61 protein-coding genes and 1 tRNA gene are annotated in these 52,498 nt (G+C 57.4%); 33 read left to right on the top strand and 29 right to left on the bottom strand.

From position 1 onward, the window contains the following. The first annotated feature begins 217 nt into the window (after window positions 1-217). The 3 genes from QZN75_RS07625 (at window position 218) to fdhD (ending at window position 2,226) form a co-directional block, all read left to right on the top strand. Window positions 218-556 carry a transcriptional regulator gene (locus QZN75_RS07625; RefSeq protein WP_292426911.1) on the top strand — a complete coding sequence of 113 codons (339 nt, stop codon included), beginning with the start codon at window positions 218-220 and terminating at the stop codon, window positions 554-556. 103 nt (window positions 557-659) lie between these two features. Beyond that, window positions 660-1,421: an ATP-dependent sacrificial sulfur transferase LarE gene (larE, locus tag QZN75_RS07620; protein WP_394339495.1), complete on the top strand. Its 762-nt coding sequence runs from the start codon at window positions 660-662 to the stop codon at window positions 1,419-1,421. After that, the gene (gene fdhD / locus QZN75_RS07615; protein ID WP_366652810.1) at window positions 1,387-2,226 is read left to right on the top strand and encodes a formate dehydrogenase accessory sulfurtransferase FdhD; all 840 of its coding nucleotides are present in this window, start codon (window positions 1,387-1,389) and stop codon (window positions 2,224-2,226) included. Before larE ends, fdhD begins: the two co-directional genes overlap by 35 nt. On the opposite strand, the gene QZN75_RS07610 is transcribed toward fdhD, so the two are convergent. Then, a complete protein-coding gene (locus tag QZN75_RS07610) occupies window positions 2,212-3,147 on the bottom strand; it encodes a TIGR00269 family protein (RefSeq protein WP_292426895.1) in 936 nt (311 codons plus the stop codon). The two genes, fdhD and QZN75_RS07610, sit on opposite strands and share 15 nt — an antisense overlap. 4 nt (window positions 3,148-3,151) lie before the next feature. Next, window positions 3,152-3,346 carry a MoaD/ThiS family protein gene (locus QZN75_RS07605; protein ID WP_292426892.1) on the bottom strand — a complete coding sequence of 65 codons (195 nt, stop codon included), beginning with the start codon at window positions 3,344-3,346 and terminating at the stop codon, window positions 3,152-3,154. A gap of 94 nt (window positions 3,347-3,440) precedes the next feature. Here QZN75_RS07605 and nadA point away from each other — a divergent pair, with 94 nt between their 5' ends. The 3 genes from nadA (at window position 3,441) to QZN75_RS07590 (ending at window position 5,901) form a co-directional block, all read left to right on the top strand. Next, window positions 3,441-4,391, top strand: coding sequence for a quinolinate synthase NadA (gene nadA / locus QZN75_RS07600; protein ID WP_292426890.1), 951 nt, complete (start codon window positions 3,441-3,443; stop codon window positions 4,389-4,391). A 159-nt stretch (window positions 4,392-4,550) separates the two neighbouring features. After that, window positions 4,551-5,414 (top strand): methanogenesis marker 8 protein, encoded by an 864-nt coding sequence (locus tag QZN75_RS07595; protein ID WP_292426888.1) that lies wholly within the window; start codon window positions 4,551-4,553, stop codon window positions 5,412-5,414. A gap of 349 nt (window positions 5,415-5,763) precedes the next feature. Further along, complete coding sequence (locus QZN75_RS07590; protein ID WP_292426885.1) at window positions 5,764-5,901, top strand: hypothetical protein; 138 nt, start codon at window positions 5,764-5,766, stop codon at window positions 5,899-5,901. 76 nt (window positions 5,902-5,977) lie between these two features. On the opposite strand, the gene fen is transcribed toward QZN75_RS07590, so the two are convergent. Both fen and QZN75_RS07580 read right to left on the bottom strand, forming a co-directional pair. Beyond that, window positions 5,978-6,979, bottom strand: coding sequence for a flap endonuclease-1 (gene fen, locus QZN75_RS07585; protein ID WP_292426883.1), 1,002 nt, complete (start codon window positions 6,977-6,979; stop codon window positions 5,978-5,980). 40 nt (window positions 6,980-7,019) lie between these two features. Beyond that, window positions 7,020-7,334, bottom strand: coding sequence for a hypothetical protein (locus QZN75_RS07580; protein ID WP_292426882.1), 315 nt, complete (start codon window positions 7,332-7,334; stop codon window positions 7,020-7,022). Between the two features lie 57 nt (window positions 7,335-7,391). Here QZN75_RS07580 and QZN75_RS07575 point away from each other — a divergent pair, with 57 nt between their 5' ends. Continuing rightward, window positions 7,392-8,372 carry a presenilin family intramembrane aspartyl protease PSH gene (locus QZN75_RS07575; RefSeq protein ID WP_292426879.1) on the top strand — a complete coding sequence of 327 codons (981 nt, stop codon included), beginning with the start codon at window positions 7,392-7,394 and terminating at the stop codon, window positions 8,370-8,372. Here QZN75_RS07575 and QZN75_RS07570 read toward each other — a convergent pair. Then, window positions 8,313-9,290 (bottom strand): GTPase, encoded by a 978-nt coding sequence (locus QZN75_RS07570; RefSeq protein ID WP_292426876.1) that lies wholly within the window; start codon window positions 9,288-9,290, stop codon window positions 8,313-8,315. The genes QZN75_RS07575 and QZN75_RS07570 overlap by 60 nt on opposite strands. Window positions 9,291-9,351: 61 nt before the next feature. On the opposite strand from QZN75_RS07570, the gene QZN75_RS07565 reads away from it, so the two are divergent. Further along, window positions 9,352-10,230 (top strand): CBS domain-containing protein, encoded by an 879-nt coding sequence (locus QZN75_RS07565; RefSeq protein WP_292426873.1) that lies wholly within the window; start codon window positions 9,352-9,354, stop codon window positions 10,228-10,230. Window positions 10,231-10,398: 168 nt separating this feature from the next. After that, window positions 10,399-10,653: a PRC-barrel domain-containing protein gene (locus QZN75_RS07560; protein WP_292426870.1), complete on the top strand. Its 255-nt coding sequence runs from the start codon at window positions 10,399-10,401 to the stop codon at window positions 10,651-10,653. On the opposite strand, the gene QZN75_RS07555 is transcribed toward QZN75_RS07560, so the two are convergent. From QZN75_RS07555 to QZN75_RS07535, 5 genes are all read right to left on the bottom strand, one after another. Next, window positions 10,635-11,333, bottom strand: coding sequence for a phosphoglycolate phosphatase (locus QZN75_RS07555; protein WP_292426867.1), 699 nt, complete (start codon window positions 11,331-11,333; stop codon window positions 10,635-10,637). The genes QZN75_RS07560 and QZN75_RS07555 overlap by 19 nt on opposite strands. Continuing rightward, a complete protein-coding gene (gene radA / locus QZN75_RS07550) occupies window positions 11,327-12,304 on the bottom strand; it encodes a DNA repair and recombination protein RadA (protein WP_292426864.1) in 978 nt (325 codons plus the stop codon). The genes QZN75_RS07555 and radA overlap by 7 nt, the downstream gene beginning before the upstream one ends. Window positions 12,305-12,383: 79 nt before the next feature. Next, entirely contained in the window at window positions 12,384-13,694 is a 1,311-nt protein-coding gene (locus QZN75_RS07545; RefSeq protein WP_292426862.1) for a nucleic acid-binding protein, read from the bottom strand. Window positions 13,695-13,710: 16 nt separating this feature from the next. Then, on the bottom strand, window positions 13,711-15,003 hold the full coding sequence (gene lysA / locus QZN75_RS07540; RefSeq protein ID WP_292426859.1) for a diaminopimelate decarboxylase: 1,293 nt from the start codon (window positions 15,001-15,003) through the stop codon (window positions 13,711-13,713). Further along, on the bottom strand, window positions 15,000-16,148 hold the full coding sequence (locus QZN75_RS07535; RefSeq protein ID WP_292426856.1) for an LL-diaminopimelate aminotransferase: 1,149 nt from the start codon (window positions 16,146-16,148) through the stop codon (window positions 15,000-15,002). Before QZN75_RS07535 ends, lysA begins: the two co-directional genes overlap by 4 nt. Window positions 16,149-16,302: 154 nt before the next feature. Here QZN75_RS07535 and cutA point away from each other — a divergent pair, with 154 nt between their 5' ends. From cutA to QZN75_RS07445, 18 genes are all read left to right on the top strand, one after another. Continuing rightward, window positions 16,303-16,626 (top strand): divalent-cation tolerance protein CutA, encoded by a 324-nt coding sequence (gene cutA, locus QZN75_RS07530; protein ID WP_292426853.1) that lies wholly within the window; start codon window positions 16,303-16,305, stop codon window positions 16,624-16,626. 97 nt (window positions 16,627-16,723) lie between these two features. Then, on the top strand, window positions 16,724-17,200 hold the full coding sequence (locus QZN75_RS07525) for a DUF1890 domain-containing protein (protein WP_292426850.1): 477 nt from the start codon (window positions 16,724-16,726) through the stop codon (window positions 17,198-17,200). Continuing rightward, window positions 17,188-17,472, top strand: coding sequence for a DUF1894 domain-containing protein (locus QZN75_RS07520; protein ID WP_292426845.1), 285 nt, complete (start codon window positions 17,188-17,190; stop codon window positions 17,470-17,472). Before QZN75_RS07525 ends, QZN75_RS07520 begins: the two co-directional genes overlap by 13 nt. Window positions 17,473-17,602: 130 nt before the next feature. Then, window positions 17,603-17,992, top strand: a complete 390-nt coding sequence (locus tag QZN75_RS07515; RefSeq protein WP_292426842.1) for a response regulator — start codon at window positions 17,603-17,605, stop codon at window positions 17,990-17,992. A 95-nt stretch (window positions 17,993-18,087) separates the two neighbouring features. Beyond that, window positions 18,088-19,746: a 2-oxoacid:acceptor oxidoreductase subunit alpha gene (locus tag QZN75_RS07510; protein ID WP_292426839.1), complete on the top strand. Its 1,659-nt coding sequence runs from the start codon at window positions 18,088-18,090 to the stop codon at window positions 19,744-19,746. Beyond that, a complete protein-coding gene (locus QZN75_RS07505; protein WP_292426836.1) occupies window positions 19,743-20,591 on the top strand; it encodes a thiamine pyrophosphate-dependent enzyme in 849 nt (282 codons plus the stop codon). Before QZN75_RS07510 ends, QZN75_RS07505 begins: the two co-directional genes overlap by 4 nt. A 79-nt stretch (window positions 20,592-20,670) precedes the next feature. Then, the gene (locus QZN75_RS07500; protein ID WP_292426833.1) at window positions 20,671-21,534 is read left to right on the top strand and encodes a hypothetical protein; all 864 of its coding nucleotides are present in this window, start codon (window positions 20,671-20,673) and stop codon (window positions 21,532-21,534) included. Between the two features lie 191 nt (window positions 21,535-21,725). Further along, window positions 21,726-22,538, top strand: coding sequence for a sulfite exporter TauE/SafE family protein (locus tag QZN75_RS07495; RefSeq protein ID WP_292426830.1), 813 nt, complete (start codon window positions 21,726-21,728; stop codon window positions 22,536-22,538). 194 nt (window positions 22,539-22,732) lie between these two features. Next, the gene (locus QZN75_RS07490) at window positions 22,733-23,140 is read left to right on the top strand and encodes a tryptophan-rich sensory protein (RefSeq protein ID WP_292426905.1); all 408 of its coding nucleotides are present in this window, start codon (window positions 22,733-22,735) and stop codon (window positions 23,138-23,140) included. Then, window positions 23,141-23,395 (top strand): rubredoxin, encoded by a 255-nt coding sequence (locus tag QZN75_RS07485; RefSeq protein WP_366652809.1) that lies wholly within the window; start codon window positions 23,141-23,143, stop codon window positions 23,393-23,395. It begins immediately after the preceding gene. 12 nt (window positions 23,396-23,407) lie between these two features. After that, a complete protein-coding gene (locus tag QZN75_RS07480) occupies window positions 23,408-24,592 on the top strand; it encodes an FprA family A-type flavoprotein (protein ID WP_292426824.1) in 1,185 nt (394 codons plus the stop codon). 15 nt (window positions 24,593-24,607) lie between these two features. After that, window positions 24,608-24,988 carry a desulfoferrodoxin gene (locus QZN75_RS07475; protein ID WP_292426821.1) on the top strand — a complete coding sequence of 127 codons (381 nt, stop codon included), beginning with the start codon at window positions 24,608-24,610 and terminating at the stop codon, window positions 24,986-24,988. Between the two features lie 75 nt (window positions 24,989-25,063). Continuing rightward, window positions 25,064-26,521, top strand: a complete 1,458-nt coding sequence (locus tag QZN75_RS07470; RefSeq protein ID WP_292426818.1) for a TrkH family potassium uptake protein — start codon at window positions 25,064-25,066, stop codon at window positions 26,519-26,521. A gap of 75 nt (window positions 26,522-26,596) precedes the next feature. After that, window positions 26,597-27,409, top strand: a complete 813-nt coding sequence (gene cfbC / locus QZN75_RS07465; RefSeq protein ID WP_292426815.1) for a Ni-sirohydrochlorin a,c-diamide reductive cyclase ATP-dependent reductase subunit — start codon at window positions 26,597-26,599, stop codon at window positions 27,407-27,409. Beyond that, window positions 27,390-28,415, top strand: coding sequence for a nitrogenase component 1 (locus QZN75_RS07460; protein WP_292426814.1), 1,026 nt, complete (start codon window positions 27,390-27,392; stop codon window positions 28,413-28,415). The genes cfbC and QZN75_RS07460 overlap by 20 nt, the downstream gene beginning before the upstream one ends. Then, window positions 28,408-29,538, top strand: coding sequence for a nitrogenase component 1 (locus tag QZN75_RS07455; protein ID WP_292426811.1), 1,131 nt, complete (start codon window positions 28,408-28,410; stop codon window positions 29,536-29,538). The genes QZN75_RS07460 and QZN75_RS07455 overlap by 8 nt, the downstream gene beginning before the upstream one ends. A gap of 146 nt (window positions 29,539-29,684) precedes the next feature. Then, window positions 29,685-30,104: a hypothetical protein gene (locus QZN75_RS07450; protein WP_292426808.1), complete on the top strand. Its 420-nt coding sequence runs from the start codon at window positions 29,685-29,687 to the stop codon at window positions 30,102-30,104. Window positions 30,105-30,279: 175 nt separating this feature from the next. Beyond that, window positions 30,280-31,209: a PAS domain-containing protein gene (locus tag QZN75_RS07445; RefSeq protein ID WP_292426805.1), complete on the top strand. Its 930-nt coding sequence runs from the start codon at window positions 30,280-30,282 to the stop codon at window positions 31,207-31,209. A 208-nt stretch (window positions 31,210-31,417) separates the two neighbouring features. On the opposite strand, the gene QZN75_RS07440 is transcribed toward QZN75_RS07445, so the two are convergent. From QZN75_RS07440 to QZN75_RS07430, 3 genes are all read right to left on the bottom strand, one after another. Then, a complete protein-coding gene (locus QZN75_RS07440) occupies window positions 31,418-32,536 on the bottom strand; it encodes an isocitrate/isopropylmalate dehydrogenase family protein (protein WP_292426802.1) in 1,119 nt (372 codons plus the stop codon). After that, complete coding sequence (locus QZN75_RS07435; protein WP_292426901.1) at window positions 32,515-33,012, bottom strand: 3-isopropylmalate dehydratase small subunit; 498 nt, start codon at window positions 33,010-33,012, stop codon at window positions 32,515-32,517. The genes QZN75_RS07440 and QZN75_RS07435 overlap by 22 nt, the downstream gene beginning before the upstream one ends. A 68-nt stretch (window positions 33,013-33,080) precedes the next feature. Then, the gene (locus QZN75_RS07430; protein WP_292426799.1) at window positions 33,081-34,331 is read right to left on the bottom strand and encodes a 3-isopropylmalate dehydratase large subunit; all 1,251 of its coding nucleotides are present in this window, start codon (window positions 34,329-34,331) and stop codon (window positions 33,081-33,083) included. Between the two features lie 163 nt (window positions 34,332-34,494). Between QZN75_RS07430 and QZN75_RS07425 the strand changes: the two genes are divergently transcribed. From QZN75_RS07425 to hisE, 3 genes are all read left to right on the top strand, one after another. Next, window positions 34,495-35,217, top strand: coding sequence for an SIMPL domain-containing protein (locus QZN75_RS07425; RefSeq protein WP_292426798.1), 723 nt, complete (start codon window positions 34,495-34,497; stop codon window positions 35,215-35,217). Window positions 35,218-35,378: 161 nt separating this feature from the next. Next, the gene (locus QZN75_RS07420) at window positions 35,379-35,822 is read left to right on the top strand and encodes a NusA-like transcription termination signal-binding factor (protein ID WP_292426796.1); all 444 of its coding nucleotides are present in this window, start codon (window positions 35,379-35,381) and stop codon (window positions 35,820-35,822) included. After that, window positions 35,819-36,133: a phosphoribosyl-ATP diphosphatase gene (hisE, locus tag QZN75_RS07415; RefSeq protein WP_292426795.1), complete on the top strand. Its 315-nt coding sequence runs from the start codon at window positions 35,819-35,821 to the stop codon at window positions 36,131-36,133. Before QZN75_RS07420 ends, hisE begins: the two co-directional genes overlap by 4 nt. Window positions 36,134-36,167: 34 nt before the next feature. On the opposite strand, the gene QZN75_RS07410 is transcribed toward hisE, so the two are convergent. From QZN75_RS07410 to QZN75_RS07390, 5 genes are all read right to left on the bottom strand, one after another. Then, on the bottom strand, window positions 36,168-36,581 hold the full coding sequence (locus tag QZN75_RS07410; RefSeq protein ID WP_292426793.1) for a bifunctional nuclease family protein: 414 nt from the start codon (window positions 36,579-36,581) through the stop codon (window positions 36,168-36,170). A gap of 103 nt (window positions 36,582-36,684) precedes the next feature. Continuing rightward, the gene (locus tag QZN75_RS07405; RefSeq protein WP_292426791.1) at window positions 36,685-37,704 is read right to left on the bottom strand and encodes a flippase-like domain-containing protein; all 1,020 of its coding nucleotides are present in this window, start codon (window positions 37,702-37,704) and stop codon (window positions 36,685-36,687) included. Window positions 37,705-37,811: 107 nt separating this feature from the next. After that, window positions 37,812-38,393: a DUF357 domain-containing protein gene (locus tag QZN75_RS07400; protein ID WP_292426788.1), complete on the bottom strand. Its 582-nt coding sequence runs from the start codon at window positions 38,391-38,393 to the stop codon at window positions 37,812-37,814. Beyond that, window positions 38,387-39,139, bottom strand: a complete 753-nt coding sequence (dph5, locus tag QZN75_RS07395) for a diphthine synthase (protein ID WP_292426786.1) — start codon at window positions 39,137-39,139, stop codon at window positions 38,387-38,389. The genes QZN75_RS07400 and dph5 overlap by 7 nt, the downstream gene beginning before the upstream one ends. A gap of 62 nt (window positions 39,140-39,201) precedes the next feature. Then, window positions 39,202-39,465: a hypothetical protein gene (locus QZN75_RS07390; RefSeq protein WP_292426783.1), complete on the bottom strand. Its 264-nt coding sequence runs from the start codon at window positions 39,463-39,465 to the stop codon at window positions 39,202-39,204. A gap of 133 nt (window positions 39,466-39,598) precedes the next feature. On the opposite strand from QZN75_RS07390, the gene QZN75_RS07385 reads away from it, so the two are divergent. Further along, window positions 39,599-40,240: an undecaprenyl diphosphate synthase family protein gene (locus tag QZN75_RS07385; RefSeq protein ID WP_292426782.1), complete on the top strand. Its 642-nt coding sequence runs from the start codon at window positions 39,599-39,601 to the stop codon at window positions 40,238-40,240. Window positions 40,241-40,251: 11 nt separating this feature from the next. On the opposite strand, the gene QZN75_RS07380 is transcribed toward QZN75_RS07385, so the two are convergent. The 4 genes from QZN75_RS07380 to QZN75_RS07365 all read right to left on the bottom strand — a co-directional run bounded on the left by QZN75_RS07380 (window position 40,252) and on the right by QZN75_RS07365 (window position 43,695). Next, the gene (locus QZN75_RS07380) at window positions 40,252-40,923 is read right to left on the bottom strand and encodes a primase-like DNA-binding domain-containing protein (protein ID WP_292426779.1); all 672 of its coding nucleotides are present in this window, start codon (window positions 40,921-40,923) and stop codon (window positions 40,252-40,254) included. Window positions 40,924-41,003: 80 nt separating this feature from the next. After that, window positions 41,004-41,771 (bottom strand): polyprenyl diphosphate synthase, encoded by a 768-nt coding sequence (uppS, locus tag QZN75_RS07375; RefSeq protein WP_292426776.1) that lies wholly within the window; start codon window positions 41,769-41,771, stop codon window positions 41,004-41,006. Further along, window positions 41,768-42,799 carry a radical SAM protein gene (locus tag QZN75_RS07370; protein WP_292426774.1) on the bottom strand — a complete coding sequence of 344 codons (1,032 nt, stop codon included), beginning with the start codon at window positions 42,797-42,799 and terminating at the stop codon, window positions 41,768-41,770. Before QZN75_RS07370 ends, uppS begins: the two co-directional genes overlap by 4 nt. Window positions 42,800-42,984: 185 nt before the next feature. Continuing rightward, window positions 42,985-43,695 carry a recombinase RecB gene (locus QZN75_RS07365; protein WP_292426772.1) on the bottom strand — a complete coding sequence of 237 codons (711 nt, stop codon included), beginning with the start codon at window positions 43,693-43,695 and terminating at the stop codon, window positions 42,985-42,987. 83 nt (window positions 43,696-43,778) lie between these two features. Here QZN75_RS07365 and QZN75_RS07360 point away from each other — a divergent pair, with 83 nt between their 5' ends. Further along, window positions 43,779-44,075 carry a DUF3467 domain-containing protein gene (locus QZN75_RS07360; protein ID WP_292426769.1) on the top strand — a complete coding sequence of 99 codons (297 nt, stop codon included), beginning with the start codon at window positions 43,779-43,781 and terminating at the stop codon, window positions 44,073-44,075. Window positions 44,076-44,133: 58 nt separating this feature from the next. Continuing rightward, a tRNA-Thr gene (locus QZN75_RS07355) sits at window positions 44,134-44,205 on the top strand. A 100-nt stretch (window positions 44,206-44,305) separates the two neighbouring features. On the opposite strand, the gene QZN75_RS07350 is transcribed toward QZN75_RS07355, so the two are convergent. The 7 genes from QZN75_RS07350 to QZN75_RS07320 form a co-directional block, all read right to left on the bottom strand. After that, entirely contained in the window at window positions 44,306-44,788 is a 483-nt protein-coding gene (locus tag QZN75_RS07350) for a hypothetical protein (protein ID WP_292426766.1), read from the bottom strand. 100 nt (window positions 44,789-44,888) lie between these two features. After that, on the bottom strand, window positions 44,889-45,275 hold the full coding sequence (locus QZN75_RS07345; protein ID WP_292426762.1) for a DNA polymerase ligase N-terminal domain-containing protein: 387 nt from the start codon (window positions 45,273-45,275) through the stop codon (window positions 44,889-44,891). Beyond that, the gene (gene thiE, locus QZN75_RS07340) at window positions 45,272-45,910 is read right to left on the bottom strand and encodes a thiamine phosphate synthase (RefSeq protein WP_292426759.1); all 639 of its coding nucleotides are present in this window, start codon (window positions 45,908-45,910) and stop codon (window positions 45,272-45,274) included. The genes QZN75_RS07345 and thiE overlap by 4 nt, the downstream gene beginning before the upstream one ends. 9 nt (window positions 45,911-45,919) lie before the next feature. Continuing rightward, window positions 45,920-46,720 (bottom strand): hydroxyethylthiazole kinase, encoded by an 801-nt coding sequence (gene thiM, locus QZN75_RS07335; protein ID WP_292426756.1) that lies wholly within the window; start codon window positions 46,718-46,720, stop codon window positions 45,920-45,922. 386 nt (window positions 46,721-47,106) lie between these two features. Next, window positions 47,107-49,743: an aminotransferase class V-fold PLP-dependent enzyme gene (locus QZN75_RS07330; protein ID WP_292426755.1), complete on the bottom strand. Its 2,637-nt coding sequence runs from the start codon at window positions 49,741-49,743 to the stop codon at window positions 47,107-47,109. Between the two features lie 40 nt (window positions 49,744-49,783). Continuing rightward, entirely contained in the window at window positions 49,784-51,796 is a 2,013-nt protein-coding gene (locus tag QZN75_RS07325) for a M3 family metallopeptidase (protein WP_292426752.1), read from the bottom strand. Between the two features lie 138 nt (window positions 51,797-51,934). After that, on the bottom strand, window positions 51,935-52,177 hold the full coding sequence (locus tag QZN75_RS07320) for a hypothetical protein (protein ID WP_292426748.1): 243 nt from the start codon (window positions 52,175-52,177) through the stop codon (window positions 51,935-51,937). Window positions 52,178-52,498: the final 321 nt, after the last annotated feature.

Below are 52,498 nucleotides of genomic sequence, written 5' to 3'. Positions count from 1 at the left end.
CTCGTCGTCTGATTATTCTTTTGTTGTCACAATGGGGTCACCCTGTATATCCCGGTTGGCCCGGTTATTTCACATGAACCGGTCCTCGCAAAGATGACGCGCCGTTTTCCCATTCTGAAGCAAATGAGACATTGCTTTTTATTGTCGCACAACTGATTCACAATTGTGAATACAACATATTATGTAACAATTGTGATAATTTAAAAGTTGTGATATGATGGAAGCCCCCTGCCAGAAGATCGTATGGGATGTCCTGCCGGCGATCCGTGCAGCTATCGCAGTGGAGCTCGTGAAATGCGGCGTGTCGCAGGTTGAAGCGGCGCGGTTACTGGAGATCGCACCGTCGGCGGTCTCCCAGTACCTCTCCGGGAAACGCGGGTACCGCATCGAGTTCGAGAACGATATAAAACAGTCAATAGAACAACTTGCCCGTGATTTAAAAGAGGGCAAAGACGTGAACCTCGTGCGGCGCATCTGCGATATCTGCCACCAGCTCCGGGAGGGCGAGGAATACCAGTGCGGGAGCAGTACTGATAGTCACCGGTGCGGCAGCTGATTTCATTTAATTTTAATCTCCGATTTTAAGACCAGATGGAGGTATTATGGACACTACTGCCTGTCGCAAACATCTCCTCGGAAAAATTACAGAGAGGGGGTCCATGCTTGTCGCTTTCTCCGGCGGCGTGGACAGCAGCCTGCTTGCGGTACTTGCACGGGAGGCATTCGGGGACAAAAGCCGGTGCGTCCTTCTTGACAGTCCGGTTGTCCCCCGTGAAGCAATCGACGAGGCGCAGCGTATCGCACGTGATTATAACCTCAATCTTGAGATTCTCCAGCTAACGTTGATGGACGACGAACGGTTCACGAAAAACCCCGCCGAGCGCTGCTACTGGTGCAAGAAGACCTCGGCGGGGGTATTGAAACGGCGGGCACAGGAACTGGGACTTGCCTGTGTCGCCGACGGCATCAACGTTTCGGACACCGGGGAGCACCGGCCGGGCCTTGCTGCGAGCACCGAAGAGGGGATCGTCCACCCGTTTCTTGACGCCGGCATGACCAAAAACAATATCCGGGAATGCGCCCGTGCCGGAGGCTTTGACTTCTGGGACAAACCCTCGGCAGCCTGCCTCTCATCCAGGATTCCCTACGGGGAAGTGATAACAGGAGAAAAACTCCACATGGTCGAAGAGGCCGAAGCGTTCCTGCATAAAAAAGGGTTCCGGCAGGTACGGGTGAGGGTGCACGGGACAATTGCCCGCATCGAAGTGCCTAAAGAGGAGATGCACGCATTACTGGATATGCATGCTGCGGTGGCAGGCACTCTCTCCGCGCTCGGGTTCTCCTACGTGACACTCGACCTCGAGGGATACCGCAGCGGGAGCATGGATGAAGTGCTCGCGCCTGCCGGCGGGAAAACCTGATCGACAACCACTCGTGGTGACACAGATGACCATACCGATGTTCAAGAACCTGCCCTGCATAAAAATCGATGGCGAATCGGCAAAAGCCGGAACCCACGAGGTGATCGATGAGGTCCCCGAGGCCCTGTTCGTGAACGGCAGGCACGCGATGACCGCGATGATGAGCCCAACGGATCTGGAGGATTTTGTCACCGGTTACCTGTTTACCGAACAGATCATCAAGGGCGCCGATGAGATCGAATCCATCAGGATTGAAAAGAACCGGATCAGCGTCATCACAAAGAACCTCTTCAAGGTGCTTGGCCCCAAAAAGACTATCCTCTCCGGGTGCGGGGGCGCCACATCCTATATCGATACCGAAAAACTGCCAAAGATTACTTCGGACCTTTCCCTTTCCCCCGAACTGATCCGGACAATGGTAAGAGATGTGCTCGAATCAGATTTGCATAAAATGACCGGCGGCATCCACGTCGTCGGTCTCGCGTCGGCGAAGGGTATCATCACCCGTTCCGAGGATATCGGGAGGCACAACGCGCTCGACCGGGTGATCGGTTACGGGCTCCGGAACAGGATCGATTTTTCGCAGACGTTTGCTATCTGTTCGGGCCGGATCTCATCGGAGATGGTGCGCAAGTCCCTGATTGCAAACATCCCGGTGGTCGTCTCACGCGGCGCGACCACGACGCTTGCCGTCACCATCGCGGAACAGAACGGGGTGTGTGTCATCGGCTTTGTCCGAAGCACAAAAATGAATGTCTATTCCCATCCCGAAAGGCTGCAGGGCGCCCCCTCACTTCCCCAATGAGTGCCGGAGCCGGCAGACCTGGCAGAGATCCCCGGAGCAGGGGTCGCCGCACTCCCGGCAGCGGTGCAGGGGTTCCATGACCGGCGTCCCTGCACAATATTGTTCGATCGTTTTTTTGCTTTCGATAAGGTGCTGCATAGTCCCGGGATGGTGGCACTCATAGTCTGAAAGCAGGGCGCGGACTTCGGCCCGCAGGGCATACTTCGTGTACGGGCACTCTGGCAACACCGAAAAGAGGTCCTGCACGAAGAGATAGGACGCGATCTCCTTTTCCGGGATTGCCATAAGTGGCTTGATCCTCGGGAGAAATGTTTCCGATGTACCAGTACCCGTCGTGCGGACAAGCCGGGGCAGATCGCCCCTGAACGCATTCATCAGCACCGACTGTGCCTCGTCATCGAGGTTGTGGCCGGTGGCGATCGAAGTTGCACCAGCTGCCCGCGCTGCATCCGCGAGGGCTTTTTTGCGCAGGATGCCGCAGATGGTACAGGCATGCGTCTCGCGCCCGATGAGCAGGGTATCGAGGTCGTCTCCGATAAGTGCGCGAAACGTGACAATACGGTGGTCAACCCCAAGCCGTTGTGTCAGGCTCTTCGCTGCCCGCATGGTGTCGGCCCGGTAACCGGCAATGCCCTCGTCCACGGTGATCGCAACGAAACTGGCACCCGGCAATGTTGGCAGGAGCCGCGAGAGAATTACGAGGAGTGCAGTGCTGTCTTTTCCCCCGCTCAGGCCCACTGCGACCCGGTCGCCCGCATGGATCTGCCCAGTCTCCAGTATGGTCGTACGGACGCGCTCTTCCACATCCCGGACAAGGTGCGTGCCGCAGAGATAGCGCCGGATGACCGGCTGGTACACTACTGCCGGTTCTGCACAGCAGGCGCAGACCGGGGACTCACCGGGTACGGCATGTGGTTCCACCGGCTTATCCCCCGTGCGCGATACGGATGATCCGGATCTCGTCGTCCCTGCCGATTGTAGCCTCCTCGGGAACGAGTTTCCCGTTCCGGGACACAATCACCTCGAGGGGATTCGCCCCGATCTCGTGCAGGAGCGCCCCGACTGTCCCGGGACAGTGCTCCATCACCCGGATGCCCTGATCCGGCAGAATAACTTTCATTGTCGTGATGAGATAATAGGAAAGCCGGGGGCATAAACATCCCGGTACAGGCCATCTTCCGCATGACTATCTGCCAACGGGTATTTGATGCACCATGACATACTACTACGATACAACCGGGAGAGCGTGTTACCTGATGCAGGACATCACCATGCTGCAGGCAGAGATCCTGCGGCAGAAGGAGAAAAAGAACGCAATCATCCTCGCGCACAACTACCAGCGCCCCGAGGTGCAGGACATCGCGGATATCATTGGCGATTCGCTGGAGCTCGCCCGTGCTGCTGTGGGGATGAAAGGTGACGTTATCGTCTTCTGCGGAGTCGATTTTATGGCCGAGACCGCCGCGATCCTCTCACCGGAAAAAACCGTTCTGCTGCCGGCACCGGATTCCTGCTGTCCCATGGCCGGGATGGTGAGTGCAGACGAGCTCAGGTTCGCACGCACCCGCCATCCGGAGGCCGCGGTCGTCTGCTACGTCAACACGACAGCAGACGTCAAGGCGGAGAGCGACATCTGCTGCACCTCGGCAAATGCGGTAAAAGTGGTAAATTCGGTGAAAGAGGATACGGTTATCTTTGTACCGGACAAAAATCTCGGGCAGTACGCGGCACGCTTTACAAAAAAGACAGTCCTGTCGTGGGAAGGGTTCTGTCTTGTCCACGACCGCTATACCCCGGCCGATGTGGCCCTCGCAAAACAGGCACACCCGGATGCGGTCGTACTTGTCCATCCCGAGTGCCGGCCGGATGTCATCGATCTCGCGGATCACGTGGCGAGTACCTCGGGGATCATCAGCCACGTGAAATCTGACCCCCAAAACGAGTTTATCATCGGCACCGAGATCGGCATCCTGCACCGGCTCGCAAAAGAATGCCCGGGCAAGCGCTGTTATCCCCTCTCGGATAAAGCCGTCTGCGTGAACATGAAAAAAACTGATCTTGTAAAAGTCCGCGACGCGCTGGTCACGCTCAAACCAAGGATCACGGTGCCGGAAGATATCGCTTCCCGTGCCCGCGGCGCCATCGAACGCATGCTCGCGCTGTAACGGTGATTGCGGGGATGCACGGGATTATTATTCCATGAATCTCAAAAGACTCCTTTTGGTTAACAACCGTTACGTCCCGAAAATGACGGCATCCGTCCCGAAGGTATAGCCGGGATGATACCCCAACGGGAAGCGGGAAAAAAAGAGGGACTGCTGCATATGTCTGAAAACGAAGACGATATTCACGTGATCGAAGCGGTGGGACGATCGAAGATTGTAATAAAAGACGGAAAAGTGGCCGAAGTCTCGGTCTCAAAGCTCCGCCACTGCCCGCTTGCGAAAAAATTTGCTTTGCCCGTTGACGAAATTACCCCGGATGCGGTAAAGGCAAACATCGAGCACCGGATGAATTCGTGGGGCATGTGCCAGCCGCACCGGAAGATCAGCGGGAGCGTGGACTTCGTCGGTTTCGGGGCGTCCGAACTGATCAGCTGCGGCATTCTCTCCGGGAGTCTTGATGCGGCGGTCCTTGCCTGCGACGGGGCGGGAACAGTGATCGTGACAACACCGGAGATGGTGCAGGGCATCGGCGGCAGGATGTCGGGACTCGTGAGTACCTCTCCGCTAAAAGAAGAGATGGACCGCATCGAGCAGGACGGGGGAATTGTCCTTGACCGGGCACATGCAACGATCGACCCGTTGCTTGGGGTGTCCCGTGCTTATGAAAGGGGGTTTTCCCATGTTGCGGTCACCGTCGCTTCTGCCGATGTGGCGGCCGCGATCCATGCAAAGCACCCGGATACATTCATCTTCGGGGTACATATGAGCGGCATCACCGAGGCGGATGCCAAACGGCTTGTCGAGGTCGCGGATATAATCACAGCCTGCGCCTCGAAATGGATCTGGCAGATTGCGGGAGCAAAGGCACTCCTGCAGGCCGGCACCGCAGTCCCGGTCTTTGCGCTGACGAAAAGGGGCAAGCAGCTGATCCTCGATAAGATCGCCAGGTCAGACCGGCCGGTGCTCGTGTCAGGGTCAAAACTTCCGGTCTATGGCCCGGAACTTCCCGATCCCCTGCTGTAAGGATATCCCTTAAAAAAGTTCGGACAGGCCCTTCTTTTTTCCCGCGTTATTTTACCAAGGGTTCAGAATCCGGTATCCGATCCCGCAAGCGCGGCCATGAACCGGTGTCGGATTTATTCCGATGAACAGAGGATGTGGGAATAACCCTTCCTTACGCTCCACGCACCCGTCTCCATCTCCCCGCGGTTAACGAGGGTGAGTGCTTCGGGCAGTCGCTGGTTAGGGCGGTTCGTTAGGGACCGCACCATTACTCCACAAGTATCGATCACGTCCTACGAGGACTACTCCATCCGGACCGTTATCGAGACTTGGGCGGACGGAGTACCGGCCCTTGCATGAGGCAACGATCATGGACAACGAGCTCATCATCACCGGGGCATTCCTCGGCGCAGGACTGCTCGCCTACGCGATCATCCCGGGCCTGCTCGTGATGTGGGACCGTGTGCTCGACCATATGGAAAGCAGCGAAGGAACAGAAAAGAAGTAACCGGGCAGGGGAGACTTCCCCCTGCCTCTCATTTTCTGCCGTCCGCCCGGCTCATCCGGACCCGGACACACTTTTCTTAAAACCAGTTCTCCAGCGTCTTCTGCCCGGCTTTTACCGTGTATCGTTCGAGCGCCGCATCGATCCGTTCTTCGGCAAAATCGTACCCGTCGCAGAGCAGGCGTTTGATCCCTTCTGTGTCCGGGTGGCCCCACACAAGGGTGTAATCGCTCGTCACCGGCGGGTGCAGGAAAAACTCCATCACCGGCGCCGGATCAAAGCCCGGGCACTTCTCGGCAAGTTTTGCGGCAAACTCTCCATTCTGCACGATCTTTAACGCCGTCTTTGCCCCCACGCCGTCGGCTCCCGGGTTAAAGTCGGTCCCGACAAGGATACCGATCTCGATGAGCTGCTCCCGGGTCAGTTTCAGACCGGCGAGCACATCCGCGAGCACCACCCGCTCCGGGTTCACGGTCACGACCCGGCCCCGGATCTTCCGCTTCCCGCTCACCGTGAGGTTGCGCACAAGGAGGGGGGTGCCAAAGAGGAGCGTGTCGTAGTCCTGCGAGACCGCGTACCGGGCGTCGCCTCGCTGCACCATGAATGCCGCCTGTGCCTCACCCTCGGTCGGGGCCTGCACGTACGGGATGCCCATGAGGCCGAGCAGCTCCTTTGAGGTTTTAAGGATAGTCTCGTCCACCCGGGTCGACGACCGGGCCTGCTTGTACGCCTCCTCGTCATCGCCCCGCTCCACTGCCTCCTTCCACTTTATCCCGGCCTCGTCCCGGCTTTTGCGGCGCTCCGCGTTTGTGGCATCCTTGAGCTCGGGCGGTTTCCCGTCAAAGACAAAGACCGGCTTTACCCCTTTTTCAAGGAAGTTGACCATCCTGAAAAGGATCCCCGAGAGGTGGGAGGTTACCCTCCCGTGATGGTCCATCAGCGGCGTCCCGTCCGGCTGCCGGATGATCGTTAAGAACTGGTAGAGCGCGTTGTTCGCATCGACCGCCGCCACACCGGAAAGCCCCTCCCAGGTGACCGGCACCTTGTAGTCGGCGATGATATCCCGGAGTGCGACACCCATGATTTATCTCTCCTGCCGTACTATTAAGCCGGCCGGGCTCTTATTTGTACACCCGCTTTGAGAACTCACCGACCAGATCGTCTAGGTGGAGAGTTGTCTGGTCGTACTTCTGGGTCATACGGGTTGAGATCTCCTCAAGGTTTGTGCGCAGCATCCGCTCCCGGGTGACCACGTTCTTTTCGAGGTTCCGCACCTTGATCTGGAGGGACAAGAAGAGCCCGCCAAGCGAGAGCATCATGAGGGCGGCGGCAATGGCAATCGTAAGGTCCTGCCAGAACCGCAGGATGAGAAAGAGGGTGGAGATGACCATCACTGCCGTAAGCAGGATGTCGGGGAGATACTCGGGAATGTCCATGCTTTTAGATGATAGAGCGCACAACATTAAGCTAACTATTCCTCCGGAGACACCTTCATGGACACCCTGACTGCCAGGCTCAAGAATTTCATGCCCATCCTTGCAATGCCGGCCCTCCTCATCGCCGTGGAAATCGGTGCACTGCTCCTCACGCTTCCCGTCCAGGTCTCGGGGATCGTTGCCTTCCAGGACCCGACTTCGATGGAGAACCCGCTTATCTTCATCGGGATCCTCCTTGTCTTCACCGCGTTCCTGCTCGTCCTGATCAAGTACAACCTAAAAAAGGTGATCGGGGCCGTCATCACGATCGCGCTCTTCCTGACGTTCGTGTATATCTTCGCGGCAATAGTCTTTGCAGCGATGGGCGAAACCTCTGTGGCAACGACGGAATGGTGGGAGGCGGTGCTGCCTGCGGTTGTGGTCTATTCAACGACCGCCCAGACCCTCATAACAACGGGCATCGTGCTTATCCTTTCCGTGCTCGCGACGGTCCTGTTGTACAAATACCCGGAATGGTATGTGATCGACGGCCTTGGGATCCTGCTCGGCGCCGGGGTGGCCGCGATCTTCGGTGCCTCGCTTGACATCCTGCCAGTCTGCCTGCTTCTCGTGCTCCTTGCGGTCTACGATGCAATCTCCGTGTACAAGACCAAACACATGCTCACGCTCGCGGAAGGCGTGATCGACCAGAAGACCCCGATCCTTTTTGTGATCCCGAAAAGGAAGGACTACTCGTTTATTAAGGAGGGGATCGGGAAACTGACTGACGGGGGCGAGCGCTCCGCCTTTATTATCGGGATGGGTGACATGATCATGCCCGCGATCCTCGTCGTCTCAGCAAACGTCTTTGTCCACGGGACAAAATACTTCGGGCTCATCAACCTGCCGGCGCTCGGGGCGATTATCGGCTCCATCGCTGGCCTTATCGTCCTGCTCCACTTTGTCATGTCCGGCAAACCACAGGCCGGCCTTCCCCCGTTAAACGGCGGGACTATTATCGGGTTTCTGATCGGCCTGGCTCTCATCAGCTTTGCGTGATGCTTCCCAGGCCTTGCGGTGGCTGAGGATCTCTTTGAGCACCTCATCCACACCGTCTTTTGTTTCGGTGGACATGGAGAGATAACCCTCCTGCACCTTGAGGTCGGACTTGTTTGCCACAACGATAAGCGGCACGTTCACCATACCTTTTACCTCATCAAGGAGCCGCAGCTGCATCTCCATGGGGTACCCGCAGTGCTCGGATGGGTCGAGGATGAAGAGGATCACGTTTGCCACGTTCATCATCGCTGAAAGTGCCTGCCGTTCGATGGGGTTTCGCTCCTCTGCGGGACGGTCTAGGATGCCCGGGGTATCCACAAACTGGATGCGGATCCTGCCTTCCTCGCGGAGCCCGACAATCACACCTTTTGTCGTGAACGGGTAGGACGCGATCTCGGGGGTCGCGGACGAGACGAGCCGGATAAACGATGACTTGCCCACGTTGGGGTAACCGGCGATCACAACCGTAAATGCGTCCTCTATGTGGGGCAGCTTCCGCAGGGTATTCCTCACCTTGTTTAAGAACAGCAGATCCTTATCGATCTGATGGACCATCGAGGCGAGGCGTGCGACCGCCCGTTTCCGGAGCACGAGAGTCTCGGTCGACCTCCGGGTCTGCACGGCAATCTCGTGGCCCACCATCTTGGTGTGCTTTGCCGCCCAGCCTACCGCCCCAAGGGACTGCTTGATGTTGTCAACCCCGTAGAGGATATCCGCCATCTCCCGGTAAAAGGGAGGGATCTTTTCAAACTCGGGGAACCCCCGGATGATGTAGACCAGCCGGTCGTGGATTGCCGCGCCGACGGCTCGCACAAATTCCTCGTTTGCCCGATCCTTGTTTGTCTTCTCTTTACGCTTCTTTGCTGCACGGCGAAAGCTCCGATCAAGGATCTCATCTGCAGTGGGCACTGTTGGCATCCGTTCGAATTCCACAAAACTCCAACCTATATATCCATAGACAGTGATACGTCTTATCGTTATGGAGCTGTCCCTTATCCAGAAGGATATCCTGATCACGCTCATTACCCTCTACCACCAGCAATCTCATTCCATCAAAGGCGAAGAGATCGCCGATATGATCCTGCGGAACCCGGGTACGGTGCGTAACCAGATGCAGTCTTTAAAAGCGGTCGGCCTTGTGGACGGGGTCCCCGGGCCAAAGGGCGGCTATATCCCCACCGAACTGGCATACAAGGAGCTCAACCTGAACACATCCGGGGGGGACTACGATGTACCAATCAGCCGTGACGGCGCGGAGGTGAAGGGGGCACATGCGCAGGAGATCGATTTTACCACACTCTGCCACCCTGACATCTGCCATGCGGTCATCAAGCTCGTCGGCAGTGCAAAGCTCTTCAAGATCGGCGACAAGATCACGATTGGCCCGACGCCGGTGAACAAGCTCCTGATCCGGGGGGAGGTCTTCGGGAAAGATGAGTCCAATCAGTCGCTTCTTATCGCCACCTCTGAGATGATCTCGCTCCCGAAGCAGCCGATAAAAGCCTACATGAGCACACCGCTCAAGTCACTTACGAGTACCCAGACCCTTCGGGATGCGATCACTCTCTTTAACCAGCATCACATCCACGGCGCGCCGGTCATAGATGACGAGCATCTGGCGGGCATCATCACCATAAGCGATGTCACAAAAGCCCTTGACCGGGGCCTGCCCTTTGAGACGAAGACCGCAGAGGTGATGACCCATGATGTGGTCGAGGCGCCGTCAGATATCAAGCTCTTTGAGGTGATCCGGCGTTTCAAGGAACGCGAGATCGGCCGCCTGGTGGTGACCGAGAACGGGAAACCGGTGGGTATTCTCACCCAGACGGATATTATCCGGGTCTTTCCCTCGCTGTGATGCGGGCTCTGCCCTACCCCCGGTACTTCCTGTACCGGACGCATTTTTTTTAATTCACGCGGGCTGCGCACAAAAAAGAACGAAAATGTCGGATTGATTTTTCAAAATAACCTTCTATGCCCCGCCATTTCAGATCACTTTAAATATTAATACATCGTCATTTTTTTTATGACTCGTACATTTGCCCGTAGCCTCTCACGGAAAAAAGTCATGAGCAATGATGGTAAGCTTGTCGGCACGCTTAAGAACATCAGGGTCGATTTCGATTCCGGACAGGTCCTCGACCTGATCATCCACCCGGACCAGTCATTTGTCACCGATGGATACACTCTGGAGGATGGCAGCCTGCTGATTGTCCCCTTTGAGGCAGTAAAAGACATCAAGGATTATATCGTCGTCGACCGTTACCTTGCCCGAAGATAAGGTAAATACTTTTTTACGGCTTGTACAAAGCCATTCCCGTATCCTTCTCCCATCACATCGGATGCCGCCGCTTTTGTGGACGGGTGGGCATTTGCGATAGTCACGCCCTTGCCGGCCCATTTGAGCATCTCTATGTCGTTAGTTCCGTCGCCGATGGCAAAAAAGTCTTTTGGGGAAAGGCCCATGTCGCGTGCAAGGGAGACAAGAGCGGTTCCCTTGCTGATACCTTCGGACTGGAGGTGGATGGCATACCCGGTGTCGATCACCTGCACCGGTTGGCTTGAAAGCACCTGCCGAACCTCTTCAACCGGCACAGTCCGGGCAAATGCAAGATCCGCATACCGGTACGTGGGGTTGTAGAGATCCAGTTCGATCCCTTTCTTCCGGTAATGGGCCTGCACAGTTTCAAGCGCGATCCGGCAGACTCCCTGATCCCCGGTGATGCGGAGGGCACCAATGTACCCGATCCGGTACACCCCACCGTTCTCTGCGATAAACGTCCCTTTAGTACCCGCCATTTTGCATAGGGCGTCCATGAAGCAGGAGGTATTCCCACTCGCAAGGACGACCTCGATGCCATCATCTACGAGCGACCGGATACACTCGATCGCCCCGGTGTCGATCCTGCGGGTGGAATCTGTTATCGTTCCGTCAACATCTGTCAACAGCGCTTTTAACACGGCTTGAGTCCTGCCTCTTCAACCATAAATGGTGCTTCGCCCTCGGGAAGATTGGGACTGTCTACGAGACGTGCAATACGCTTGCCGGCCTTGCTCTTCCTGAGGTAGATCCGGAAGGTTGCCGTGTGGCCCACGATGTTTCCCCCGATGGGTTTTGTCGGGTCTCCGAAGAACACGGCCGGGTTTGACATGACCTGGTTCGTGACGAGGCCAACCGCGTTGTGCTCATCGATGAGCTTGAAGAGATCGTGCATGTGCCGGTTGAGTTTCTGCTGCCGTGCGGCAAGTGTCCCCCGCCCTGCGTACTCGGACCGGAAGTGGGCGGTGAGCGAATCGATGATGAAGAGCTTCACCGGCTTTTCGCTCGATTTGAGTTCGGTTGCGAGGTCCCGGGAGTTCTCCACGAGAAGCATCTGGTGGTCGGATGTGTGCGCCCGGGCGATATGGATATTGTCCAGGAACTCCTGGGCGTCCGGGATGCCATCGATACCAAGGCCGTTGACCATCTGCTCGATACGCTCGGGACGGAACGTGTTCTCGGTATCGATATAGATCACGCTGCCGTTAAGGCCGCCCTGCTCTTCTGGCAGCTGGACGTTGACTGCCATCTGGTGGACGATCTGGCTTTTACCAGAACCAAACTCACCGTACATCTCGGTGATTGCCTGGGTTTCCATGCCGCCACCTAAGAGTGCGTCGAGTTCCGGGACCCGGAAAGACAGTTTCCTGATATCCTTTCTCTGCTCAAAGATATCTTTCCCTGTCTTGAAACCGCCGATATCTGCGGATTCGCGGGCCGCCTTGATGATCTTTTTTGCCGTGGACTCTGAGATCTCCGTGATCTCAGAGAGCTCGGCCGGTGCGGCGGTTGCGATGCTCTCAACGGAAAGGTAGCCTGCTTCGCGAAGCTTGTCGGCAGTAGTTGGTCCGACGCCGGGTAAATCTTCAATATCCAAAGGTTTGTCAGCCATTTCTAGTACATCTCCTATGGCACAACAACATTTTAACCCCACCCATATAACCCGGGGCCATGCGGGGGGTGAAAGTGATTTATGGAGGGAAGGGGATGTCCAGCTGTGCAACAAGGGCTGCAAGACGGCCTGCCACCTCTTCCGGGTTTTTATCCGCAGGTTCCACGGTTTCCGGGATAATACGGCTTCCCGAAAGTACTCCTGTTATCCTCATATCGCACCCGGCCGGGAACTCCCCGTCGACAAGGTACCGGTCAGTGCCGTTGTCGACAAACGTGCACCCGTTGCCGGGAATGATCGTCCCGGTAAAGGTGATCCTCCGGGTTTCTTCGTGCGGGACCCGGAAGATGCTCCCCCGGCCCACCCCGAGCTCGATCCCACCGAACCGGCCGGGCTTTGCCGCCGCATGGTAGATCTCAATGCGATCGCCGGGATGCACCGGCACCAGTGCATTTTCACCCCAGAGCACGACTTTGAGTTCCTCGTCTCCCTCACCAATACGGATATTCCGTACCCACGAGGCCGCCCCGCTCCGTGAGGTAAACGACCGGGGTTCCTGCACGGTTTTTATCTCGCCCCGCACGGAATAGTGCCCGGTATCGCTGACCGATGCAAGCTCGGCAAAGGGAACGGTGACGACAGCAGCGGAAAGACTTACCGTGCCCGTCTCATCGATACTATAGGCCCTCACCTCAGAACGGCGGTCTGGTTTTGCCCCCGTGATATGGATCACGCTCCCTGCCGGGATATCCCGGAGCAGGTCCGGCGCCCATGCAACGAGGCGGGCAGTCCCGGCTGCATCGCCGATCACGCAGTCCGTCATCTCCCCGTTCGTCCCGTCACGACGCGTAAACGTACGGGGTGCATCTGCGCCGATCAGAAGCACATCAAGGTCGACCGGTTCCGTCGACAGTCCCGATCCGTTCCCGCCAGCGGTCGCGGTGCAGTTGATCTCGCAAGTGGCCTTGCGCAGGGCAAGTGCGTAAATCTCCCGGGTACTCTTTCCCGGGTGCCTTCCGATAACTTCCAGGACGTCGCCCAACGCAATCTCAAGAACTGCACCTGCCTTCTCGTCCCAGAGCACAATCCGGGTGGTACCGGTCTCGTCACCCACAAGGATCGTGGCAACCCAGCCCTTCTCGCCATCTTTCCTGACGAACTCCTTTGGCTTGGTCTTGTCAATCACCTTGGCAAAAAACGAAAAAAGGCTGGATTTCCCGGAGAGTTCCCGGACCTTGACATGCTGCCTCCCCAGTGCCCCGACAACGAGCATCGCAGCGGTCGGTTCGTCAAGGAGATCGCCACATTCCTCGATCTTTTCCTCCACGCGCCGTTCGAACTCTTCCTGCGAAATGAGGTCGTCGACAAGCGCGTAGTGGAAGAGTACCACAAAAAGCCCCCCGGCTTTACCGCTGCCAGGGCGGGCGCAGCATGGTACCGGTCAGATCGGCAAGAGTCTCGCTGCGCCGCATGAGCGCCACATCTTTCCCGTGGATCAGCACTTCGGGGCAGCGGGGCCGGCCGTTGTACTGCGAGGACATCGCGTACCCGTATGCGCCGGCGTCCAGCACCGAGATGAGATCGCCGGCGGCAAGCTCCGGCAGTTCCCGGTCGGGAGCAAGGATGTCCCCTGTCTCGCAGATGGGCCCGGTGACCGTATACTGTGTGGTCAGGGGTGCATCTGCCCGGTTTGCCACGATTACCTCGTGGTAGGCATCGTACATCGCGGGGCGAATGAGCAGGTTAAATCCTGCATCCACGTTTGCAAACCGCTTGTGCGCCGCTTTTGTCGAGTTGACCCGGGTGAGGAGCACGGTCGAATCGGCAACGAGGAACCGTCCCGGTTCGATCCAGAGTTCGGGTGTTATTCCGGCCGCTTTGATCCCCGCAAGGAAGACCGGCATGACGGCATTTGCGTAATCCTCCGGTGTCGGCGCCGGGTCGGTATCGTGGTGGTACGGGATGCCAAGACCTCCCCCGAGATCGAGAAACTCGAGTTTCACGCCCCTTTCGGAGAGCTCCTTTGCAATCCTCACCATGACCTCTGCGGCCTTTGCGAACGGTACCACGTCAAGGATCTGCGACCCGATGTGGCAGTGGATCCCGACCGGTCTTACGTGTTTGCAGGAGAGTGCCTCCTTATATGCGGCAGGGATCTGCCCGTGGGGGATCCCGAACTTGCTTGTGGCAAGACCGGTGGCAATCTTCGGGTGGGTCGGGACTTCGAGCGCCGGGTTGACCCGGAACGAGATCTCCGCAACTTTACCGGCTTTTCCGGCGATTGCATCAAGCTGGTGGAGTTCGTCAAGGGAGTCAAGCGAGATCTTTACACCATGCTGTACTGCAAGGGCAAGGTCAGCTTTTGTCTTTGAACTGCCGTTGAAGAGCAGTTTCTGTGCCGGCATGCCGGCTTCGAGCGCGAGCGCAAGTTCGCCGCTGGAAAAAACATCAGCCCCGGCGCCCAGCTGCGCGAGCGTCCTCATCACCGCAAGGTTGCCGTTTGCCTTTGCTGCAAAGAGCACCTGTACTTTGTTGTAACGGGCAGAGAGAGCCTTCTGGTAGTCTCTGAAGTGTTCGCAGATCCGGTCCTCGCTTGTCACGTAGAGCGGGGTGCCGTATTTTTCTGCAAGGGCAACGCAGTCATGGCCGCCGATGTGGAGGTGCCCACCTTTAATGGAAAGATGCGGGGGGAGTTTCACAGGTCAAGCCTCCGCATGCGTTCGATGGCTTCCTGTATCCGCTCCACCGGCCGGGTGATAGCAAACCTCACGTAGCCTTCTCCCGCAGAGCCAAACCCGACTCCCGGTGTCACGACGATGCCTGCCCCGTTCAGGAGTTTTGCCGCAAAGGACATGCAGTCTTTTACCGGCATCCAGACATAGAATGTGGCCTTCGGAGCCGGCACATCAAAGCCCAGTTCACGGAGCCCGGCAATAAGCACATCACGGCGCTCCTGGTAGATGGCACAGGCCTCCTTTACGCAGTCCTGCGGGCCCGAAAGCGCTGCGATCGCGGCGTACTGGACGGCGTTAAAGACTCCCGAGTCGACATTGGTCTTGACCCGGCCAAGACCTGATAAGATCTCCGCATTTCCCACGGCCATGCCGATCCGCCAGCCGGTCATGTTGTAGGTCTTGGAGAGCGAGTGCATCTCGATGCCGACCTCCATGGCTCCTTTTGCCTCTAAAAATGAAGGGGCACGGTAGCCGTCGAAAGCAACTTCCGAGTAGGGGTTGTCCGAGACCACGACGATATGGTGATCGGCGGCAAAATCCACAACCTCGCGATAGAACGAGAGCGGTGCAATGGCCGCAGTGGGATTATTGGGGTAGTTGATGAACATGAGCTTTGCAGAGTGGACAATTTTCTCCGGTATCGCATCAAGGACCGGGAGGAAGTTGTTCTCCCGTAACAGCGGCATCTCGTGGACTTTACCCTCGGCAAACAGGGTGCCGGTCGAATACCCGGGATAGCCGGGGCTCGGGGCGAGCACGTAGTCGCCCGGGTTCACAAACGCTTCCCCGATATGGGTGATCCCATCCTTTGACCCCATCAGGGCAAGGGTCTCCTTTGACGCATCGAGCGTGACACCGAACCGCTTATGATACCATCCGACGACAGCCTGCCGGTAGGCAGGCATCCCGGCATACGAAGGGTAATGATGGTTGTCCGGGTTATGTGCGGCCGTGCAGAGAGCATCAATAATATGCGGGGGGGTGGGGAGATCCGGGTCGCCGACACCGAGATCGATGATGTCAACACCTTTTTTCTGCTGTTCTGCTTTCATCTCATCGATCCGTGCAAAAAGATACGGCGGGAGATTGCTCATGCGTGTTGAGTACATAGGTAATACACGTTCGATTCCCCGGCTCTAGTAATTAACGATCGGGTCGGCATGAAAACGGAGTGCTGCCCCCGGAAGATATGCTTAATATCGGGCAGGCACGAACCAGTGACATACGGTACGTATATGCCTGTCGGGAGGGAGTAAACAAAAAATGGCAACTGATATCGTGGTGATTCTCTGCACGGCGGCACCGGCCGAGGCGGCATCGATGGCGCAGGCACTCGTTCGCCAGCGGATTGCCGCATGCGTCAATATTGTTCCCGTGCAGTCCACCTACCGGTGGAAAGGTGAACTCTGCAACGATCCTGAACACCTGATGATCGTAAAGACCACAAAAGAGGGTGCAGGCCGGGCTGTCGCCGTCATCCGTTCGATGCACAGCGCCGAAGTCCCGGAGATCATCGTGCTGCCGGTAATATCAGGTTACACTCCCTATCTCGACTGGGTGCGGCAAGAGATCGAAGGCACTCCCTGATCTCCTGCTGCAAACAGATGCGCAGTTGGGCAGGATACACAGGGTTATTGCCTAAGGCTCTCAAACAGGAGAACTGTACAAAAAACGTGAGCAGGTCATGGAATCAGATACCACTGTACAACCCCCGAAAACAGCGCTCCTCGTACTGGGGTGCCCGCAGGTGCCGGTGCAAACAAGCATCGCACTGTACCTCGTCAGCCGGTTCAAAAAAGCCGGTATAACCCCAATTATCGCCGGCAACAAAGCGGCAAACACCCTGCTTGTGGTCGCCGATCCAGACCGGCACTACCTAGGGGAGGTCATGGATCTTGACCGGGCCGTCGCCCAGATCATGGAAAAGAAGCGTGACTTCGACCGGTGTTTCGTGTTCATCCATAATGATGCAGGTATCAGTTACGCTGCGACGATGAGTGCAATATCGAAAGCGAAACTGTATGTCCTTGTGTATGGCGAGCACCAGGAGGATCTCGTACAGCAGATCACCTTCCCCTGCACGAAGATCGCGGCAAAGGCCGTGCACAACCCCCTGCCGCTGAAAAAAGCAATCGACGAGGTGGCACCATGGGCTGCGTAGAAGCGCTCAATTACGAGATCCTGATCCGGGATGCTTCGTTCAAGGAGTGCAGGGAATACATCAGGGGCCACTTTTCCGAATCGATCGATGTCGAGCCGGGGTTCAAGATCTTCGATGTCCATACTATCGGCGTCCCCCCGATTGCAGTCGGCCTTGACGGGGATTTTGTCATCTTCCCGTACACCAAACCCTGCCACGGGACCTTCCTGTTGCGGGTACAGGATGCAGAAGAAGCTGCACGGCTGCGGGCCCTTAAAAAAGGCCTTAAATAAGGAAAATCGCGCGGAAACAGCAGATTCATAAAAAATCAGGTCAGACCGGTTCTTGAGGGATCTGCACTCTTCTGGGGAGGGAATATATATGGTGGCCAATGAGTGAAGTATAAAATAGTGAGGATAGGGCATGGCCGGTAAAGGAAAAGTACTTCTGGTGGACGATGAGGAGATTATTCTCGATGTGTCCCGGGAGGTGCTCCGGTTCCTTGAGTATGATGCTGCCTTTGCAAAGGAGGGTGCTTCGGCGATCGAACTGTATAAACAGGAAAAGGAGGCGGGCCGGCCTTTTGATCTTGTCATCATCGATCTGACCATCCCTGATGGGATGGGCGGCAGGGAAGCAATAGAGAAACTCCGCAGATATGACCCTGGTGTAAAGGCAGTGGTGTCGAGCGGGTATGCCAATGATCCGGTCATGCAGGACTTTACGCGCTACGGCTTTTCCGGCAGACTCACCAAACCCTATCGGATCAACGAAATGAAAACGCTGCTTGAAGACATGATCCGGAAGAGCTGACGTTCCTTTTTAAAGCGACCTCCGTCTCCAGGGGCCGTCACTATCCCAACCTATATACCGTTCCCGGAAACATCAGAGATGTGAGGAAACCACGTATGAAGGAAGTATCCGTGCTCGTCGGGGGGAAGGCCGGGGACGGGATCAACAATGCCGGGGCGATGGTCGCCCAGCTGTTCAACCATCTCGGCTATTTTGTTTACATCTATACTGATTACCCGTCCCTCATCCGCGGGGGGCACAATTTTGCGCTGGTACGTGCGGCAGATGAACCCATCGGGGCATACAACGATCGTATCGATTATCTTGTTGCACTCAACCAGGAGACGCTCGATCTGCACCTCCCGCATTGCCCGGACTGTACCGTTATAGCGAATGCGGATCTGGTAAAGTCAATAAAAAGCGGCCAGACCGTTTCCATAAATACCATCCTTAAGGCAGAATCCGCTCCCCCCATCACCGGTAACTCCGTAATGATCGGCGCCTTTGCAAAAGCGGCCGGCATTCCCTGGGAGATTGTCGGGGATGTCTTCCGCCGGCACATGCCAAAAGCAGCAGACGAGAATATCCGGGTCGCCCGGCGGGCATACGATGAAGGCCTCACCACCCGGCCGATACCGGCGATCTCCGGTCCGCCGCATACCCTGCTCTCCGGGAATGAAGCGATCGGGCTCGGACTTGTCGCCGGCGGCCTTTCTGCGTATATCTCCTACCCGATGACGCCGTCCTCGACCCTGCTCCACTTCCTTGCCGGGAATGCGGAGCGGTTCGGGCTCAAAGTCATCCACCCGGAGAACGAGATCGCCGTCATCCTGATGGCCCTTGGCAGCGCCACAGCAGGAGCGAGGACGGCGGTCGGTACTTCGGGAGGCGGGTTCTGCCTGATGACCGAAGGACTCTCGTTTGCCGGTATGGCGGAGATCCCGATCGTGATTGTGGTTTCCCAGAGGACCGGGCCGTCGACCGGCCTCCCGACATACACCGGCCAGGCTGAGCTCCGGTTCGTGCTGTATGCCGGGCAAGGGGAGTTCCCCCGGCTGGTCGTGGCGCCTGCCGATGCCGGGGAGGCTTATACCTGGTCTGCTGCCGCGATGCACCTTGCCTGGAAATACCAGATCCCGGCATTTGTGCTTGCCGACAAGACCCTGTCCGAAGGGACCTACAGCGTTGACTATGACCGGCTCACCGGGCTGCCGGTGGTTGATCCTGTACTCTGGGACGGGCAGGCACTCTACCGGAGGTACCGCGACACCCCGGCCGGCATCTCCCCTCTCACGTTCCCGGGCAGGAAAGATGCCGTCGTGAAGGTGAACAGTTATGCACATGACGAGGACGGAATCACGACAGAGGATGCGGGGCTGGTTACCCTGATGACCGAAAAGCGCCGGAAAAAGGAGGCGCAGCTCAAAGAGGAGATGACCCGGTACCCGTGCGTCAGTGTACGGGGCACGGCAGACGCGACAACTGCGCTCCTCTGCTGGGGCTCTGTCCGTAATGCCTGCGATGAAGTAGCAGCCCGGCTGGGGCTCCGGGTGATCCAGCCCGTGGTGCTCTCCCCCTTCCCGGACCAGCAGTTTTCAGCTGCGTGCCGCGGGGTGCAGCACCTGATCGCTGTCGAGGAAAATACCACCGGGCAGCTCGCGGCGCTTGCCCGGGAGCACGGCGTGAGTACTGAGGCGACGATCCTCAAATACGATGGCCGCCCGTTCACTCCAGATGAACTGCGCCAGCGGGTGCAGGAGGTGATCACCCCATGACCCGGAACCTGATCACCCCTGCGCAGAACACTTGGTGTCCCGGCTGCGGCAACTTTGCCCTCCAGCATACACTCAAGGAGATCCTTGCCGGGATGGAAAATGAGGGACGGTCCCTTGACGACGTGGTGCTGGTCACGGGTATCGGCTGCCATGCGAAGATCGCCGATTACCTGAATATCAACAGTGTCTACACACTCCACGGGAGGACGATCCCGGTAGCGACGGGGATCAAGCTTGCAAACCCCCAGCTTACCGTCATCTGCTGTGCGGGCGACGGGGACGCGTACGCCGAGGGTCTCGACCACCTGATCTTCGCCGCAAAGAGAAATATCGATATCACCATGATCGTCCACAACAACCGGGTCTACGGCCTCACTACCGGGCAGTACACCCCCACGTCGCCGCTGGGGTTCAAGGGAAAATCCACACCGACGGGGACCACCGAGTACCCGTTCAACCCTCTGGAACTGATGCTTGCCGCCGGTGCCACTTACATCGCGAGGGGGTACACGCGGAAGATGCCGCAGCTTGCGCAGCTGATCCGGCAGGGCATCGCCCACAAGGGTTTTGCCTTTATCGATGTCCTCCAGATCTGCGCGAGTTTCTTTAACATGATCGAATACTACCAGTCCCGGGTGTACGATCTTACCGGCCATGATACCGCTGATTTTGAGAGGGCGTGTGCAAAAGTGATGGAATGGGACTACAACCGTGACGCGCCCATCGCGCTTGGGGTGTTCTACGAGCGGGCTCTTCCCACCTTCGATGACCGGTACCCGATCCGGGTCGTCTCCCCTGAGGAACGCACGCGCCGGATCCGTGACCTTTTTGAGGCATCGAGGTAACGATTATCCCGGCACGGTACCGGCCGGATCCCCCGTTGAAGGATCCCCCGTTGAAGGATCCCCCGTTGAAGGAGATCCCGTGACCGGTGCCGGCGAGAAGAAAGAGCGTATGGACGAACCTGATGTAAATGGCGCTGAGGTACCCCGTCAGGGCAAAGGGCGATCTGACTGGGTAACCCTGATCCTTATTCCCCTCGTGATCGTCATCATCTGGCTGCTGGAGAACTACCTGCTCGCAGGAAATTCCCACCTCTTCCGGCAGGCCAGTCTCCTGGGTCTTGTGATCTATACGGTTCTTTCCGGTATCGTCGTGGGTATTCTCGTTCCTGTCGTGCGTATACGGGCGGCCTTCCTTTCGGGCGCTGTCAACATGTTCCAGATCGGCTTCCGGTCTCTGCGCCGCACGGTAGCTGCTGCCAGCCTGACTGCCCTTGTCGGCTATGCCGGTTTTGTCCTCATGAGCATGACCGGGCAGGATTTGGATCGGTTGACCGGAGCCACACTCTTTATTCTCCTGCTCCCGACAGCGATCGCAGCGGTGATGATCTGCTGGGTGCTTGTCGGGACTCATGTCCAGGCCTATGTCCGCAGCGGCGGGGTGGTGATCTCCGTCTTTACCGGTGTTCTTTTGACAGCGCTCGTCTTTGCCGTATCCATGTCGGCACTGTATGCAACGGCTGATTTTCGGGAGATGTTTGTCTGGTTTTTTGCACTCGGGTGCGTGGCCGCCCTCTTTTTCTTTGCCGTCCGTGATATCTATGCGACCATTATCGTCGTCACCGCGGGCCTCATAGTCCTACAAAACTCCCGCATCGATCCGGCGTATCTCGCACCGTTCAATCCAGTGGTTGCACTCTGCGGGATCCTTTCCACCGGAGTACTGGTGGGCATCCATGGGTATTTTTCCCGACATTATACGACAGTTATGATCCCGGGAAAATAACCGGGTTCTGATAGCCGGACCTCCGCCGAGTTGGCCACAATGGTAACGACTGCGGTCCCAGGAAGCGGACAGCCCATGACTTCGCCATCCCCAAATTACCGGGGTTCGGGAATTTTTAATCACTACCGCCATTGCATAATCTTTTACAGGATTGGTACCCATGTCCAGAAGAGTATGTTTCTGGTGATGGAATGGATATCCTCCTCTTTTCTGCCCTGATCCTTGTCATCACCGGAAGTGTGATAGGATTTGCCTCCGGCTTTTTCGGGGTCGGCGGTGGTTTTCTCATGATCCCGGTACAGTACTGGTTACTTACCAGTCTCGGCATTGATCCAACGCTGTCGCTCCGGGTTGCATTTGGCACCAGCCTTGCAGTGATATTGCCGACTGCGCTCTCCAGTACCTGGGGCCATCACTGCCGGCACTGCGTGCTGCTGCGCCCCCTTGCGCTGATGGCCATCCCCGGGATCATCGGCGGTTTTGTTGGTGCGGCTATCTCCACTCATGCGCCCGGCAGGCTCATGGCGTGCCTCTTTGGGGTGCTGCTCTTTCTTGCCGCGGTACGGATGTTCTTTTCCCACGCACCCCCGGGGAATGAACATATCCCGGAAAGTCCCTGGGTGTATCTCCCCTGGGGTTTTGCCTTCGGTTTCGTCTCGGGACTGTTTGGTATCGGTGGTGGCATTGTGATGGTGCCGGTAATGACGACCATTCTTCGGATTCCCCTCCGCAAGGCCATCGGAACTTCAACGGCATTCATGGTCTGCTCTTCAGCGAGCGGCATCATCTCCTACATCATCAACGGTCTTGACGTTGCCGGCCGACCGCCGTATTCGTTTGGTTATGTCGATGTTGCGTACTGGTGCGTCCTTGTGGCGGCAAGCGTTCCTTTAGCCCGGTTGGGTGTCCGCGCCGCACACACAACCCCGCCGGAGAAGATCAAACTGCTCTTTGTGGTCCTCATGATCGGGATCGGTCTTCATATGATCTTCAGCAACGGGTGAAAGGGAAAGGGGGGACGGTTGTATTTTAGCTCGGTTTGATAACCGTTACATCCCCGCCAAAAATAGTATAACCTCATACAATGACGAGCGAGCATCATACCATCAGATTCATTGCGTCCCTTGCAGCCTGTCTCATCCCCGGGTATGTCGCGCTCTACCTCTTCACCAGATCTATCCCCGGCTGGTAATCCGGCCTGAAGAAACCAGACTTTGTTCCCCATGATATTATTGTCTTTTACGCGATCAGCATCGTCTTTGGCCTTTTGGGCCTCACGCTGTATACTATCTGGAATGCCGATCTTTCGAATCATGAAGTAAAGGCAGCCTTCCTGATCTTCATGTTCGTCCGGGTACTGTTTTTCCTCTGGTTTGTTGCCTTCTTCTACCTTCAGGCAGTATTTTGTGCGCTGATGGTGATGCTGATGGTCATTGCCCTCATGCTCTGTACGCTTGTACAGACCCTGTGGTCCACGGTGAGTTCTGCGTTATTCCTTGTCCCGTACCTGATCGTGATGCTGATTTTCTGCTGCGCCAACCTGATGATCTTTTGGATGACCCCTGGCCTTCCCCTCTGGGGCATCTGGGGAAATAGTATCGCGTAGGTGCGGCAGGGCGAACCCTTTTTTGTGCATTATCGAAACGATTATTCGCTGCGATACTCCACACTCTTCCTGTCAGTTAAGGGAGTGGTTTTTACGGACCGATACGTATGCCCCATCTGCGGGCATGTTTACAATCCTCTTAAAGGCGAACCGCTGCAGGACATTAAGGCCGGTGTCGATTTTACCAGTCTTTCGGCGGATTGGGCATGTCCGGTCTGTTTTGCGTCAAAGAACCTGTTCAAAAAAGAGGAGTAATTGCTGGTTGTTATGGTATCTCGTGAACTTGTTTCCGGTGTTTACTGGGTCGGGGCCCTCGATTTTGACCGGCGGATTTTCGATGAGTTGATCCCGCTTCCCGAAGGGACGAGCTATAACGCTTATCTTGTCAGGGGCAGCCAAAAGACAGCGCTCATCGATACAGTCGACCCGGCAAAGGAGTATGACCTCATCTCGAACCTGGTAAAACTGGGTATCGAACGCATAGATTACATCGTGATCAACCATGCCGAACAGGATCATTCCGGCACGCTCCCGATGATCATGGAGTTCTACCCGGATGCACAGGTGGTCACGAATGCAAAGTGCCGGGATCTCCTTGTTGCCCTTTTGCATGTCCCGCAGGAACGCTTTAAGGTGATCGCTGACGGGGAGACCCTGTCTCTCGGCGACCGGACGCTCCAGTTCTTCATTACGCCATGGACGCACTGGCCCGAGACCCAGATCACCTACCTCGTCGAGGATAAGATCCTCTTTCCCTGCGACCTCTTCGGCTTCCACGCCGCCACAAGCGAACTGTTCATAACCGATGAAGCATGGGCATACCGTTCGGCAAAACGGTACTATGCAGAAATTATGATGCCGTTCCGTGGGAGCATCAAAGGCTACGTTGAGAAAGTCCGGGGGCTCTCACCGGCGATGATCGCGCCCAGCCACGGCCCGGTCAACAAAAACCCGAAGTTGATTCTTGACGCGTACGCAGACTGGGTATCGGATACGGTGAAAAACGAGGTCGTCATCCCGTACGTCTCAATGCATGGCAGCACCGCAAAGATGGTGGATTACCTCACCGGGGCACTCATCACCCGGGGGATCGTGGTCAGGCCATTCAACCTCACCCGGACCGATATCGGGGACCTCGCGTTCTCCCTTGTCGATGCGGCGACTGTTGTGATCGCCACGCCGACCGTCCTCTTTGGCCCGCACCCGTCCGTCGTTTCCGCGACATATCTCGCGAACGCACTCCGGCCCAAGACCCGGTTTGCATCTGTGATCGGCTCCTACGGGTGGGGTGGCAAGAGTGTCGAGACGATCACAAAGATGCTCGATCATGTCAAAGTCGAGCTGATCCCACCGGTCATGGTGCTGGGTGAGCCCGACGAGGCGACGATGCAGGCCCTCGACCAGCTGGCAGACGAAATCTTAAAGAAGCATAAAGAGATCAACATCGTGTAAGGAAAGGAGCAGGTTATGACAAAACTCTTCGAGGTTTACAAGTGCAGCGTCTGCGGGAACACCATCAAGGTCGTCCATGCCTCCGGTGGGACGCTTGTCTGCTGCGGGCAGCCGATGGTGCTCCAGCAGGAGAAGACTGCTGATCAGGGTAAGGAGAAACATGTGCCGGTCATTGAGAAGACTGCGAAGGGAATCCTTGTGAAAATCGGTTCTGTGCCCCACCCGATGGAGGAGAAGCACTACATTGAGTGGGTCGAGGTGCGTGATGGCGAGCAGGTCTATGTCCGGTGGTTCAGGCCCGGCGAGAAAGCAGAGACCGAATTCCCGGTCAGTAACATAAACGTGAAGGTACGCTCGTTCTGCAATGTCCACGGTCTCTGGACCAACAAGGCATAAAACTGCCTGCACGCAGTTCTTTTTTTATTTTTACAGGCAAATGCTCATAGAGCACCAGCAACAAACCACCTAGTGATGCACCGGCTTGAGTACATCTCGACGATTGCCGCAGATCTCGGGGATATATTCTTCTTTATTGCCCCTCTTACCGCAGTCCCGCTGGTCGTTACGGTGCTCTTTTCTGAATGGTACATGTTCCTGCCCATGGCTGCCGTGCCAGTCATCTTTTTCCTTCTTGGGCTGGCCTTAAAACATCTGCCCAGAAACGAGCGCGAGAACCGGCTTTCAACCGCGCTCTGCTCGGTTGCCCTCTTCTGGTTTGCCTGCGCCATGGTGTGCGGCATCCCGTTCATGCTCGGCCTCCACATGAGTTTTACCGATGCACTCTTCGAGGGAATGGCAGGGTGGACCGGGACCGCGTTTACCATGATGCAGTCCCTTGACACGGCACCCTACACCCTGCTCTTCTGGCGTTCCTTCATGCAGTGGATCGGAGGCATCGGGATCATCGCGTTTGTCATCGCTCTTGCGAGCAGCACCGGGCTCTTCCAAGGAAAACTTTACCGGACGGAGAGCCGGGAAGAACCCCTCATGCCCAGCATTATCTCAACGGGGCGGAGAATCTGGAAGATCTACGGGCTTCTCACGTTTATTGCGATCGGGCTCATTCTCTTTACCGGCCTCTCTCTCTGGGATTCGGTCAACCTCGCGCTCACCACGATCTCCACGGGAGGGTTTACCATCCACGACGGAGGCATCCTTGCCTATCAGAACATCCTCCTGGAACTGCTGCTCATCCCGCTCATGATCGCCGGGGCGCTCCCTTTACGCCTGTACTACCTGATTGCGGAGAACAGGCGCTGGAGCCTGTTTGGCGATGAGCAGGTCAAACTCTTCTTTGTTGTCGTGGCTATCGGGACGGCAGTACTGACCTACGATCTGGTCTACTTTGGGAATACTGATATTGTCTTGGCCCTTGAGCAGGGTCTGTTCATGGCGGTATCAGCTCTGACGACAACCGGGTTCCAGATCGCAAATCTCCAGACCTGGGAGAGCGTGACGCTCCTTTTTCTTCTGATGCTTGTGTTTATCGGGGGGGCTGCCGGCAGTTCTTCAGGTGGGATCAAATTAAAACGGGTGGTCCTCGGGTTTCGTGCGCTCATCTGGTGGTTTCGCAGGCTCTTTGTGAGCGGCAAGGTACTGATCCCCTTTAAAAGCGAAGGGCGTGTCATCCCGCGTGCGACCGCTGAACTGGAGACGGCAAAGACGATGCTTGTGATCATCCTCTCGGTCATTGTCATATTCGTGGCCACGATTGTCGTCATGCAGTTCCACCTGACCACCTACCCGATCACCGATGTCCTCTTTGATATCACGTCCGCATTTTCCACCTGTGGGATCTCCTCGGGATATGTCTCTGCCGATATGCCGTTCGTCTCGAAATGGGTTTTTATTGTCGTGATGTGGGTAGGAAGGCTCGAAGTGATCCCGGTCGTGGTGCTGTTTATGGCGCTGTTCAGGGGTTCCGATTAAAAAGAGATACAAACACAAATACACTTTTCTTAACTTCAGAAGATCTAATATAAACTGCCGCCCCATAGTATGGTGATGAAACAGATCGCCTTGTATGGGAAAGGCGGTATCGGGAAGTCCACAACCTCGGCAAACCTCTCCGCCGCGCTCTCGCTTGCAGGGCACGATATCCTCCAGATCGGGTGCGATCCCAAGCGCGACAGCACGCGTATGCTGATGCAGGGGCGGTTGATCCCCACCGTGATGGATCAGGTACGCGAGCGGGGCGCGTCAGGGGTGACACCCGCCGATGTGGTCTATACCGGCTTTAACGGGGTGCGCTGCGTGGAGGCCGGGGGGCCGGAGCCCGGCGTTGGCTGTGCCGGCCGGGGGATCATTGCCACCTTCCAGCTGCTGGAGAAGTTCGGGACACTGACAGGTGACGTAATCGTCTATGATGTGCTGGGCGATGTGGTCTGCGGGGGGTTTGCCATGCCGATGCGGGAGGGGTATGCGCAGGAAGTCTACCTCGTGACCTCAGGAGAACTCATGTCCCTGTACGCGGCAAACAACATCTGCAAGGCGATAGAACGCTTAAGTGCCCGCCCGAAGAGCCGGTGCCGGCTTGCCGGGGTCATCTGCAACGCAAAGAACCAGCCAAAAGAAGAGGAACTGGTGGCCGAATTTGCCCGCCGGGTCAACAGTCATCTTGTCCAGTTCATTCCCCGCGATCGCGTCGTGCAGCTGGCCGAACTGAACCGCAAGACCGTGATCGAGTACGAGCCTGACTCGAAACAGGCTCAGATATACCGCGATCTTGCCACCCATATTATGGAGAACACCCGGTTTACCATTCCCACCCCGCTCGAGATCGATGACCTTGAGGCCCTTGCCATCGAATATATGTAGGTTTGCCGGCTGCACCCTTACGGGAGCGCTCTCGGTGACCACCCATGTCCGCGACGCGATAACGGTCGTGCACGGACCCCAAGGGTGTACTCACCACAATTTTTCCCTCCTGCATGCGACAAGCCTCGACAATGACCGGATCGCTCTCCCCCCGCTTGTCTCGACCGGGCTTTCGGAGACCGATGTAATCTTTGGCGGCGAGGGGGCACTCGACCGGACGCTTGATACGGTGATCGCACGCGATCCCGGGGCGGTCTTTGTGCTCTCGACATGCATTGTGGATACGATCGGCGATGACGTCGGGATGGTCTGCGGCGCGAAGGCCGGGGTGCCGGTCATTGTGGTGCCGACCGCCGGCTTCCTCGGCGGATCGTTCCAGACCGGCGTCAATAACGCGCTTATCGCCCTTGCCGGGATGGCGGGACCGGCTGATAGAAACGGGGGCGTGAATATCATCGGCGAGAAGAATCTCGAATACGAGGTCGAGGAGAACTTCGCCGAGGTCTCCCGGCTGCTCGCCCTGCTTGGCCTGTCCGTGAATATCCGGTTTGTGCACGACCTTGCAACAGACCATATCGCGTCACTCGGGGCTGCCCGGCTCAATATTCTCCGCGATCCTTCACTCATACCCGTAGGGGAATCCTTGAAAGAGCGCTTCGGAACACCGTACATTCCTGCCTATCCGGTCGGGATCTCGGGTACTGTCGCGTTCCTCGAATCAGTGGCTGATACCTGCGGTATTGACTGCCGGCATGCGGTGGAAGAGGAACATACGCTCCGGCAGCAGACACTTGATGATTTTGCGGATCTTGCGGGTGCGGGGATCTCCTTTACCCCACTCCCGCCAGATCCCGAAGGGAGCCGGGTGGCACAGGATATCGCACAGGCGTTTCGGCTCGATGTTACATCCTCCGGCTGCCCGGTGCCGGTACCCGTGACGCCGCCAGTCGGGATCATTGGTGTGCGCCGGCTGCTTCACCGGTGGAGGAGGGCGCTTCATGCCTGAATGCGAGACCCCGCTCTGGCCCTGTGCAATGACCGGGGCTGCGGCATGTCTTGCCGGTTTTGAGGGTATATCGGTCGTCATCCACGGTTCGAGCGGGTGTTATTATTATCCTGCAACCCTGCTCCACGCTCCCCTGCACGGGACATTTATCCTGGAAAACGAGGTGGTCTTCGGGTCAGGGGACCGGCTTCGTGAGGTGATTGGCGACCTGTCGGGCAAGGGAGGACGGATCGCCGTCATCACGACGTGTGTCCCGTCAGTGCTTGGGGAGGATATAAAATCGATGCTTGACGGGACTGATGTTATCCTTGTCGACAGCCCCGGGTTTGCCGGGGAACTGGAGACCGGGTACCGGGCGGCACTTGCCGTGCTTGCCCCAACAACAGACCCGGAACGATGGGGGGTCAATATTGACGGGGTGTCCCTCTCGGATCCGTTTTACGAGGGAAACGTGCAGGAGGTCTCCCGGCTGCTGCACTGTGCCGGCATTCCCGTAGGAACGGTATTCTGCCGGGACTGGTCCGAGATGGCGGGACATGCAGCGCCGCTCACGATGGGGACAAATGACGATTTTGCCTCAGGTGTGGGGAAGTATCTTGGCGGGACGCTTGGGATACCGGCGCTCCGCGCAACATTTGAGAACCTTTCCACAGCGTATGAAGGTGCGGATGCGGACCCGGTCCTCGCCGAACTTGACGTGCAGGAGGAGCGGGTGATCCATGCCTGCGACAAGTATCTCCGCCGCTATGATCCCCCCGGTGTTGCAGTCTTTGCCGGCACCGCATATGCGCTCTTTGCCGCGGATACGCTCAAACAGTATTTGGACGCAGAGATCCTCGCCGTCGGGACGCGGAACGATCCCCTCGCAGCGCCGGCCGGGCAGTACCCGGTTGAGAAACTGACTGGCCTTGAGCAGGTTGCCCGGAAGATCGCGGAGGTCTCACCGGATCTTGTGATAGGATCGTCGTTTGAACGGTCGGTGAGCGGCGATCGTACCTTTGTTGGGATTATTCCCCCGCTCCGCGGACGGGTCAGGCTCGCCCATCCCCCTCTTGCGGGAACCGGCGGCACGCTCCATTTTATCGAGGAGGTCCTGAACGCCTGCATGGACAAAAAGACGTAAATGCACGGGTACAATCCTCCGGGCAGGGGCATTGTACCCCGGAAAACGACCGCCTTCCTTTTCTCATTTCACTTTCACCCCGCGCATGGCCCCGGGTTATATACTGCTCTGTAAAGATGCACTAGTACGACAGAAGGTGGTCGTGTATGATGCAGAAGGCAGGTTATATCCAGCGGACAGGATGCAGGGCAATTGACCGTGACGGCAGGATCCATGAAGTCGTGGAACTGCATGTCGTAGGTGCCCGGTACGCGATCCGGCTGGCAGATCTGGCAAAGGGGATGTCCGGGCGGCAGGTTGTCGTTCAGGTGGAGGCACTCGTCCGCGAGTGGAACTACTACCTGGGAACTACCAGCGGGCTCGCGCAGGTATCAGCATCCGGTAAAGCCCTCAACATCGAACTCTTCGAAGCAGGGAACTTTACGGTTTCGCTTCTTGCCCTCCGATCAGTCATCTACGGGCGGGAGCGCCGTGCCTCCATCGCACGGATCCCCGAACAGCCGGCCTCCCCGGTCTGGAAAGACCGCAGGGTCAACGGCCAGCAGCAGATTAGCGCACTTGTCTAATCTCGCGCCCCCCCTCTCTCGTACCCTCTCCTTTTTTTATATCTTCCCGTGTATTCCGGAAAGACTCCGGGATTGCATTGTGCAACATTAATAGTCCCAAAAGGAAACGTGTACTTACAATGGAGGGGTCTTTTTTTAGTCGGGTACTGTCCCCTCACCACACGGGAGACCGGCAATGAGTGCACACGACGATACACTCTATAAGGAACTGGTGGAGCACCAGCAGGATCTGCTGGTCAAGTTCAGTCCTGAGGGGCGCCTCCTGTTTGTCAATACGGCGTACTGCGATGCGGTGGGAAAGACAAAAGAGGATCTCATTGGCAGTGTCTTTATGCCGGCAACCGATGAGCGCTCCACTGAACTCATGGCAACCCGGATGGCAAATCTCTTCCGGCCCCCCTATACCTGTCAGGTTGAACAATGGATCTCCTCACCCTTGGGATCGCGATGCATCAGCTGGTCGGCACGGTCGATAACAGATGGGAACGGGGGCGTGACTGCGATTGTCGCCACCGGGCGGGATATCTCGCGGATCAGGCAGGAGCACCGGGCCATCAGGAAGCGGGACGAAGAACTGATGCTCCTTCTGGAGAGCGGCACGCAGATGTATTTTACCCACTCTCCCGACCATGCCCTGCACTACGTGAGTCCCCGGATACGGGCGCTTCTGGGGGACACCTCCCGATCAGGTAAGCGGCTGTGGACTGATTACCTCACCGACAACCCACTCAACGCGCGAGGACTGGAGCGGACCCTCAAAGCGATCTCAACCGGCCGACGCGAACCGCCGTACCGGCTGGAGTTTTACGGGCGGAATAACGCGAAGATCTGGGTAGAAGTTAACGAGATCCCGGTGGTAAAGAACAAAAAGACCGTGGCGATTGCAGGGTACCTTGTGGATGTCACGGAGAAGAAAAAAATTGAAGAGGGGCTTATTGAAGCCGAAATTCTCCTTAAAGGGTACGGGAGCCAGAAAAAGGGCGGGAAGGATCAGGTTGATGAAGAGAACCGGGGGCCTTTTTCCGCGCTCAAATCCCTGTTTTCGCATGAAAAAAATGAAAATGAAGACAAAATCCCGCTCGACATTCCGGACAACCTGCGGTAACAGTCCGTGCTGGTTTCCGATGATAACCAACCCGGGCCGTTAGTCCGGAAAAATACAATAAAGATGAGATGGGGGATCGCACCAGATCTTAAGAAATCCCGTGCTCCCCACCCTGCTTGAGAATGCATGTCCATATCCACTGCTGCAGGTCAGAACCTGGATTGTCCGAATAAAAAACAGGATACGATAATACTCAAAAAAAGGGGGCTTATTTTCCCTTTTTCACGCATTCGGCGATATAACTGCCGGCTTTCTTCGTTCCCGCTGTCCCGCCGAGATCCTTTGTCACGACGCCATCCTTAATACTCTTCTCGATGGCTGTGACAATCGCAGCGGCAGCCTTGTGTTCCCCGAGATGATCGAGCAGGAGCGATCCGGCCCATATCGTCGCGATCGGGTTAGCCACATCCATGCCCTTGTATTTCGGCGCCGAACCGTGGATCGGCTCGAACATCGACGTGCCCTTCGGGTTGATGTTGCCGCCCGGGGCAAGCCCGAGACCGCCCTGGATCATCGCGCCGAGATCGGTGATGATGTCGCCGAACATGTTGGGCGTGACCACGACATCGAACCACTCGGGGTTCTTCACAAACCACATCGTGACCGCGTCTACGAAATTGAAATCGGTGGCAACATCGGGATACTTCTTTGCGGTCTCGGTAAAGACGTCACGCCAGAGACCGTACACATCGGAGAGGACGTTTGCCTTGTCAACCGAGGTGAGTTTCTTCCTGCGGTTCTGTGCAAGGTCAAACGCGTACGTCTGTACCCGGCGCGACCCTTCCCGTGTCACAACACCGATCTGGTAAGCCAGTTCCTCGGCATCGCTCTCGACATCAAGGCCGAACTTCACGTTGTAGAGGTCCCGGAGAACCTCAAGTTCTATCTTCTGGTGCTTTTTGAAACGGGAACCGATACCGACATAGAAATCCTCGGTGTTCTCCCGCACGACCACGAAGTCGATGTCCTTTGAGGTCTTGTTTGCGAGCGGCGTCTCGACGCCTTCGAGCAGCCTGATCGGACGCAGGTTCACGTACTCGTCGAACGAGAACCGGAGTGCAAGCAGGATGCCCTTCTCAAGGATACCCGGCTTGATCCGGGGGTCGCCAATTGCGCCGAAGTAGATCGCCTTGAACTTTTTGAGTTCTTTTAGGTCATCTTCGGTCAGGAGTTTCTTTGTTGCAAGGTACCGGTCTGCCCCGATATCAAAATCCGTCCAGTCAATCTCAAAGTTGAACCGCTCGCCGGCGGCCTCCAGCACTTTCTTTCCTTCGGTTACAATCTCGGGTCCGATACCGTCCCCGCCTATCGCCGCGACTTTGTACATACCGGCACCTCCTTTAAATTCCTGGCATACTCCACAAGACCCCCGGCATCGATAATGCCCTGCATAAACGGGAGCACCGGCTCGATGGCAAGTTTTTTGCCGTCAACTTCTGCATATCCTTTTTTGAGGTCGAGCGTAATCTTCGCACCGTCGGCGATTTTATCCGTATCATGGCAGACCACCGGCAGTACCCCGACGTTGATGGCATTCCTGAAGAAGATGCGGGCAAACGACTTTGCCAGCACCACGTGAACGCCTCCCCCGAGAAGCGCGAGTGGTGCATGCTCTCTCGAGGAGCCGCACCCGAAGTTCTTCCCGCCGATTATCACGTCTCCATCCTTTACCCTCTTTGCAAATTCGTCCCGGGTGCCCTCAAAAGCGTGTTTTGCGAGCTCATCGGGATTGTTGATCGTAAGGAACCGTCCTGGGATAATCGCATCGGTATCGATGTTGTCACCAAACTTCCAGACCCGCATGTTCTTTGTCCGGGGGTACAGGTCAACGATCATTGTCTTTACCGTTGAGGTTTTCTTTGCTGACATTGTCACACCTCCCGCGGATCGGTGATCTCGCCTTTCATCGCGCTTGCTGCCGCTGTTGCCGCAGAGCAGAGGTACACGAACGCCTCGGTGCTGCCCTGCCGGCCTTTGAAGTTCCGGTTCGAAGTCGAGAGACAGACTTCACCGGGCGCGAGCAGGCCAAACGATCCGCCCATGCAGGGCCCGCAGCAGGGCGCCTCGACAAGGGCCCCCGCTTTTACGAACCGTTCGACAAGGCCGTTTTCGAGCGCCTTGAGGTATTCGTCCCGTGATGCCGGGATGATGAGCACCCGGGTGCCGGCGTGGAACTTCTTCTTGCCCAGAACCTCGGCTGCTTCTTTGAGGTCCTCGTACCGCCCGTTCGTGCACGAGCCGATGAAGACCTGGTCGATGTGAGTCCCGGCCACCTTGCTCACCGGTACCCCCTGGTCGACATTGTGGGGGACGGCAACCTGCGGCTCGAGATCCGCAACGTTGTATGTCCGTTTCTCTGCGAACGTTGCATCATCATCACTCGCAAGATCGAAGGGCTTCATTTTTCTGCGGCCTTTCATATATTCCCACGTGACCTTATCCGGCGGGACGATACCGGCTTTCGCGCCCATCTCGATCGCCATGTTACAGCAGGTCATCCGGCCTGCCATGTCCAGTTTTTCGATGGTTTTCCCGGTAAACTCGATCGCCTGGTAGGTCGCGCCATCGGCCCCGATATCGGCCGCAATCGCGAGGATCAGGTCCTTTGCCCCGACACATTTCTGGAACCTGCCCGAAACCTCCACCCGGATCGTTTCCGGCACCTTAAAGTAGAGGGCCCCGAACTTCAGCGCAAAGCCCATGTCGGTCGAACCGATGCCGGTCGCAAATGCCCCGACCGCACCGTACATGCAGGTATGGGAATCGGCACCGACCATGATCTCGCCGGGCGCCGCACGTCCCTTCTCCAGGACCACCTGGTGGCAGACCCCTTCGTTGATATCGTAGTTGTGGATGCCCTGTTCAGCGGCAAACGTACGCATGTACTGATGGATTTTTGCCGCTTCCAGGGAATCAGCCGGTATCTGGTGGTCGAAAAGCATGATAACACGTTTCGGATCGAAGACGTGTTCCCCTCCCATCTCATGGAACTTCTGGATAGCAAGCGGGCCGGTAATATCGTGGATCATGGCCCCGTCAATCGGCGTCATGACCACTTCGCCTGCCCTGATATCGCTGCCACATTTCCGTGAGAAGATCTTCTCGACGATTGTTGCTCCCATGCTCTATCGCCTGTACTGTGTACTCTGCCGGCACATGTACTTTGGGGACTGGCCATCCGGGGCCACTACCCGTGCATTTTTGATAACTACGAATAATTTTGCAGTCAAAGCAATCTTTAATCCCCCCGGTTTCCAACTATTGGCCTGACATACCATGAGAAAAATGGCAGTACTTACCTGTGCCCTGGTGGTTCTTACCCTGGCACTGATCGGCTGTGCATCAGCAGCGGATTCCACAAGCGACCATGTCATCCAGGTCAGCGGCAGCGGCTCGGTTACGGGCACTCCTGACCGGGTGCAGATCAGTTTCGCGGTCGAGACCGAGAGTTCGGATGTCAGGATCGCTCAGTCGAACAATGCTCTTGCAATGACCAACGTGGTGGATGCACTTGTGGCCGCAGGCATTCCCCGGGACCAGATGAAAACCACGGACTATTCGATCACCCCTGTCTACCAGGATGACTCCAACGCGATTCTCTCCGGCAAGATCACGACCTACCAGGTGACAAACACCCTCAAGGTCACGCTCAAGGATACAAATGTGACCGGTCAGGTCATTGACACAGCCGTAAACGCAGGGGCGAACAAGGTAAACTCCATCCAGTTCGTGCTCTCAGATGAACAGGCACAGGCGCTCCGGAGCCAGGCACTCACTAAGGCGGTTACCAACGCGAGAGCCGATGCGGATGCGGTTGCAGCAGCCCTCAACGTCACGATCACGGGAACCCAGACTGCAGATATCAGCCAGGGATACACCCCGGTAGTCTACAGTAATTACGACACCGTGGCTTTAGCTTCGGCAAAATCCATGGCAGCTCCGACCCCAATTCAGTCGGGAGACATAACCGTCACCGCCCAGATATCTGTGACCTACACGATCCGCTGATCGTGCAGCAGTTCATTTCCAAACATTTTCCAAACTTTTTTACCCAAGCAGCGTGTGATTATTTCATAAGCCAGCATACACGTATCCGGCCCATCCGGGCCAGCACATATCCAAGTATCGAATATCGAAAAAATTGCGGATACAATAGGATTGATTTTGATATGGAGCGCAATATCGGTTTTAAAGAGCGAAGGTACATTGAAGAGCTGCGGATTCTTACACGGTCGACGGCCTTCGACTGCGTAATTGACGACCGGTTCGACCGGGTGATCTACGTGATCCGGCAGGGGGACATGGGGCTTGCGATAGGGAAAAAAGGCGACAATATAAAACGGCTCCAGAACGTTCTCGGCCGGCGCATCGAGATGGTGGAGTACGCCGAGCAGCCCGAGGCATTCATCGCCAATATCTTCAAGCCTGCTGAAGTAACGGGTATCGAGCGCGGTGCCGAGGATGGACCGGTCAATGTGCTCGTGAACAAGAAGAGCGATCTCGGTATCGCGATCGGAAAAGCCGGCTGCAATATCGAGAAAGCGCGTATCCTCTGCCGGCGCTTCTGCGGCATTGAGATCGGGGAAGTCCTGCTCGCGCAGGAGGAATCATGAGTACAGGAGGAAACGACGCAGTCGATCCCCGGGTGATCCGGGAACTCTGGGAAGTCATCTGCGAGCGGGCGGCGCACCCGAACGAGGGCTCGTACACAAGCCGGCTCTTAAGAGATAAAAAAGGGATCGACAAGGTGCTCGAGAAGGTAGGAGAGGAGGCGAACGAGTTCATTATTGCCATCAAAAACGGGGTGCCGGAGAGGACCACCGAGGAAACGGCAGATCTCCTCTTCCATATCCTTGTCGCGCTCCGCGCCGCAAACGTCGACTTAAAAGACGTCATCCGCGAGCTTGAGCGCCGGCGCAAGTGATCGCCAGTTCATTTTATAACCGTTCCCTCTTCTCCTATTTCTGCAGGAATGTGGAGAGATCGACCATTTCTGAGACACACTCCCCCTGTCCTGATGCAGCAAGCAGTCCCTCATCGACAAAGATGGGGGCATTGGCACGCAGGGCCACCGTGATCCCGTCGCTCGGGCGGCAGTCGAGACATTCCTCCCGGCCGTCCGCGACAAAGACGAGTTGTGCATAATAAACCCCTCCTTCAATACTGTCGATCTGGAGGTGATGGACGGAAATCGAGAACCGCCCCATAAGGTCCGTGAACAGTTCGTGCGTGAACGGGCGGGGTGTCACCTCTTTATTCAGTGCGCTGTTGATGGAGACCGCTTCCCAGAGGCCGATAAATATCGGCAGCAGGTGCCCGGCGTCGTCGGTCAGCACCACCGCCGGTACGGTGGCCGTGTCGTTTATGGCCACAAACACTCCCCTGACTTCACACCTGACCGGCTGCATGCCTGTTCAAGAGACATTACCCTGCCGTATGATAAGACTTGAGGTCGGCACGCGGCATATACGAGGGTTATGGGGGGTTCTGGGCTTCCCGCCGGACAATAATGAGACTGGATATGATCCCAAGGGCGATATTGAAGTAATAGAGCACGATCCGCCAGATAACGACAAATACCCCGACGATTGCTGCGGGAATAAAGAGGGCATACATGGAGGTTGCCCCGAGTTCGGCGATGCCGGAACTGCCCGGTGTTAAGGGGAGCATCATCAGGATGGCAAGGATGAGCTGGATTACAAACGACTCAAAGAAGAGCGGCGGCTGCCCGAGACCCATGAGGATCAGGGAAGCCGTCACGATCTCCGAAACCCAGTAGAGCAGGGTAAAGACCATCCCCCAGATCAGGCCGGATTTGGCCGTCCTGACGAATTTGAGCACGGCCGCATGGAAGTTTGCGATCTCCTGTTCTATACGTTCGAGCAGTTTCGTGACCCGTTCCGGTTCCCACTTGCGGGTAAAGAAGCGTGCAGCCCGGTCTGCCACCCGCTTCATTACATCGGGCCTCCGGATGGCGAGGTAGAATAGTAAGAGGCATCCTGCAACGAAAACCCATGTAATGTAGATCATGATATCCGAGATAGCCCCGAGGCTCTTCCACTGCTCGGTAAGGGCAAACATCGCAAACGCCGCAAGGCCGGCAAGGGCAATCCCATCCAGCACCCGCTCCATGATCACAATCGCGGTTGCATCCCCGAGCGGTACCTTCGCCTTGTACAGCTCGTGCACCCGGACCGGTTCGCCGCCGGCCTGCGCAGGAGTGACTGCCGCAGCAAGAAGGTTTGCAAAAACGAGGTTTAAGGAATAGAAAAATTTGATTGGGTAGCCGAGCGACCCGGACATTTTCTTGACCCGCATCGCCCAGAAACACATGGTCAGGATATGGGTGAGAAATGCAAGGAGCAGGAACCAGGGATTGATCTTTTTAAGGTACTGAATCGTGTTCTCATTGATGGTAAAATAAAGGATGACGATCAGCACCACGAGGGAGAACGCGATGGAAATATACAGCCATTTCTTTTGCGATCGCTCCATGGTGCCCATCCCGGCAGGCACGGCCTGCCTGTTTTATCTTAAAAGGTTATGAGGCATAGTATAAACACTTTTTATTGGAAAACGTTTTTGTTTCGGCTGCCATTTCGTCAGATCGTGAAGATCTCCCGGTTGCCGGTGAGAGCAAGCAGCCCGGCCCGAACGCCGGCATCCAGCCACCCGTGCCCGTAACTGAAGCGTGCGAGGGCCTCCTCCTCTGCACCTGCGGCAAGGCTGTTCTGCCCGCCCCGGGCATAGCAGGTGCCGATCGCAATAACGCGCCGGGCAAATCTTCCTCCTGCCGTATCAGGTTCAGGAGCCAGGACCACCGAGGCGCATGCGGTGTCGAGCAGGCGGGCATACCGCCGTGTCTTCTCGTCGAGTTTTGCAGCCAGAGCAGGAGGGAGTGTTTCCGTTGACCCGGTAAAAGGGCAGCCAGCAGCCTTTTTTCCCGGAAGGGAGAGCAGGCCATACGCGAGGCCGAAGTGCAGCCAGCCGGACCCGTAATAGTATGCGGCGAGCGCATTGACCAGATCTCCGCCAGAAAAGAACGTGGCTCCATCGTCCGCATAGGCTCGTGCCATGCCCAGGACGGTGTCAGCAATCGCTCCAAGCGGTGTGTTCTTTTGGGGGACAACTGAGACGGCATCAAGTTCGCGGGAGAGGAGTTCACCGCACGCGGCGATCAGCATAGGCCAGCAAACCTCGAAAGATACATCTGCTCCATATCGTGGAGCTCTCCCGGGACGACCAGCACGTGGAGCGGTGGGCCGAAATCCGTGGAACTGATGACTTCGGCAGTGCCGGCCTGTACGACCGGTGCCTCAGAACCGGCCCGGGCAATGCCGACATACAGTGGAATCGTTACCTGTTTTTTTCGCGCCATCTCTTCGAGCAGGCTGACCGCTTCGCTCACGGTCATGTACCGGTCATCCTGGATGTCGAGGTATACGAGCGTATGCAGCCGAAGGTTCCGGTTTTCTATAATCACATCCATCGGTGAGGTGGGGGACCAGTGCGCCTGCGGGAAGGGCACCGAGCAGGACTTGCCAAACCGGTAGTTCTGGAGCCCCGAGAGCCCGCAGACCGCGCTTACGATCGAGGCACCGTGGACGATCGCCGTCGGGATACCCCGGTCTGCCGCACGGATCCTGAGATCTGCATGGGTGGTCGAGACCATCGGATCGCCGGCGCAGAGAAAGACCGTGTTTTCTTTCATTGCGCAGTTGAGCAGTTCTTCCGGGTGCTGCTCCACGTCGGCCCGCCGGAGCAGCCGGACTGGTTTCTGGTAGAACTCTTCGAGGTCTTCCCTGGTCGCCCCCATGAGCCGGGACGTGTACCCTTCAAGGAAGACGTGGTCCGCGTTCCTGATGAGGGTAAGTCCCTTCTCCGAGATGTCCCGCTTGTCATAGAGGCCGAGGCCGATAAAGGTGAGCATGTTCGGGATTTTCCTTTAATAAAAGGGGACACCGGTTTTTACTGGGGTTCCCTTCATACATATCAGTAGATGAACCTAGTAACCGTATCGACCATACCAACAAAATGCTTGTCAGCACCGGCGGTCCTGAACTGGTCAATCACTTCAGAGGCGCGTTCATTTGTTGAGCGCATGATCGCGTACTCTCCGGGCAGGGGTTTTGTCAGGGCACAGGCGAGCTGTTCCGCATAACTGGGGGATGGTGCCAGCTGGAGGAGATTGGTTCCCGCATCAAAACCCCCGGCAGCCTGATCGCTCAGGGGGATCCCGCTCTTATAGGAGTACATCTGTTGTCTGATCATTTCATGAGAAGACGTATAAGTGCCTTTGCCGGCAGGACAGCGCCGCATGGCCTTCGCCATCCGACGGGAATGACAGAGGTAAACCCTCTTAACCTTGGCTGCCAAAAGATTAGGTCAGATGTTCCACTGGATCTATGAACGGATGCTTCTCTCGCAGATAGAGGTTCTGCCCCGCCATATCTGTTTCATGATCAGTGGTGCCGATCTGGCCGCGGATCCGGGAAAGTGCGTGCAGGTGGCGAGCTGGAGTTCCGAGTTAAATGATCTTCTCGCCCGGCAGGGAGTGACGGGAACCGGCCAAAAACCCCCGGCGATCCAGGGCCTGACCTTCCACATCACCCAGCTCTCACCGGAAGAACTGTCACGCTCCCTGCCGGCAATAAAAAAGATCTCATCGGTTGCCCGGCTCGTGCTGCACCACGGCACAACCGAGGTGGTCTCGGGCACCGGTCTTGAGGTTGTAGTCGCTATAGGGAAGAGCGGGCGGGAAGAGATCACGGAATGCATCCGCCGGCTGGCGAAGAACGGGATCGCGCCATCAGAGATAGATGAGAAAACGCTTGAGTCCTGCCTGACCTTCCGGTACGACCCGGATATCGTGGTCAAGACCGGCGGTGACCACCTGACGGATTTCCTGATCTGGCAGTCAGTCTACTCGGAACTCTTCTTCTCTGATGTCAACTGGAAATACTTCCGGCGCGTGGATTTCCTGCGGGTGCTGCGCGACTACCAGTCCCGCATACGTCGATTCGGGAAGTAACAAAAAAGTATCTATTTTATCCGGATACTGGTCCAGCTCGGGATGCCGCCCACGGTCCGTTCCTCGAGCGCGTACTTGTTCTTGAGAATAACCGTAAACGCCCTCCGGTCCGGGATAGTGGCGTAATTATGGTCCCGGCACCAGCGTTCGAACCGCTGGTAAAGTTCGTCCTTTGCGATGATCGCATCGGGGCTCTCATCAGTCTCCCGTACGATCCGGGTACTCACAAACCGATTTATGGGATCTTCTTTTTTGCTTTTCCGCCCGGTCTTTGGCGCCGCTTTGGCAGGTTGTGCCGGGGGTGTGGGGATCACCGGGCGCTGCGGGGCGGGTTCCTGCGGGAGTGCCTGAGGTTTTGCAGCCGCCGGAGCCTTCCTCTCCTTTTTCTCCTTCATTACCTTTCCCGGCACCGTGGGATCCTCGGCGTTGATGACCGGCAGCGCTGCCGGGGAGCGATCTTTACGGTCAGCCGGTGCGGGATCCGGTGCGATGATCACCTTTGACGATACTTCCGGAACGGTCTTTTTTAGGGGATTGTATTCGATCCCAAGATGCTTTGCAAGCGCCCGGTTGCATGCATCACTGATATCCAGATGTTCCCGCTCTGCTGCTGCGATGATATCGGATCTGATCAGAACCGGCGTCTGCTGCCACCCGGTTCCTGCTGACTTTCCCGCACCCATAGGTTCACCATATTGCATCTGGTATGTCCCGGGAAATATAGTACGCGAATTGCTTTTTTGGAGGGTGCGGGAGCGCGGTTTTAGTGCGATTTTACGCTCAGCCGCTGGTCGTAGATCCGGATAGCACGCAGCAGGTCAATCTTCCGGAAGAGCGGCCAGTACGGGGCGCAGAAATAGACGGCGGATTCATGGCCGGTTGCAAGCCACGGCAGGAAGTTGGAGGTACGGTACTCGTTCCCGGTCCGGATGATGAGATCGACAGGCGGGATGCCCTTTGCCTCATGGAGGTGGGATTCAACCATCTGCACATCGATTGCATCCGAGTTGATCATTCCCTCGCGGACATCTGATACAATCTCCCGTGCAGCAAGGACGATCTCGTTCCTGCCCCCATAGGCAAGCGCGACGTTGAGGGTAAAGCCCTCATAATTTTTTGTCGCCTCTTCTGCGGCCTCCACGGCGGTCCGCAGGTCGTCAGGAAGGAGCGACCGGTCGCCGACCATCTGGATGCGGATTTTGTACCGGTGCACCCGCTCATCGGAGATGGTGCAGAGGAACTTCTCCTTAAAAAGCCGGAAAAGCTCCCGTATCTCATCTTCAGTCCGGTTGAAATTTTCCGTGGAGAATGAGTAGATGGTGATGTACCGGATGCCCAGGTCATGGGCCCAGTCAAGCATCTCCTCGGTCTTATCCGCTCCTGCCCGGTGCCCCTCTGCGGTGTCGATGCCTCTCTCCTTTGCAAACCGCCGGTTGCCGTCCTGAATGATGGCGACATGGGTGGGGATCTGCGTGCACTGCATCAGCAGGTACCGCTCATAGAGGGGTTCGAGAAGCCCACGGAGGGTCACAGCGGCGTCACCTCGACGACCATGCCGCCGTCAGGGTATCGCTCGACGACGGACTTTTTCCCGGGGATCTTGTCCTTATGCTCTTCAAGCAGCCACCAGGCGGTCTCGACCCGGTCGCCGCAATCGGCAAACTCGTCCTCTGCGAGGAATTTCCGGCACCGGGCGACGACCTCGTCCCGGGTGCCCGGGTGGAGGTCCAGCACGCCGTACACGATCGTGCCGTCTTCCGTGACCTCGTCAAACGGCCGGGCGGTGTTCTCCGCGATGCGTTTGAGACGCTCCCGGAGCTGCACCGAGTCCTTGAACGACGAGGCGCACCAGTGGACTTTTGTGTGCTTTACGAGTTCTGCCGCCCACTCGCGTGCGCCCTCAACTGCGTTGTGCACGCCGTCAGCCGGTTCATAGCCCCGCTCCCGCATGTCGTCGGCGTTGGTCTCGCCCCATTCGAGTTCGTTGATGTTGAGGAAATCGAGGTAGGGAAGGGCCGGGATGAGCAGGTCAAGCCCCGGGAGGGCCGGGACTTCGATGCCGATGTCAAAGCCCTGCTCCTTTGCCATCTTCGCGGAGGCGATGAAATCCGTATCGAGGATATGGTCCCAGCACTCGCGGGGCGGGTGGAGCCGGATCTCGTCAACGACCCCTTTGAGTTTTTCCAGATCCGCCTTTGACGGGGCCTGCGCTGTGTAGAGGTGGATCTGGTGCTCCGGCCCGAAATGATCCTTGAGCGCCTTACAATACTGCGCGACCCGGTCGAGGCAGAGGAGCGGTTCGCCGCCGGTGACCCCGGTCCCGAGCGCGCTCATGCGCTCAGCGATTGCCACCGCCTGCTCCGGGCTCTCGATCCGGTGCTCGTTTGCGAAGGTCACGTCTTTTCCCTTGCGCTCTTCCGAGAGCGGGCAGTACCAGCAGGACCGGCGGCAGCGTCCCGTAACAAAGAGCACCATCTTTGCGCCCTGGTAACAGAGGACACAGCCTTTTGCGAGGGTTGCAGGAAGTCCTTTTTGGGATTCGGAACGTGGAGCGGTCATCAGAAGTTTGCGTAGTACGTTGGCGCCGGGGATTCAAAACCCTTCTTGAAAGGTTCAGGGCCAAAACCATCCGGTAAAGGCAAGGGGAGGGGGGTGAACCCCCAGCTGACACAAGGAAACTTTCCCAAAATTAACCTAATTGTTTATTTTCGGGCGTAACTTTATGAGCACTATTAAAATTTCCCTCACAGCAGCTCGCTCAACCGGTGCCCGCCGCTTTCATCGCACCGCTCCTTGTACTTGCACCGGTTGCAGGGGGCGTTGAGCGGGTGTACGGGTGCTTCGCCCCGGTGGATCGCCCGGAGCTTGTGCAGGGTCGTGAGGAGCTGGCGCCGGTCCCGGGGCTGGACGGCATGGTACCGCGAGATCCCGTCCGGAATATACTCCACGTGGCCTCCTTCGACCTCTTTTCCGGTCATCTCCTCAAGGCAGAACGCAATGCCCGCGATCCGGAGCCGGTCTGATACGTAAGTACCAAACAGCATCGCACCGGCGGCCCGCACAATCGAGAACGTCCCGTCCTCTGCCATCCGGTCGATCTGCCCGGCAATACCCTGCTTCTGCGAGACCACCGTCACATCGGTCTGGGCCGCCGGCTTCCAGTCGTGCTTCCTGCAGGAGGCAATACAGACGTCCAAGAACTCCCGGAGCGCCGGGTCGGTTGCGGGCCGGACTGTGAGCACCTCGTCCCATATGGCATCCGCTTCGAGGGTGTTGCCAAGGTGGTATGAGATCTGCTTGCAGATCGCGTACCGGTCCGATTCGGTGACCGGTTCGTTTTTCTCGTAGTAAAACCGGACCGGGCAGGCATGCACCCGCACCAGTTCCGAGATCGTGACATGCCCGCCCTGATCCGCCAGAATAATTCCTCTATTGAACCGGGGAGAAACGGCCACTTATACTTTTGGGAATGCACGGATCAGGGCTGCGCGAGGGCCTGTGACCAACTATTCATACCAGAAACAGCAAACGGATCATTATGACCGGACAGGAAATATCCGTCAATATCCCCCCGACGCTTGACCCCGTGTACAGCAACATGATCCAGATCGCGTACAAGGACGATGAGTTCACCTTCATGTTCCTCCACCAGCTCCCGCAGGTCAACCAGGCGCGGGCAAAGGCGATCGTCTCCATCACGCCTGCGCACGCAAAGAACCTGCTCGCCGTGCTCCAGAAAACCATCACCGACTACGAAGGAAAGTTCGGCACGATCTCCCCGGCGAAGGAAGCCCATCCCGCCGAGAGCGTAACGACGCTTCGCGGGTATTCGTAAACCCCACCACCCAAACACAGATTTTATTAGCGTGCAGGTCGATATTGTGAGGCAGTGCGCCGTCGTGGCTTAGCGGTATAGCGGCTGATTCGTAATCAGCAGGTCGAGGGTTCAAGTCCCTCCGGCGGCTCTCCTGTTTTTGATCGGTTTTTGCAGAAGAGAAGTAGAATTCCTTTAAAAAAAGTAACTATTCTGGAATCTATATCAGGTATCTTACCCGAATTACGGTATTACCCGATCACCGCTGTATCGTTTGCACCCCAGCTGATCACCTGTTCTGCATGCCCGAGAGTTGCACCGGTTGTCGGGTCAGTAACATCAAGCGTGATATGGACCGGAGGACGGGGGGCGCTCGCATTCGCATCAAGGTATGTCCAGTATACTTTTGTCCCGTTGACAGTGACGGTACTGCCAAGTTCCTGTACCGTGTAATCTGGTGCCTCCCATCTGAGGAAGTGGCCGTAATCGGTCTTCCATGTACAGGTAAGGTGTTCAGCGGAGAGCGGGCCGCTGACGTTGGGGGAGAGTCCGATACCCGGCGCTGATGACATAAGAACCGTGTAGCGCGTGATGTCCGGCTGGATGGCAACAGCACCTGATGAAGGCGTCGTCACCGGGGCACTTTGGGAGGGTGGGGCAGTCGTGCTGCATCCCGCACCGATAGCAAAAAGAACGATCAGGAAGAGCGTGGGGCAGAGTATCGGGACTTTCATGCACTCATCGTTGTTTTTATGAGATATAAAATTCAGCCGGCCTGATCCATGCGGGGGCTCCCGCTCCGGTACCGCATCCGAAATATGGGTTTACCTGCCTTCAGGTCTCCTTTCCTTTCAGGACAAGCCAGTTCTTCTCCCCGGCTTTTTTAAACCGGAGTAACACGTACTTGCCCGAGAACTGCCGGCCGTGCAGCACCACCTCGATCCGCTCGTCCGTCCAGCCAAGCGTCTCGTACGTGCCTGAATCAGCAATCTTCACCTCTCCAGCCCCGTAATCCCCTTCCGGGATCGTCCCCTCGAAGTCCCCGTAGGCAAGCGGGTGATCTTCGACCGCGATGGCGAGCCGGCGCTCGCCGGGTGTCTCAGGCAACCCTTTCGGGACCGCCCAGCTCTTCAGTACGCCATCCCGCTCCAGCCGGAAGTCGAAATGGTGGTGCTGCGAAAAATGCTCGTGGAGCACGAACCCGGGCAGATCGGCCGTCATCGCCGGTGCTCCCGTTTTGCCGCGGTGATCCGGTCTTTGAGGTCGCGGGCGGCAGCCATAATATCTGACTGCCCGACGACCGCCGAGATCACGGCAACGCCGTCTGCACCCGCCCCGATCACTGCACCCACGTTATCCCTGCTGATGCCCCCGATAGCAATCACCGGGATCGAAACTTCTGCCCGGATCTCCCGCAGTGCCGCAAGTCCATGGCCGGGGCCGGCATCGTTCTTGGAGGTTGTAGAAAAGACCGGGCTTAAGGTCACGTAGTCTGCCCCTGCCTTGTCTGCGTTAACCGCTTCGCCGGCATTCCCGACCGAGACGCCGATCACAAAGGAACGGGGTGCCAGCTGCCGTACCACATCCACCCGCAGGTCGCCCTGACCGAGGTGTACCCCGTCCGCCCCGCAGGCAAGGGCGACGTCCAGCCGGTCGTTCACGATAAAGAGCGTCCCGGTCTTTCTGGTGATCTCACGGATCTGCCGGCCGGTGCGGCAGAGTTCCCTCGTCCCGCAGCACTTGTCCCGGAGCTGGATCGCATCGGCACCGCCGGCAATGGCGAGACGGGCGATCTCCGTATGAGTGCGCCCGGCGGCGATCGTCTCATCCGTGATGACATAAAGATCGAGGTTCATAACACCAGTTCAGGCCGACGTTACCCGTGCACCTGCCAGAACATCCTTCGGAGTGAGTGCTGCCATCTCATCGAAGAGCACCGGCTTAAAGGACCCGGGGCCCCGGCTTTTTGCCGCTGCCCGCTCCCCGGCAAGCCCGAAAGCGGCAAGGGCAGTTGCCGCTGCCATCACCATATCGGTGCTGACCGCTGCGCAGACCCCGGTGACCGATGACGCCATGCAGCCGGTCCCCGAGATACCACCCATCATCGGATGGCCGTTTTCGACAAAGAGCACCCGTTTCCCGTCGCTCACGATATCCGTCGCCCCGCTGGCGACAACCGTGATGCCGGTTGATTCCGCTAAGTCCCGGGTGATGCTCACAATGTCGCCGGCAACACCGGCCGAATCCACGCCCCGCACTTTTGCATCGGCGCCGGCAAGCACCCCGATCTCCCCGGCGTTTCCCTTGATAATGGCAATCTCAAGTTCATCGAGCAGGCGCCGGGTGCTCTCGGTCCGGAGCCGTGTTGCCCCTGCCCCGACCGGGTCGAGAATGACCGGGATCTTGCGGCCGTTTGCTGCTTTCCCTGCAAGGATCATGCTCTCGATGATCCCCGCATTGAGCGTCCCGATGTTGAGGACAAGAGCACCGGCAAATCCTGCCATCTCCCCGGCCTCCTCACGGGCATCCGCCATCACCGGCGCACCGCCGGCACAGATGGTGATATTGGCGCAGTCGTTGACCGTCACGTAGTTGGTGATGTGATGGACGAGGGGATGGCTCTCCCTTGCCCGTAAAAAGATCTCGGAAAAGATCTGGTTATCCATACCGTTTCACCGGTTCTTCGCACGGATGCTTCATCGTGTGACTTGTACACGAATATGGGACGGGGGGCGTATTAAACCGTGGCAGCGCAGTAAAGGGTGGAAAATCTGACAAACGTCTTTCAATTTTTACAGTGACGCTCTTGGGGGCTCCGGCATGCCTGTCTCCGCCCCCGCACGCTTGTGGCCCCCCCCATTTGCGATTGTGCTGTATTATCGTTTTTGCGCGATTCAGGAGATGCCCAATACAGGTAATACCGATGCATCGCTACTAGCGTCCCGTCCCCCTCGGGGGACGCATTGGCGCAAGAGGGGGGCTTCTTCAGGCTGATCCTACTTTCTGTGAAGAAATACCCTTAATAATTCCAAAAAAGTTCCTGTCGCCACCCTCACCTTGTGAGTTCTTCGAGGGTTGCGACCAGCATGTCGCACTCCTGCCGGGTGTTGTAGAGCGCAAGGCTCGCCCGCACGGTCCCGTCGGGAATCCCGAGACTCTCAACGAGCGGCTGGCAGCAGTGGTGGCCGGACCGCACCATGATATCCGCCATCTCATCGAGCTGCTGGGCTACCTCGTGGGGATGGAAGCCTTCGATCGTAAAGGAGACAACCCCGATCCGGTGCTCGGGATTCTGCGGGGCGTAGACATGGATTTTTTGGTTTCCTGATAGGCCGGCGATGAGCCGGCTCGTAAGATCGGTCTCATAGGTGTGGATCTTTTCCATCCCGATCGTCTGGAGGTAGTCCACCGCAGCGCCAAGGCCGATGCCTCCCGCAATGTTGGGCGTCCCCGCCTCGTACCGCTGGTAGCCCTGCGCCAGCGTGCAGCCGTCGCTCGTTACTGCATCGACCATGCCGCCGCCGAGCATGGACGGTTCGATTGTGGGCTCCTTCATCCAGAGCACCCCGGTGCCCGTCGGCCCGAGCATCTTGTGGCCCGAAAAACAGTAGAAGTCGCAGTCGAGGTTTTCCACGTCCACCGGCAGGTGCGGGACGGCCTGTGCCCCATCCACAAGGAGGAGGACTCCGTGGTCATGGCAGATCTTCGCAATCTCCTTTATCGGAGTCACAACGCCAAGCACGTTTGAAGCCTGCGTGACGGCCACGAGCCGGGTGGTATCCGTGATCGCCCGTCCCAGTGCGGCAAGGTCGAGCGAGTAATCCGGGGTGATCCCAATAATATCGGTGGCAACTCCCTTTCTGGAGAGATTTCTCCAGGGGAGCAGGTTCGAGTGGTGTTCGAGGATGGTTGTGATAACCCGGTCGCCGGGCTTCCAGCCCATGCCCTGCGCGACCATGTTCACCGATTCGGTGGTATTTTTCGTAAAGACGGTGACGCCGTTTTTCCCACCGATGAAGTCCGCGACCTTCTCGTGGGCGTGCCAGTACCGCTGGGTGGCGATACTGGTGAGCCGGTGCACGCCCCGGCCCACGTTTGACCGGTACCGGTGTTCGAACTCGACCTGTGCCGCGATCACGGGTTCAGGAGAGAAACTGGTCGCTCCGTTATCGAGATAAATAATGTCGCCGAGGATGGGAAAATCCCTGCGGATCGCCTCCACCGCGTATCCCCCGGTCTCCTGTGCTGCCATATCCGGTTCCATGATTCTCTCTTTTGTTATTTCAACCGTTTCTTCCCGTTCTGCCGGCGGTTCTGCCTGCAGGGTATAATCATCCAGTACCGGGATGCCCCGGTCCCGGCAGAGCTCCCGCATCTTGGGCGGCAGCGCCTTCCAGCGCCAGAGCCCCCACTCGTGGAACGCAGCGGGCAGGCCCCTCTTCTTTGCGTATTCCACGAGAACTGCATCCCAGCGACGGGCATACTCAGGGTGCATGACCCTGAGGTCCTCATACTCGCTTTCGAGCATGGATGGGCACACATAACACCCGATCCGTTCGATCCCCTGCTCGTAGAGCGGGTTCATCGCAGCCTTCTGCCACCAGAGGTAGAGGAAGACTTCAAGCGCCCGCCAGTTCCGGATTGGGGAAATGTTGAGCTGGAGCGGATTTGCCGGGTTCTGGCTGGTCTCTTCGAGCACCGCCCGGTTCCACGACTCATACCACCGGTTGCCCTGCACCGTGACGCAGGCTCCAATCTCTGCGAGGTGGAGTTTGAGCGGGCGCAGTTTGAGGAGCTTGCAGCACCACCGGTTGTCCTTCCCGGGCGGCCCGGCCTTCTCTACTGCCTGCCAGAAGTCCCCGGCCTTCTCGATCACCGGGACGCCCTGTGATTTCACAAACGCAATGGTCTCGGGAAATTCGATACCGGTATCGAGGAAGAACGCCTCCGTGACCCCGGCTTTCCTCGCGAGGGTGAGTACCGCCGTGCTGTCCTTGCCGCCCGAGAACGAGACATTGCACTTCGGCCGGTCGTGGATGTGCTGTTTTATCATCCGGACGGATGACCGTTCGAGGTTTTTAAGATGGTACCGGTTCTGTTCCACGACCTGTTCCCAGTCCGGGTTTTTCCCGGTGCGGAGATCGACCGGCATGAGTTCCTTTACCCGGATCTGCCCTTCCTTTACCACCCCGGTGCCGAACCGGTTTCTGAATTTCACAATCACGGTGCCATCGGGCTGGGGCTCTTTGAGCCGGAACTTTTTGCCGCCCATCCGCCCGGGCCCGCCGGGGGTATCGATGCCGGTTTCGAGGTCGACGATTCCCTTGGTCACGTGCTTGAGAATATACGGCAGCGCCTCGGGGGAGATATCGAGCGAGAATTTTCGGGTCACGGGGTCGAAGGTGAGCCAGCCGAACCGGTGCCCGTGGGCGATCACGAGATCGGCCCGGTCCACCCCGCCGGTCTTATTGAGAAGGAGAACGGACTGGATCGGGACGTTGCCGAACCGTTCGCGGACGAGGTTTTTGATAAGTGCCATGTCGGCAGAAAGCGCCGGGCGTACATCGTACGGCTGGAGGAGTTCGATCTCCCGCCCGTTTGCACCGCAGGAGCAGGTCCTGCCGATCAGCGGGACGTTACACTGGTCGCACCAGTAGAGGTACCTTTTTACCGGCGGCTCGTGTATCACACTCACATGATTTGGGCGCAGGGGTGATAAGAGGAACGCTTCAGGAACTCCCGTGACGGCTGACACTGCCCGACCCCGGCGTTTCTGCGGGGGGACGGATGTGCAGCCGCTCGTAGAAGACATCCATGCCCGGCTCTTTTTCGAGGAATCCTTTGAGGAGGACCGTCCCATCCTGCATGTTACCCTGTTCGAGGATCCAGTGACGGTATGCGGCACCGGTTGTAGCATTGAACAGGCCGTCTTTTTTGAACCGGGCAAAGACATTCAGGGCATAGACCTCGGCCCAGAGGTAACTGTAATACCCGGCATCGTACCCGCCCATGAAATGCCCGATGGTCGCCGGTTCGTGGCCCCGTTCAAGCGGTGGGATACCCATCAGGTCGCGGTAGGCCTTGTCTGCAATGCCCGTGACATCGACCGGGCCGTCAGCGGTATGGAACGTCATGTCCTCGGTCGAGATGACAAGCATCCGGGTGTATTTCAGGCCGGCGTCGAGATCACGGGCAGCGATGATCCGGTCACGGAGCGCTGCCGGGAGTTTTTCCTTTGGGTTCGCATAATTCCCGGATATGGCGTCAAGCACTGCCGGTTCCCACGCCCAGTTCTCCAGCGCCTGCGACGGCGTCTCGACAAAATCCCACTCGACGCTCGATCCCGAGAGGCTCGCATGAGGCACCCGGGTCAGGCTGCCATGGAGGGCGTGGCCGAACTCATGGAAGAGCCCCTCAATATCATCGTGGGTCAGGAGCGAGGGGATGTCCCCGGCCGGAGCCCGGAAATTTCCGACAATGGCAGTGACCGGCACCGTATAAGCCCCCCCCTTTGCCCGGCCTGAGATCAGCGGCACCATCATCATGTGCCCGTATTTGCCGTCGCGGGGGAACATATCGAAGTAAATATACGCGAGCGTCCGTTTGTCTGAGGCGTTGATGACCCGGTAGAGTTTCACACCCGGGGCCCAGACCTTCGCCCTTTTCACATCAGCAAACCGGATCCCAAAGAGCGGGCCGAAACAATTGAACATGCCCTGCACGACCCGTTCGAACGGGAAGTACTTCCGGATCGTCTCATCGTCGAGTGCAAACTTCCGCTTCCGTTCCTGTTCGGTAAGATATGCAAGATCCCACGGCTCGACACGGACTGCTCCCGGTTCCAGTTCCTTTTTGAGGGTAAGCAGCGTGGCAAGGTCAGACCGGATCTTTTCCTTTAAGGGCTCTTTTAACCCGTCGAGGAAGTCTAGCACGGTTTTGGTGCTCTTTGCCATACGGCCGTCGAGCCGGTAGTCCGCCCAGCTCGCGTAGCCCAGTTCCTTTGCGCACTGCCGGCGGACTGCTATTGCCTCGATCAGGAGCAGGGTGTTGGCCTCTGCCTGCCGGTTGACAAAGGCCGTATACAGCCGTTTTCTTGTCCCTCCGTTTTTCGCGTTCTGCATGACCGGAATGTAATCCGGGTACTTGGTGGTAACCCGGTACAGGCCGCTTGCCGTCCGCGCAAAAGTGGCAAGCGCTTCTTTTGGGACACCGTCGAGTTCCGCTGCGGAGAACCCGATAGAACTTGTGTCATTGTTGAGGTTTGCAGTAAACTCCACCTCAAGTTTTGTGAGCTGCTCTTTTTTGGCACGGACAACCGCGAGCCGGTCGTCGGGCAGGGCGAGACCGTTCTTTTTAAACTGCCGGAGCGTCTCTTTTTGGAGCCGGGACTCTTCCGGCGTGCGGGTGACGGCATCTTTTATCGCGTCGTAGAGATCCCGGCGGGTAAAGACGCTGACAACAAACATCCCCGCTTTCTCCTCACATGCCGACCCTTCGGCCGCGATGGCCGGGTCGGGATATACGTAGCCCATGAGTGTCAGGGGCAGGGTAGCGTCACCGAAGTCCGCCATGGCGGTCTCGAACGCAAGCAGCGTGGTATCGATGGATCTCTTTTCTAGGGGCAGTTCGGCGATCCGGGCGAGGGCTGCGGTAGCAGCGCTGATGGCTGCATCGCACAGTCCGGTGATCTCACCGGGCCGGTAATGAGATTTTATAGGGAAAGTCAGAGCAGGGGATGTCATGGTACATGCTCGGGGGAATGTTCAGGGATGATAATGAATACAGAAATCTGACTGGTACTGGGATGCCGAAGAGTAAAAGGGGTTGGGTAGCGTCTTCCAAGGGGGAGTCCGGAGAAAAGAGTGAGTGTGGTCAGGGCCTCAGGCCCCAGGCTCTCCAAGGGCCGTCCGTATCGTGCCCTTGACCTCATTGGGGATGTCAAGGCCGTCCAGCGCCCGGAGGAGGAGGAGCCGGGCCATCTGCTGGCCCTCGGGGGTTGCGAGGTATGAATCGATGGCCTCTTTCCCTTCGGGAGATGAGAGGAAGGAACGTATTGTCTGCTGACCGTTTGGAGACGCAAGATATGCTGCGACCATCCCTTGTATCCCGTTCATTGCGCCCATCAGTTTTCACCGTTAATTCATTATACTGGGACCGGGGATCAGATAAATTTACCAGAATTTGTCCGGATAGTGCAGGGGGTCCCCCTCCAAAGAAAGAGGAAGGGGGGGAGGGGGTATGCCTGATCCAAAAGCCCCTGGAGGGGGACCCCCTCCTCTTGTTGAGTACGGGGGGGGCCTCCCCTTATCTGACACGGGCCGGAAAAAGAGTGGTTCCGACGAGGACTCCACGCGAACCACAGGTCACGGCCCTGGAATCAAGGGGGGGTACCCCCTCCTCATGCTGAGATCGGAGGGGGTGGCGGTCCCTGCTCCGGAAAAATG

Origin of the sequence: Methanoregula sp. (assembly GCF_003170075.1) — an archaeon.
Lineage (GTDB): Archaea > Halobacteriota > Methanomicrobia > Methanomicrobiales > Methanospirillaceae > Methanoregula.
The sequence above is the reverse complement of the archived record's forward strand: the minus strand, read 5'-3'. Positions and strand labels throughout refer to the sequence as shown.

Bases quoted from the DNA above. Each gene is read 5' to 3' on its own strand.
- QZN75_RS07420 (WP_292426796.1), top strand. From the start codon at position 35,379: ATGGAGCGCAATATCGGTTTTAAAGAGCGAAGGTACATTGAAGAGCTG.
- QZN75_RS07425 (WP_292426798.1), top strand. From the start codon at position 34,495: ATGGCAGTACTTACCTGTGCCCTGGTGGTTCTTACCCTGGCACTGATC.
- QZN75_RS07435 (WP_292426901.1), bottom strand. From the start codon at position 33,012: ATGCGGGTCTGGAAGTTTGGTGACAACATCGATACCGATGCGATTATC.
- QZN75_RS07575 (WP_292426879.1), top strand. From the start codon at position 7,392: ATGGACACCCTGACTGCCAGGCTCAAGAATTTCATGCCCATCCTTGCA.
- QZN75_RS07525 (WP_292426850.1), top strand. From the start codon at position 16,724: ATGGAATCAGATACCACTGTACAACCCCCGAAAACAGCGCTCCTCGTA.
- QZN75_RS07535 (WP_292426856.1), bottom strand. From the start codon at position 16,148: ATGTACTCAACACGCATGAGCAATCTCCCGCCGTATCTTTTTGCACGG.
- fdhD (WP_366652810.1), top strand. From the start codon at position 1,387: ATGAAGTGCTCGCGCCTGCCGGCGGGAAAACCTGATCGACAACCACTC.
- dph5 (WP_292426786.1), bottom strand. From the start codon at position 39,139: ATGCTCACCTTTATCGGCCTCGGCCTCTATGACAAGCGGGACATCTCG.
- thiE (WP_292426759.1), bottom strand. From the start codon at position 45,910: ATGAACCTCGATCTTTATGTCATCACGGATGAGACGATCGCCGCCGGG.
- QZN75_RS07505 (WP_292426836.1), top strand. From the start codon at position 19,743: ATGACCCGGAACCTGATCACCCCTGCGCAGAACACTTGGTGTCCCGGC.
- hisE (WP_292426795.1), top strand. From the start codon at position 35,819: ATGAGTACAGGAGGAAACGACGCAGTCGATCCCCGGGTGATCCGGGAA.
- QZN75_RS07405 (WP_292426791.1), bottom strand. From the start codon at position 37,704: ATGGAGCGATCGCAAAAGAAATGGCTGTATATTTCCATCGCGTTCTCC.
- QZN75_RS07400 (WP_292426788.1), bottom strand. From the start codon at position 38,393: ATGCTGATCGCCGCGTGCGGTGAACTCCTCTCCCGCGAACTTGATGCC.
- fen (WP_292426883.1), bottom strand. From the start codon at position 6,979: ATGGGTGTCGCACTCCGGGATATCATCGCCGACTACAAGGTGCCGGTC.
- larE (WP_394339495.1), top strand. From the start codon at position 660: ATGCTTGTCGCTTTCTCCGGCGGCGTGGACAGCAGCCTGCTTGCGGTA.
- QZN75_RS07565 (WP_292426873.1), top strand. From the start codon at position 9,352: ATGGAGCTGTCCCTTATCCAGAAGGATATCCTGATCACGCTCATTACC.
- QZN75_RS07385 (WP_292426782.1), top strand. From the start codon at position 39,599: ATGTTCCACTGGATCTATGAACGGATGCTTCTCTCGCAGATAGAGGTT.
- QZN75_RS07450 (WP_292426808.1), top strand. From the start codon at position 29,685: ATGATGCAGAAGGCAGGTTATATCCAGCGGACAGGATGCAGGGCAATT.
- QZN75_RS07510 (WP_292426839.1), top strand. From the start codon at position 18,088: ATGAAGGAAGTATCCGTGCTCGTCGGGGGGAAGGCCGGGGACGGGATC.
- QZN75_RS07390 (WP_292426783.1), bottom strand. From the start codon at position 39,465: ATGTACTCCTATAAGAGCGGGATCCCCCTGAGCGATCAGGCTGCCGGG.
- QZN75_RS07370 (WP_292426774.1), bottom strand. From the start codon at position 42,799: ATGACCGCTCCACGTTCCGAATCCCAAAAAGGACTTCCTGCAACCCTC.
- QZN75_RS07470 (WP_292426818.1), top strand. From the start codon at position 25,064: ATGCACCGGCTTGAGTACATCTCGACGATTGCCGCAGATCTCGGGGAT.
- QZN75_RS07350 (WP_292426766.1), bottom strand. From the start codon at position 44,788: ATGAAAGTCCCGATACTCTGCCCCACGCTCTTCCTGATCGTTCTTTTT.
- thiM (WP_292426756.1), bottom strand. From the start codon at position 46,720: ATGGATAACCAGATCTTTTCCGAGATCTTTTTACGGGCAAGGGAGAGC.
- QZN75_RS07345 (WP_292426762.1), bottom strand. From the start codon at position 45,275: ATGACGGCCGATCTGCCCGGGTTCGTGCTCCACGAGCATTTTTCGCAG.
- QZN75_RS07495 (WP_292426830.1), top strand. From the start codon at position 21,726: ATGGATATCCTCCTCTTTTCTGCCCTGATCCTTGTCATCACCGGAAGT.
- QZN75_RS07320 (WP_292426748.1), bottom strand. From the start codon at position 52,177: ATGGGCGCAATGAACGGGATACAAGGGATGGTCGCAGCATATCTTGCG.
- QZN75_RS07605 (WP_292426892.1), bottom strand. From the start codon at position 3,346: ATGAAAGTTATTCTGCCGGATCAGGGCATCCGGGTGATGGAGCACTGT.
- nadA (WP_292426890.1), top strand. From the start codon at position 3,441: ATGACATACTACTACGATACAACCGGGAGAGCGTGTTACCTGATGCAG.
- QZN75_RS07560 (WP_292426870.1), top strand. From the start codon at position 10,399: ATGACTCGTACATTTGCCCGTAGCCTCTCACGGAAAAAAGTCATGAGC.
- QZN75_RS07595 (WP_292426888.1), top strand. From the start codon at position 4,551: ATGTCTGAAAACGAAGACGATATTCACGTGATCGAAGCGGTGGGACGA.
- cutA (WP_292426853.1), top strand. From the start codon at position 16,303: ATGGCAACTGATATCGTGGTGATTCTCTGCACGGCGGCACCGGCCGAG.
- radA (WP_292426864.1), bottom strand. From the start codon at position 12,304: ATGGCTGACAAACCTTTGGATATTGAAGATTTACCCGGCGTCGGACCA.
- QZN75_RS07515 (WP_292426842.1), top strand. From the start codon at position 17,603: ATGGCCGGTAAAGGAAAAGTACTTCTGGTGGACGATGAGGAGATTATT.
- QZN75_RS07475 (WP_292426821.1), top strand. From the start codon at position 24,608: ATGACAAAACTCTTCGAGGTTTACAAGTGCAGCGTCTGCGGGAACACC.
- QZN75_RS07480 (WP_292426824.1), top strand. From the start codon at position 23,408: ATGGTATCTCGTGAACTTGTTTCCGGTGTTTACTGGGTCGGGGCCCTC.
- QZN75_RS07455 (WP_292426811.1), top strand. From the start codon at position 28,408: ATGCCTGAATGCGAGACCCCGCTCTGGCCCTGTGCAATGACCGGGGCT.
- QZN75_RS07520 (WP_292426845.1), top strand. From the start codon at position 17,188: ATGGGCTGCGTAGAAGCGCTCAATTACGAGATCCTGATCCGGGATGCT.
- QZN75_RS07570 (WP_292426876.1), bottom strand. From the start codon at position 9,290: ATGCCAACAGTGCCCACTGCAGATGAGATCCTTGATCGGAGCTTTCGC.
- QZN75_RS07580 (WP_292426882.1), bottom strand. From the start codon at position 7,334: ATGGACATTCCCGAGTATCTCCCCGACATCCTGCTTACGGCAGTGATG.
- QZN75_RS07430 (WP_292426799.1), bottom strand. From the start codon at position 34,331: ATGGGAGCAACAATCGTCGAGAAGATCTTCTCACGGAAATGTGGCAGC.
- QZN75_RS07625 (WP_292426911.1), top strand. From the start codon at position 218: ATGGAAGCCCCCTGCCAGAAGATCGTATGGGATGTCCTGCCGGCGATC.
- QZN75_RS07360 (WP_292426769.1), top strand. From the start codon at position 43,779: ATGACCGGACAGGAAATATCCGTCAATATCCCCCCGACGCTTGACCCC.
- QZN75_RS07380 (WP_292426779.1), bottom strand. From the start codon at position 40,923: ATGGGTGCGGGAAAGTCAGCAGGAACCGGGTGGCAGCAGACGCCGGTT.
- QZN75_RS07325 (WP_292426752.1), bottom strand. From the start codon at position 51,796: ATGACATCCCCTGCTCTGACTTTCCCTATAAAATCTCATTACCGGCCC.
- QZN75_RS07445 (WP_292426805.1), top strand. From the start codon at position 30,280: ATGAGTGCACACGACGATACACTCTATAAGGAACTGGTGGAGCACCAG.
- cfbC (WP_292426815.1), top strand. From the start codon at position 26,597: ATGAAACAGATCGCCTTGTATGGGAAAGGCGGTATCGGGAAGTCCACA.
- QZN75_RS07440 (WP_292426802.1), bottom strand. From the start codon at position 32,536: ATGTACAAAGTCGCGGCGATAGGCGGGGACGGTATCGGACCCGAGATT.
- QZN75_RS07590 (WP_292426885.1), top strand. From the start codon at position 5,764: ATGGACAACGAGCTCATCATCACCGGGGCATTCCTCGGCGCAGGACTG.